62 protein-coding genes, 1 tRNA gene and 1 pseudogene (2 of these 64 only partly in view) are annotated in these 53,491 nt (G+C 55.1%); 29 read left to right on the top strand and 35 right to left on the bottom strand.

Annotated features, from left to right (window positions below):
- Window positions 1-836 carry the 5' portion of a right-handed parallel beta-helix repeat-containing protein gene (locus tag E3E30_RS08715; RefSeq protein ID WP_167729264.1) on the bottom strand. 7,792 nt of this gene lie to the left of the window's left edge, so only the first 836 of its 8,628 coding nucleotides appear in the window; the start codon lies at window positions 834-836; its stop codon lies off the left edge, out of view.
- Window positions 837-1,056: 220 nt separating this feature from the next.
- Complete coding sequence (locus E3E30_RS08720; protein ID WP_167729396.1) at window positions 1,057-1,830, bottom strand: S-methyl-5'-thioadenosine phosphorylase; 774 nt, start codon at window positions 1,828-1,830, stop codon at window positions 1,057-1,059.
- A gap of 114 nt (window positions 1,831-1,944) precedes the next feature.
- Between E3E30_RS08720 and E3E30_RS08725 the strand changes: the two genes are divergently transcribed.
- From E3E30_RS08725 to E3E30_RS08735, 3 genes are all read left to right on the top strand, one after another.
- Window positions 1,945-2,670: a proteasome assembly chaperone family protein gene (locus E3E30_RS08725; protein WP_042692087.1), complete on the top strand. Its 726-nt coding sequence runs from the start codon at window positions 1,945-1,947 to the stop codon at window positions 2,668-2,670.
- Window positions 2,671-2,819: 149 nt separating this feature from the next.
- Entirely contained in the window at window positions 2,820-3,965 is a 1,146-nt protein-coding gene (locus E3E30_RS08730; RefSeq protein WP_167729265.1) for an RNA-guided endonuclease TnpB family protein, read from the top strand.
- 1 nt (window position 3,966) lies between these two features.
- A complete protein-coding gene (locus tag E3E30_RS08735) occupies window positions 3,967-4,350 on the top strand; it encodes a DUF473 domain-containing protein (RefSeq protein ID WP_167729266.1) in 384 nt (127 codons plus the stop codon).
- Here E3E30_RS08735 and nucS read toward each other — a convergent pair.
- From nucS to E3E30_RS08750, 3 genes are all read right to left on the bottom strand, one after another.
- Window positions 4,347-5,096 (bottom strand): endonuclease NucS, encoded by a 750-nt coding sequence (nucS, locus tag E3E30_RS08740; RefSeq protein WP_167729267.1) that lies wholly within the window; start codon window positions 5,094-5,096, stop codon window positions 4,347-4,349. The two genes, E3E30_RS08735 and nucS, sit on opposite strands and share 4 nt — an antisense overlap.
- Before the next feature lie 30 nt (window positions 5,097-5,126).
- Complete coding sequence (radA, locus tag E3E30_RS08745) at window positions 5,127-6,182, bottom strand: DNA repair and recombination protein RadA (protein ID WP_042692101.1); 1,056 nt, start codon at window positions 6,180-6,182, stop codon at window positions 5,127-5,129.
- A gap of 181 nt (window positions 6,183-6,363) precedes the next feature.
- Window positions 6,364-7,383, bottom strand: coding sequence for an ion channel (locus E3E30_RS08750; protein WP_167729397.1), 1,020 nt, complete (start codon window positions 7,381-7,383; stop codon window positions 6,364-6,366).
- A gap of 686 nt (window positions 7,384-8,069) precedes the next feature.
- Here E3E30_RS08750 and E3E30_RS08755 point away from each other — a divergent pair.
- From E3E30_RS08755 to E3E30_RS08775, 5 genes are all read left to right on the top strand, one after another.
- Entirely contained in the window at window positions 8,070-8,678 is a 609-nt protein-coding gene (locus E3E30_RS08755; protein ID WP_167729268.1) for a DNA-binding protein, read from the top strand.
- Between the two features lie 260 nt (window positions 8,679-8,938).
- Window positions 8,939-10,192 carry an ORC1-type DNA replication protein gene (locus E3E30_RS08760; protein WP_042692102.1) on the top strand — a complete coding sequence of 418 codons (1,254 nt, stop codon included), beginning with the start codon at window positions 8,939-8,941 and terminating at the stop codon, window positions 10,190-10,192.
- Window positions 10,192-12,369, top strand: a complete 2,178-nt coding sequence (locus E3E30_RS08765) for a DNA-directed DNA polymerase II small subunit (RefSeq protein ID WP_167729269.1) — start codon at window positions 10,192-10,194, stop codon at window positions 12,367-12,369. The genes E3E30_RS08760 and E3E30_RS08765 overlap by 1 nt, the downstream gene beginning before the upstream one ends.
- Window positions 12,370-16,245, top strand: a complete 3,876-nt coding sequence (locus tag E3E30_RS08770; protein WP_167729270.1) for a DNA-directed DNA polymerase II large subunit — start codon at window positions 12,370-12,372, stop codon at window positions 16,243-16,245. It begins immediately after the preceding gene.
- Between the two features lie 31 nt (window positions 16,246-16,276).
- Window positions 16,277-16,963 (top strand): hypothetical protein, encoded by a 687-nt coding sequence (locus E3E30_RS08775; protein ID WP_167729271.1) that lies wholly within the window; start codon window positions 16,277-16,279, stop codon window positions 16,961-16,963.
- Window positions 16,964-17,572: 609 nt separating this feature from the next.
- On the opposite strand, the gene E3E30_RS08780 is transcribed toward E3E30_RS08775, so the two are convergent.
- From E3E30_RS08780 to coaD, 3 genes and pseudogenes are all read right to left on the bottom strand, one after another.
- Window positions 17,573-17,648, bottom strand: a tRNA-Gln gene (locus tag E3E30_RS08780).
- Window positions 17,649-17,709: 61 nt separating this feature from the next.
- Complete coding sequence (gene tpiA / locus E3E30_RS08785; RefSeq protein ID WP_167729398.1) at window positions 17,710-18,390, bottom strand: triose-phosphate isomerase; 681 nt, start codon at window positions 18,388-18,390, stop codon at window positions 17,710-17,712.
- Between the two features lie 67 nt (window positions 18,391-18,457).
- Window positions 18,458-18,919 (bottom strand): annotated as a pseudogene (gene coaD / locus E3E30_RS08790) (phosphopantetheine adenylyltransferase); the annotation flags it as partial.
- A 68-nt stretch (window positions 18,920-18,987) separates the two neighbouring features.
- On the opposite strand from coaD, the gene E3E30_RS08795 reads away from it, so the two are divergent.
- From E3E30_RS08795 to E3E30_RS08810, 4 genes are all read left to right on the top strand, one after another.
- The gene (locus tag E3E30_RS08795; RefSeq protein WP_167729273.1) at window positions 18,988-20,205 is read left to right on the top strand and encodes a hypothetical protein; all 1,218 of its coding nucleotides are present in this window, start codon (window positions 18,988-18,990) and stop codon (window positions 20,203-20,205) included.
- On the top strand, window positions 20,195-21,520 hold the full coding sequence (locus E3E30_RS08800) for a CoA-binding protein (protein ID WP_167729399.1): 1,326 nt from the start codon (window positions 20,195-20,197) through the stop codon (window positions 21,518-21,520). The genes E3E30_RS08795 and E3E30_RS08800 overlap by 11 nt, the downstream gene beginning before the upstream one ends.
- Before the next feature lie 75 nt (window positions 21,521-21,595).
- Window positions 21,596-22,573: a bifunctional N(6)-L-threonylcarbamoyladenine synthase/serine/threonine protein kinase gene (locus tag E3E30_RS08805; protein WP_167729274.1), complete on the top strand. Its 978-nt coding sequence runs from the start codon at window positions 21,596-21,598 to the stop codon at window positions 22,571-22,573.
- Window positions 22,574-22,785: 212 nt separating this feature from the next.
- On the top strand, window positions 22,786-23,316 hold the full coding sequence (locus E3E30_RS08810; RefSeq protein ID WP_167729275.1) for a DUF835 domain-containing protein: 531 nt from the start codon (window positions 22,786-22,788) through the stop codon (window positions 23,314-23,316).
- Here E3E30_RS08810 and E3E30_RS08815 read toward each other — a convergent pair.
- The 5 genes from E3E30_RS08815 to E3E30_RS08835 are packed head-to-tail and all read right to left on the bottom strand — an operon-like array spanning window position 23,313 to window position 27,788.
- On the bottom strand, window positions 23,313-24,149 hold the full coding sequence (locus E3E30_RS08815; protein ID WP_167729276.1) for an NAD(+) kinase: 837 nt from the start codon (window positions 24,147-24,149) through the stop codon (window positions 23,313-23,315). The two genes, E3E30_RS08810 and E3E30_RS08815, sit on opposite strands and share 4 nt — an antisense overlap.
- Window positions 24,150-24,160: 11 nt before the next feature.
- Complete coding sequence (locus E3E30_RS08820) at window positions 24,161-25,186, bottom strand: flippase-like domain-containing protein (RefSeq protein ID WP_206205125.1); 1,026 nt, start codon at window positions 25,184-25,186, stop codon at window positions 24,161-24,163.
- A 2-nt stretch (window positions 25,187-25,188) separates the two neighbouring features.
- Window positions 25,189-26,358, bottom strand: coding sequence for an RsmB/NOP family class I SAM-dependent RNA methyltransferase (locus E3E30_RS08825; protein WP_167729278.1), 1,170 nt, complete (start codon window positions 26,356-26,358; stop codon window positions 25,189-25,191).
- A complete protein-coding gene (locus E3E30_RS08830) occupies window positions 26,327-26,845 on the bottom strand; it encodes a DUF3201 domain-containing protein (protein WP_167729400.1) in 519 nt (172 codons plus the stop codon). Before E3E30_RS08830 ends, E3E30_RS08825 begins: the two co-directional genes overlap by 32 nt.
- A 43-nt stretch (window positions 26,846-26,888) precedes the next feature.
- Window positions 26,889-27,788, bottom strand: a complete 900-nt coding sequence (locus E3E30_RS08835; RefSeq protein ID WP_240922683.1) for an LEA type 2 family protein — start codon at window positions 27,786-27,788, stop codon at window positions 26,889-26,891.
- 72 nt (window positions 27,789-27,860) lie between these two features.
- Here E3E30_RS08835 and E3E30_RS08840 point away from each other — a divergent pair, with 72 nt between their 5' ends.
- The 3 genes from E3E30_RS08840 to E3E30_RS08850 are packed head-to-tail and all read left to right on the top strand — an operon-like array spanning window position 27,861 to window position 29,380.
- On the top strand, window positions 27,861-28,373 hold the full coding sequence (locus E3E30_RS08840) for a CDP-2,3-bis-(O-geranylgeranyl)-sn-glycerol synthase (RefSeq protein ID WP_167729280.1): 513 nt from the start codon (window positions 27,861-27,863) through the stop codon (window positions 28,371-28,373).
- A gap of 40 nt (window positions 28,374-28,413) precedes the next feature.
- Window positions 28,414-28,680 carry a ubiquitin-like small modifier protein 1 gene (locus E3E30_RS08845; RefSeq protein ID WP_167729401.1) on the top strand — a complete coding sequence of 89 codons (267 nt, stop codon included), beginning with the start codon at window positions 28,414-28,416 and terminating at the stop codon, window positions 28,678-28,680.
- A gap of 1 nt (window position 28,681) precedes the next feature.
- Window positions 28,682-29,380: a ThiF family adenylyltransferase gene (locus E3E30_RS08850; RefSeq protein ID WP_042692149.1), complete on the top strand. Its 699-nt coding sequence runs from the start codon at window positions 28,682-28,684 to the stop codon at window positions 29,378-29,380.
- On the opposite strand, the gene E3E30_RS08855 is transcribed toward E3E30_RS08850, so the two are convergent.
- On the bottom strand, window positions 29,373-30,185 hold the full coding sequence (locus E3E30_RS08855) for a hypothetical protein (RefSeq protein WP_167729281.1): 813 nt from the start codon (window positions 30,183-30,185) through the stop codon (window positions 29,373-29,375). The genes E3E30_RS08850 and E3E30_RS08855 overlap by 8 nt on opposite strands.
- Before the next feature lie 69 nt (window positions 30,186-30,254).
- On the opposite strand from E3E30_RS08855, the gene E3E30_RS08860 reads away from it, so the two are divergent.
- The gene (locus tag E3E30_RS08860; RefSeq protein ID WP_167729402.1) at window positions 30,255-30,680 is read left to right on the top strand and encodes a molybdenum cofactor biosynthesis protein MoaE; all 426 of its coding nucleotides are present in this window, start codon (window positions 30,255-30,257) and stop codon (window positions 30,678-30,680) included.
- Between the two features lie 96 nt (window positions 30,681-30,776).
- The gene (locus E3E30_RS08865) at window positions 30,777-31,703 is read left to right on the top strand and encodes an SPASM domain-containing protein (RefSeq protein ID WP_167729282.1); all 927 of its coding nucleotides are present in this window, start codon (window positions 30,777-30,779) and stop codon (window positions 31,701-31,703) included.
- Here E3E30_RS08865 and E3E30_RS08870 read toward each other — a convergent pair.
- A complete protein-coding gene (locus tag E3E30_RS08870) occupies window positions 31,700-32,620 on the bottom strand; it encodes an Lrp/AsnC family transcriptional regulator (protein WP_042692156.1) in 921 nt (306 codons plus the stop codon). The genes E3E30_RS08865 and E3E30_RS08870 overlap by 4 nt on opposite strands.
- A gap of 64 nt (window positions 32,621-32,684) precedes the next feature.
- On the opposite strand from E3E30_RS08870, the gene E3E30_RS08875 reads away from it, so the two are divergent.
- From E3E30_RS08875 to E3E30_RS08885, 3 genes are read left to right on the top strand one after another with little or no spacing between them, the layout of a single operon-like run.
- Window positions 32,685-33,173 (top strand): adenosine-specific kinase, encoded by a 489-nt coding sequence (locus tag E3E30_RS08875; RefSeq protein ID WP_042692162.1) that lies wholly within the window; start codon window positions 32,685-32,687, stop codon window positions 33,171-33,173.
- A gap of 40 nt (window positions 33,174-33,213) precedes the next feature.
- Window positions 33,214-33,765, top strand: coding sequence for an XTP/dITP diphosphatase (locus E3E30_RS08880; RefSeq protein WP_042692163.1), 552 nt, complete (start codon window positions 33,214-33,216; stop codon window positions 33,763-33,765).
- A gap of 59 nt (window positions 33,766-33,824) precedes the next feature.
- The gene (locus tag E3E30_RS08885) at window positions 33,825-34,277 is read left to right on the top strand and encodes an Lrp/AsnC family transcriptional regulator (protein WP_042692165.1); all 453 of its coding nucleotides are present in this window, start codon (window positions 33,825-33,827) and stop codon (window positions 34,275-34,277) included.
- Between the two features lie 63 nt (window positions 34,278-34,340).
- Here the strand turns inward: E3E30_RS08885 and E3E30_RS08890 are convergent, their stop codons facing one another.
- The gene (locus E3E30_RS08890) at window positions 34,341-35,168 is read right to left on the bottom strand and encodes a radical SAM protein (protein WP_167729283.1); all 828 of its coding nucleotides are present in this window, start codon (window positions 35,166-35,168) and stop codon (window positions 34,341-34,343) included.
- A gap of 179 nt (window positions 35,169-35,347) precedes the next feature.
- On the bottom strand, window positions 35,348-36,640 hold the full coding sequence (gene eno / locus E3E30_RS08895) for a phosphopyruvate hydratase (RefSeq protein WP_167729403.1): 1,293 nt from the start codon (window positions 36,638-36,640) through the stop codon (window positions 35,348-35,350).
- Window positions 36,641-36,723: 83 nt separating this feature from the next.
- On the opposite strand from eno, the gene E3E30_RS08900 reads away from it, so the two are divergent.
- The 3 genes from E3E30_RS08900 to E3E30_RS08910 all read left to right on the top strand — a co-directional run bounded on the left by E3E30_RS08900 (window position 36,724) and on the right by E3E30_RS08910 (window position 38,073).
- On the top strand, window positions 36,724-37,032 hold the full coding sequence (locus E3E30_RS08900) for a hypothetical protein (RefSeq protein ID WP_042692170.1): 309 nt from the start codon (window positions 36,724-36,726) through the stop codon (window positions 37,030-37,032).
- Between the two features lie 88 nt (window positions 37,033-37,120).
- Window positions 37,121-37,792 (top strand): deoxyribose-phosphate aldolase, encoded by a 672-nt coding sequence (gene deoC, locus E3E30_RS08905; protein WP_167729284.1) that lies wholly within the window; start codon window positions 37,121-37,123, stop codon window positions 37,790-37,792.
- Window positions 37,789-38,073: a family 4B encapsulin nanocompartment shell protein gene (locus E3E30_RS08910; protein ID WP_042692177.1), complete on the top strand. Its 285-nt coding sequence runs from the start codon at window positions 37,789-37,791 to the stop codon at window positions 38,071-38,073. The genes deoC and E3E30_RS08910 overlap by 4 nt, the downstream gene beginning before the upstream one ends.
- On the opposite strand, the gene E3E30_RS08915 is transcribed toward E3E30_RS08910, so the two are convergent.
- On the bottom strand, window positions 38,070-38,669 hold the full coding sequence (locus tag E3E30_RS08915) for an ECF transporter S component (RefSeq protein WP_167729285.1): 600 nt from the start codon (window positions 38,667-38,669) through the stop codon (window positions 38,070-38,072). The genes E3E30_RS08910 and E3E30_RS08915 overlap by 4 nt on opposite strands.
- Before the next feature lie 40 nt (window positions 38,670-38,709).
- Entirely contained in the window at window positions 38,710-40,047 is a 1,338-nt protein-coding gene (locus E3E30_RS08920; RefSeq protein WP_167729404.1) for an ornithine aminotransferase, read from the bottom strand.
- A gap of 174 nt (window positions 40,048-40,221) precedes the next feature.
- Between E3E30_RS08920 and E3E30_RS08925 the strand changes: the two genes are divergently transcribed.
- A complete protein-coding gene (locus tag E3E30_RS08925) occupies window positions 40,222-40,482 on the top strand; it encodes a hypothetical protein (protein ID WP_167729286.1) in 261 nt (86 codons plus the stop codon).
- Between the two features lie 218 nt (window positions 40,483-40,700).
- Here E3E30_RS08925 and trxB read toward each other — a convergent pair whose 3' ends face one another.
- The 3 genes from trxB to E3E30_RS08940 form a co-directional block, all read right to left on the bottom strand.
- Entirely contained in the window at window positions 40,701-41,693 is a 993-nt protein-coding gene (gene trxB, locus E3E30_RS08930) for a thioredoxin-disulfide reductase (RefSeq protein WP_042692185.1), read from the bottom strand.
- A 67-nt stretch (window positions 41,694-41,760) separates the two neighbouring features.
- Complete coding sequence (locus E3E30_RS08935; protein ID WP_167729405.1) at window positions 41,761-42,294, bottom strand: metal-dependent hydrolase; 534 nt, start codon at window positions 42,292-42,294, stop codon at window positions 41,761-41,763.
- Window position 42,295: 1 nt separating this feature from the next.
- Window positions 42,296-43,492, bottom strand: a complete 1,197-nt coding sequence (locus E3E30_RS08940) for an ATP-binding protein (protein WP_042692191.1) — start codon at window positions 43,490-43,492, stop codon at window positions 42,296-42,298.
- 60 nt (window positions 43,493-43,552) lie between these two features.
- Between E3E30_RS08940 and E3E30_RS08945 the strand changes: the two genes are divergently transcribed.
- From E3E30_RS08945 to E3E30_RS08965, 5 genes are read left to right on the top strand one after another with little or no spacing between them, the layout of a single operon-like run.
- Window positions 43,553-44,035, top strand: coding sequence for a THUMP domain-containing protein (locus E3E30_RS08945; protein ID WP_167729287.1), 483 nt, complete (start codon window positions 43,553-43,555; stop codon window positions 44,033-44,035).
- A gap of 24 nt (window positions 44,036-44,059) precedes the next feature.
- The gene (locus E3E30_RS08950; protein WP_167729288.1) at window positions 44,060-44,758 is read left to right on the top strand and encodes a SagB/ThcOx family dehydrogenase; all 699 of its coding nucleotides are present in this window, start codon (window positions 44,060-44,062) and stop codon (window positions 44,756-44,758) included.
- Entirely contained in the window at window positions 44,751-44,927 is a 177-nt protein-coding gene (locus E3E30_RS08955) for a hypothetical protein (protein ID WP_167729289.1), read from the top strand. Before E3E30_RS08950 ends, E3E30_RS08955 begins: the two co-directional genes overlap by 8 nt.
- A 48-nt stretch (window positions 44,928-44,975) precedes the next feature.
- Window positions 44,976-45,455 (top strand): ferritin family protein, encoded by a 480-nt coding sequence (locus E3E30_RS08960; protein ID WP_167729290.1) that lies wholly within the window; start codon window positions 44,976-44,978, stop codon window positions 45,453-45,455.
- Window position 45,456: 1 nt separating this feature from the next.
- On the top strand, window positions 45,457-45,945 hold the full coding sequence (locus E3E30_RS08965) for a ferritin family protein (protein WP_042692202.1): 489 nt from the start codon (window positions 45,457-45,459) through the stop codon (window positions 45,943-45,945).
- Here the strand turns inward: E3E30_RS08965 and E3E30_RS08970 are convergent.
- The 13 genes in view from E3E30_RS08970 to E3E30_RS09030 are tightly spaced (at most 12 nt apart) and all read right to left on the bottom strand, a layout consistent with a single transcriptional unit that may run on beyond the window.
- Complete coding sequence (locus E3E30_RS08970) at window positions 45,937-46,383, bottom strand: 4Fe-4S dicluster domain-containing protein (RefSeq protein ID WP_042692204.1); 447 nt, start codon at window positions 46,381-46,383, stop codon at window positions 45,937-45,939. The genes E3E30_RS08965 and E3E30_RS08970 overlap by 9 nt on opposite strands.
- On the bottom strand, window positions 46,380-47,372 hold the full coding sequence (locus E3E30_RS08975; RefSeq protein WP_167729291.1) for a respiratory chain complex I subunit 1 family protein: 993 nt from the start codon (window positions 47,370-47,372) through the stop codon (window positions 46,380-46,382). Before E3E30_RS08975 ends, E3E30_RS08970 begins: the two co-directional genes overlap by 4 nt.
- A complete protein-coding gene (locus E3E30_RS08980; RefSeq protein WP_167729292.1) occupies window positions 47,369-48,646 on the bottom strand; it encodes a nickel-dependent hydrogenase large subunit in 1,278 nt (425 codons plus the stop codon). Before E3E30_RS08980 ends, E3E30_RS08975 begins: the two co-directional genes overlap by 4 nt.
- Window positions 48,643-49,209: an NADH-quinone oxidoreductase subunit C gene (locus E3E30_RS08985; RefSeq protein ID WP_167729293.1), complete on the bottom strand. Its 567-nt coding sequence runs from the start codon at window positions 49,207-49,209 to the stop codon at window positions 48,643-48,645. The genes E3E30_RS08980 and E3E30_RS08985 overlap by 4 nt, the downstream gene beginning before the upstream one ends.
- Window positions 49,202-49,726 (bottom strand): NADH-quinone oxidoreductase subunit B family protein, encoded by a 525-nt coding sequence (locus tag E3E30_RS08990; protein WP_042692209.1) that lies wholly within the window; start codon window positions 49,724-49,726, stop codon window positions 49,202-49,204. The genes E3E30_RS08985 and E3E30_RS08990 overlap by 8 nt, the downstream gene beginning before the upstream one ends.
- A gap of 12 nt (window positions 49,727-49,738) precedes the next feature.
- A complete protein-coding gene (locus E3E30_RS08995) occupies window positions 49,739-50,086 on the bottom strand; it encodes a hydrogenase (RefSeq protein WP_167729294.1) in 348 nt (115 codons plus the stop codon).
- Window position 50,087: 1 nt separating this feature from the next.
- Window positions 50,088-51,632: a proton-conducting transporter membrane subunit gene (locus E3E30_RS09000; protein WP_167729295.1), complete on the bottom strand. Its 1,545-nt coding sequence runs from the start codon at window positions 51,630-51,632 to the stop codon at window positions 50,088-50,090.
- Window positions 51,629-51,988 (bottom strand): NADH-quinone oxidoreductase subunit K, encoded by a 360-nt coding sequence (locus E3E30_RS09005; RefSeq protein ID WP_042692213.1) that lies wholly within the window; start codon window positions 51,986-51,988, stop codon window positions 51,629-51,631. Before E3E30_RS09005 ends, E3E30_RS09000 begins: the two co-directional genes overlap by 4 nt.
- On the bottom strand, window positions 51,985-52,443 hold the full coding sequence (locus E3E30_RS09010) for a Na(+)/H(+) antiporter subunit B (RefSeq protein WP_240922661.1): 459 nt from the start codon (window positions 52,441-52,443) through the stop codon (window positions 51,985-51,987). Before E3E30_RS09010 ends, E3E30_RS09005 begins: the two co-directional genes overlap by 4 nt.
- Window positions 52,440-52,736 carry a hydrogen gas-evolving membrane-bound hydrogenase subunit E gene (gene mbhE, locus E3E30_RS09015; protein WP_167729296.1) on the bottom strand — a complete coding sequence of 99 codons (297 nt, stop codon included), beginning with the start codon at window positions 52,734-52,736 and terminating at the stop codon, window positions 52,440-52,442. Before mbhE ends, E3E30_RS09010 begins: the two co-directional genes overlap by 4 nt.
- Window positions 52,733-52,996 carry a hydrogenase subunit MbhD domain-containing protein gene (locus E3E30_RS09020; protein WP_014122758.1) on the bottom strand — a complete coding sequence of 88 codons (264 nt, stop codon included), beginning with the start codon at window positions 52,994-52,996 and terminating at the stop codon, window positions 52,733-52,735. The genes mbhE and E3E30_RS09020 overlap by 4 nt, the downstream gene beginning before the upstream one ends.
- Window positions 52,993-53,364, bottom strand: a complete 372-nt coding sequence (gene mnhG / locus E3E30_RS09025; protein ID WP_042692216.1) for a monovalent cation/H(+) antiporter subunit G — start codon at window positions 53,362-53,364, stop codon at window positions 52,993-52,995. The genes E3E30_RS09020 and mnhG overlap by 4 nt, the downstream gene beginning before the upstream one ends.
- A protein-coding gene (locus tag E3E30_RS09030; RefSeq protein ID WP_042692218.1) for a cation:proton antiporter crosses the window boundary here: on the bottom strand, window positions 53,361-53,491 show its 3' portion. 133 nt of this gene lie beyond the right edge of the window; 131 of the gene's 264 nt are visible here — the last part of the coding sequence; its start codon lies beyond the right edge, outside the window; its stop codon occupies window positions 53,361-53,363. Before E3E30_RS09030 ends, mnhG begins: the two co-directional genes overlap by 4 nt.

The following is a 53,491-nucleotide window of genomic DNA, read 5'->3' on the forward strand; positions in this document are numbered from 1 at the left end:
ATCCGGTTCCCACTTCCCGCAGACCACATGTAAACACCAAAGCTGGAAGTATCGTGGAGATAGTTCCCGACGAGAACGTTGTTGGAAGCGTTTTCGTTCAGCTGTATGCCGTAACGCCCAGAGAAAACCTCGTTTTCAGAAACCACGTTCATGTGAGAGGCCGTCAGGGCTATTCCACTGTAGTTAACAGTGTATATGATGTTGTTGAGAATCCTGTTACCCTCCGGGCCGTACCGGAGGTAAACTCCATAGGCCATGTTTCTCATAACGTTCCCCGACACCGTGTTGTTGGCGTGGAGGCCCTTCTCCAGGAGAACACCGTACCAGACTATGTTCTCGAAGGTGTTGTTGGAAACAACTATATTGCTGCTGGCTCCAAGGCCTGTAAAGTTCGTTAGCACAACGCCAGCCCCGGAATCGTGAAAGTAGTTGTTGACTATAAGCCCGCGCGAAGAGTTCTCAACGCGAACGCCATCGTTGGTGACGTTGCCGAGGTCAGAGAACTCGATGACGAAGTTGCTAACGTTTTCGAGGTAGATGCCGTAGTAGGAACCGAACACGGTAACGTTCCTTATGACAAAGTGGGCCCTTACATTTCGTATTTCAATCCCTGCCTGACTTCCAGAGGCGTTTATAACCCAGTTCGCGATTATGTATGGATTTTCCTCGGTTCCATTGCCCCCAAGAACAACGTCGGACGATGCGAGCTCGGAGTCCCCGTTTATAACAACGGGGGAGTGGTTCCAACTCGGGGAATTCGCGGACACAAACGCCATTGGTGGGAAAATTGCAAAGAGGGCAATTGCCACCAGCAACAGGGAAACTAATTTTTTCATCCCGTTCCCCCCGCTTGACGCCTTACCAACCCCATGCCGGATTTTAGTTTACATGATTACAGCATTAATTTTGTAGTATTTCCAAGAAATTATATAAGACTTATGTCTATGCAAAAGTGGAATAGCCCAAAGGGAGCGCTGGAACGTATCAAGTTATTAATTTTGAAATCCCAAAAAGACCAGAGGGAAGGTAAGAACAGAGAACAGAAAGGGCGAAGACTCACACGAACATCGTTTTCAGGACATCGGCGCAACCGCACTTCCTCTCTTCAGGAATCCTCGGGATGCCCTTCTTAAGCAACTCCTGAACCTTGTAGTTGTTCTCGGCCATGACCTTGAGGACCTCCTGGGCATCAACCGGCTTGTCGGCCCAGACGTCGTAGTCGGTGACCGTTGCGATGTTCACATAGCACATTCCGAGCTCCCTAGCCAGGTTTATCTCAGGGACGAGCGTCATTCCGATGATGTGGGCGTACTGGCGGAACATGAAGCTCTCGGCGCGCGTTGAGAACCTCGGCCCCTCGATGCAGACATAGGTGCCCTTCTCGTGGACCGGGAAGCCGAGCTCCTTGGCAGTCTCGTAGAAGATTTTCCTCATCTCGGGGCAGAAGGGGTCGGCCATCGAGACGTGGGCCACTTTAGGGCCGTTGTAGAAGGTGTAGTCGCGCTTCTTCGTGAAGTCAATGAACTGGTCGGTTATCACTATATCGCCGGGCTTGTACTCCTCACGGAGCGAGCCAACTGCCGTAATGCCTATGACCCTCTCGACTCCCAGCTCCTTGAGCGCCCAGATGTTCGCGCGGTATGGAACCTCATGGGGCGGGAACTCGTGGTGCTTGCCGTGCCTCGGTATGAATGCCACCTCAACGCCCTCGATTTCGCCAATCTCAATCGGCGCGGAGGGCCTGCCGTAGGGCGTGTGAACCTTGACCGTCTCCTTCGGCTCGAAGACGCCGTAGACCCCGGAACCACCTATGATACCTATCCTCGGCATGGTCATCACCGTGTTAAATGCTCGCTCCACTCATATAAGGGTTGCCTTTCCAGTGGAAACGAAGGGCGGAAACTTTAATAACCTTTGGGAACTAAATATTCCGGGGGTGGTGAGATGGAGGAGAAACCAGTCAAGCTCGTCCTGCCGGAGGTAAAGAACCCGATATTCATCGAGGGTTACCCTGGAATAGGCCTCGTGGGTCACATAGCGGGCAACTTCCTGGCTAAAGAACTCGGAATGGAGATGATAGGCTACGTCGAGAGCCCGTTCATCCCGCCGATGAGCATAGTCCTCGAGGGGAAGCCCAACCCACCGCTCCGCTTCTACGGCAAGGACAACGTAATCGTGGCCATAGCGGACATCTACGTCCCCCCGACGCTCGTTAACGAGATAGCAAAGGAACTCGCGAGCTACCTCAGCGAGATGAAGGCCGAGAAGGTAATCTCCATCGGCGGAATCGGCATAGGCTTCTTCAAGGAGAAGATGGAAGTGTGGGGCGTCGGCGCGAGGGAAGAGCTTAACAGGGAGCTCGAAGAGGCCGGAGCGAAGATACTCCAGTACGGCTCGATTATGGGGATGAGCGGAAAGCTCCTCTGGGAGGCCGGCAAGAGAGGGCTGAACGCCTACGTGCTCCTCGGCGAGACGTTCGGAGACAGACCCGACCCTAGGGCCGCTGCCAACGTCATCGAGGTCCTCAAGAAGCTCACGCCTATTGACGTCTCGACGGAACCGCTCATCAAGGAGGCGGAGATGATTGAGGAACAGCTCAGGAAGATGCACGAGCAGATGGAGCAGGCGAGGAAGAAGGAGATGAAGCAGTACGAGAGCCTCTACCTCTGACCTCCTCTCCGCCCCAAAGGACGGAGGCCCTCAACATGAGGACTTCGGTTGCGGTAAACCGCATATGGGTCGGCCAGAGACCCATCCACCCAACGGATATACCGCTAGGTATCATCAATACCAACTACATGCAAACCTTAATAAACTTTGTGGTAGTAGTAATAATAATGTGTGGCATAAAACTCACACAAACTTTCAAGTTGATGAAGCCAAACAAGAGAAAAAGGGAGTTGTTGGACGCAACTATTGAAAGGTTCAAAGAGTGCGTTAATGCTTGGATTTCAGAAATTGAACAGCTTGGCGAATACCCAACGAGGAAAAACGTCCATTCATTTGCATATAAAAAAATCCGAGAGCAATTCAAAGACCTACATTCTAACGTGGTTCAAGAGGCTATGAACAGAGCCATTGAGGTTTATAGGGCTTGGCTTAAGACAAAAGGACAAAAACCTGTTTTCACAGCAGACGTTGTTTCGTTTAAGAACGTTGATGTTAAAATTGACAGACACTTCATCAACGTTCCGTTAATCAATAAAGAACGGGTTTGGTTGCCAATGCATGTCCCTAAAAAACTCAGAAAGTTCCTCAAGATGAAGCACGGCAGGGTCCAAATTTCAAAAGTCGATGACGAATACTACGCCCAAATTAGCTTTGAGGTTCCAGAGCCAAAACCATATGAACCAAAAGGCTGGCTTGGTGTAGATATCGGGATTAACCACATTGTCGTAATCTCGGACGACAGGGGAAAAATAAATAAGTTCTATGACAACGCAATTGCATGGAAAAAGAGTGTTGAATACCGTAGGGCAAGATTGCAGTTTCTTAAGGATAAACGAACAAAGAAGGGGGCTTGGAGGATTCTCAAACGACTTTCCCACAAGGAGAAGAACAAGATGGCTTACATAAACCACAAGATAGCAAAGGAGATTGTTGAACTAGCCAAGCACTATCACTATGGCATCGCCATTGAGAATCTTAAGGGGATTAGGCATCATTACAACGCCAAAAGGCACAGAAAGAGGCTCCATAAGTGGGCATATGGAGACTTGATCGATAAAATTGTCTATAAGGCCAAATTAAACGGAGTTCCAGTAGTTTTTGTTGATCCGAGAAATACCTCAAGGACTTGTTCCAAATGCGGGTATTTGGTTGAGAAGGGGGTCAAAGGGAGATGGTTTAGATGTCCAAAATGTGGTTTTCAATTGGATCGGGATTTGAATGCGGCAAGAAATATTGCAAAGCGGGCTTTCCGCCTCGCCCCCTGGGGGGCTTCCAGCTCACAAAGGAGGTGGTAGCATGGAGGCGGTAATCCTCGCTGGAATCGCGAGACGGGTTTTGGACGAGCTCCTGAGGAACCCATACCGAACGATAGAGCTCAGGAGCGCGCGGAACGTTTTGGCCATCGAGGAGGCGATAGACGAGGCCCTCAGGCTGTTCCTCACCTACGACCCATTCGACGACGTCTCCACTGGAACCGAAGGTCTTCTCGCGGAGCTGATAGAGGCCAAAGAGCTTGAGACGAGGGTCTCCTGGGAGGAGAGCGACGAGAGAGAAATCACCGTCTGCAGGGCGAAGGTGAAGCTGGTCGGCCTCGGACGGGTTGTGGAGGTCGAGAGAAGGGACGGAATCCTCGTGGCGAGGGTTAGAGAGCTCTTCCCGCACGAGATGAGCATGGGCTAAAACAGCCTGAGCTGTTTTCCCTTCGATTTTCTGCCCCTCTTTGGCGGTTCGAGCTTCCTGAACTCAAGGCCCTCCTTTTCGAGCAGTTTTTTGGCGCCGGAGGTGAGCGAAGGGGCAACGAGAATTCCCCTGACGTTCTCGTGCTCCTCGCGAAGGGTTTCGACGTAGCGCTTGAGCTGGCTGACCGCGTGCAAATCCGCTCTCCTGCGCTTCAACTCGAGAACGACGAGGTTTCCGTCCCTGTCAACGCCGAGAACATCAACGATGCCGTGCTTAATGGGCTTCTCGCGGTGGAGGGGCTTAAAGCCGGGCTCTATAACCTCGGGGTTCTCGAAGATGAGCTCGGCCATCTCGGCCTCGCTACCCGTCAAAGCGAGCTCCTCGTAATCCTCTGCGTGGAAGACCGTGATGAGATAAACCTCGTCGAGTTCTACCTCCAGCGTTTCCCTCGGCTTTCTCCTGACCGAGACGAGAACGGGCTTTTCGCGGAGCTCCAGCCTAACCACACTCCCCGGCGGTTGCCAGTTAACGGGTTCGCGCTTCTCCTTCTGGTGTATCAGGAAAGAGCCGTCGGGCTTGACGATTATCACCCTGTCGCCGGGGCCGAGCTCACTCTTTGCCCGGCCATCGTAGTGAACCCGACAGCGGGCGAAGATTGTAAGCACTCCCTCGGAGGAAACGGCCGAATCGACGAGGAGCTTTATTTCCTCTGGAGACGGGTTCTCCCTGAGCTCAACCTTGGGCATGGAGAAGAGTTGGGGAGGGGATTAAAAAGATTAATCCTCAACTCCCTTTTCTGTAATCCTGAAGACGGCCTCGCCCTCGGGCAGGTGCGGGCTGTCTATGAGCCTTGCGACTCGCTTTCCGGCCTTGCCCTTCCTGAGGTAGATTCTGAGCGTCGCGCTGTGAGCGAGTATGTGACCGCCGACGGGCCTCGTCGGGTCGCCGAAGAAGGCATCTGGTTTCGCCTGCACCTGGTTCGTCACGAAGACCGCTATGTCGTAGAGGTCGGCAAGACGGTGCAGGTCGGAGAGGTGCTTCGCCAGCTTCTGCTGTCTCTCGGCGAGGGTTCCCCTTCCGACGTACTCGCTCCTGAAGTGGGCCATGAGCGAGTCAACGACGAGGAGCTTGACAGGCCTGTCGGTTGAGGCCTTCTCCTTGATTATCTCCTCGGCCTTCTCGACGAGAAGCATCTGGTGGTTGCTGTTGAAGGCGCGCGCAACGTAGATGTTCTTGAGCGTCTCGTCCGGGTCCAAACCGCGAGCCTCGGCTATCTGCCTTATCCTCTCGGGCCTGAAGGTGTTCTCGGTGTCAATCCATATCACCGAACCGCCGAGGCCACCTTCCTCAGGTGGCTTCTGGACCATAACGGCAAGGGTGTGCGCGAGCTGGGTCTTTCCAGAACCGAACTCACCGAAGACCTCGGTTATGGCCTGCGTCTCTATTCCCCCTCCGAGGAGCTTGTCGAGGGCTTTGCTTCCAGTGGAAATCCTGCCTATGGTCTTCCGCTTCTCCATGTACTCGTCGGCGCGCATGAAGGTTCCAATGTTCGCGGCTTCCCTAGCGGCCTGGATTATTTTGAGCGCGGCACCCTCGCTTATTCCAGCTATCTCCTTGAGCTCGAGCGGTGAAGCGACTGCTATAGCCTCAATACTGTCGTAGCCGGCCTCGCGAAGCTTCTCAGCGGTGGCAGGACCAACGCCAGGCAAATCCTCAAGGGTTTTGATTTCCTTCTCCTTCTTTTTTGAGGACGATGACGGTGAGCTTTCGGCTATTTCAAGCTCCTCGAACTCCTCAAGCTCTTTAACCTCTTCAACCTTCTTCTTCGCCATGAGACTCACCCGGAAATACCCTTAATGGGGGTAAAGTTCGGGGGTTAAATAACTTTTCCCGGAAAAATCGGGAAGACAATCTTTTAAGACTTTCGCCCGTTTCGAAAAACGAACTTTAAAAACACTCAGATTTTACTGAAAAGCCCAGAAAAAAGAGAACTACAAAAGATAGACCATGAGCTCAGGATTTTCCAGTGGAAATGGAGCCCCTCAGAACTATCAGTCTGGCACCCTTCGGAATCGGTTCGTCGAGCGGGGGATTGAGAACCGGACCATCGAGATAGTAGCCCAGGAGAAACAGGTTCTTCGTCTCCTTGAGCTCGCGGAGGGCCTCCATGTACGGCCTACCCCAGAAGTCCCGTCCGTCCATCACGGTGACGTCGTAGCCCTTAACCGAGCTCGTTATGTCGTCTATAACGTCAACCACCTCGGGCTCGAAGACAGAACTCGCGAGGAGCCTTCCCGCCAGGCTTCTGCTCACGATGACCCTATCAGCACCGGCCCCCTTCAGGAGCTCAACGCTCTCCTCGCTCAGGACCTCGACGAGAACCTTTGCATTTGACATCCTCTTCACCATGAGGGTAACGAAGACGGCCTTCGAGTCGTCTTCGAGGGCCAAGATTACGTGGGAAGCCTTTTCAACGCGAGCCCTCTCAAGGGTCTCCCTGTTGGTGGGGTCACCTATGAGGACCTCTATTTCCTCTGGAAGCTCAACCTTCTTGCGCTCCTCCTCGCTGGGAAAGACCACGACAATCGGGGCCAGCCCCAGCTCACCGCGCTCGATTGCGCCGATAAGTTCGTTAACGCAGGTTGAAACACTACTCCCCTGCCCGATTACCAAGTAGTGGTTGGTGTAGTTAACCCGATGCATGCCCATCATCCTCCTGAGGGACGAGGAAATAAAGTTCTCGGCCAGAAGGGAAACGAGGGCAGTGAATGTCGAGATTCCGGCCACGGAGGCGACCATTGCAACGATTCTCCCCGCCTCGGTATTTGGTGTAACGTCGCCGTAGCCTATGGTCGCCATCGTTATGACGGCCCAGTAGAAGGCCGTGAAGAAGTCAACGCCCTCAAAGTAAGCAAAAGCCGTTGCAAACGCTATTGCCAAGAGCAGAACCGCGAGGGCTATCTGGATTAACCGGTTTCTGCTCACCTTGACCCTCACGCGGAGCAGTCGCCTCACGACGGTTACGGGTAGCATGGGCTTCATTTCCACTCGAACCTTAAAAAGATGCCCCATACTCAAAACGATTCATTGATGGTCATTAAAATACTACCGAGAACAGTTTTTCCAGTGGAAACAAAGGTCTTTTTCGATGCTCATCGAAAAGACCCCCCAGAGTTTCATTTCCACTGGAACCCACTTTCGGAAAACGGACGGTTTTGACAGGGTAGTTAAAAGTAACGGGAATTCAGGGAGATTGTTTAAGTACGTAGCTGTTGAATCGTTCAATAAATTGTGCGAAATTTTATTATGCTGTTCAAAATTCTCGTGTATTGTCCACGTTAATTTAGTTGTTTGTTCATAGAAAGATATAAAAACCGGCACCGATAACAAGAATGGGAGCTTTTTGTCAACTTTAAGTCGGTCTTCTATGAGAAGCTTCAAAAGCCCGCTCCACTGGAAACAAAACTCTGGGGGGGATATGTACTGTTTAACTTTTCTAATTCTGCAATCGTTACTGTTTACCTAAACTGAACTAAACTGTTCTTTAGTGTTCGTCTTTTGATAGCCATACATGTTCATTTTTCTTTCAGTGGAAATAACCAATCCTAATCTGTTTCGGGTTTCCAAATACCAAATCTCGTGCACATCTCTGTGCATTTGACTTTCCCGTTTCCTCTGGAAGGGCAAACCATTAATTCACCAACGCCCTATTTCGGTTGGTGGTTCCCGTGGAGATTAGGGATGTTGTTCTCGACTGGTTGCGCTCCGGCAAGGACGATGCCAACGACATCGTCGACCTGCCCTGGGAAGTTAAGCAACTTGAACCGAACCTCTACGTCGCGGACCACCCCAAGATGCCCTTCACACTGCTTCTCTCGTTCGGAGAAGGCTTCATACGACTGCTGGCCCCTATGGGTCTTGAAACGTTCTCCATGACCAAGGACGAAAAGCTCAAGGTCTACCATGCGCTCCTTCGACTGAACGCTGAAATCAACCTGATGAAGTTCCTCCTCATGGGCATGAACGACGACGTTTACCTGGCGGTTGACCTGGACACCTCCAACCTCGGTAAGGCGGAGTTCAACGACGCACTCTCGGCCCTTCTCGTTGGTCTGCTCTCAGCCGTTTCGGCGCTCAACCTCGAGGAGGAGTTTGAGGCCCTGCTAAAGGAGCGCGTGCTCGCGATGGTCTACGAGAGACTTCGCAAGGGTGCGAGCAGAGAGGAGCTTCTTGACTTCCTGGTTTCCCGTGTGGGGATGCCAGAGAACGAGGCTTTGACACTTCTCGCTGAGGTTCTTCCCGAAGAGCAGGATAGGGGCTACCTTTAGGGGCAACTTCCCCTTCCTTCTGCATCTCCTTTTACATTCTCCTGTTCAACAAGGCATATAAACCCAGACCCCACACTTGCTATGCTTTCCACTGTATCCGGTGCTTCCGGTGGAGATTTGATACAATGTGCAAAATTTCGGGGAATATCTGGATTAAATCCAGATAATATTCGATATGTTTGACAAAATGTTCCCATTTGTGGGCTTAATTACGACGGTAATACGGCGTGAGAGTATGATTTCCGGTGGAGATGGGAGCCATGGGGGACAGGGACGACTACCTGACGTCGATATTCGAGAAGTACCTCCATGCCAAGAAGATTTTCAAGAACAAGGAAGTCCTGAGACACAGCTACACGCCAAAAGAACTCCCTCACAGGCACGAGCAGATTGACGAGCTGGCTCATATCCTCGTTCCGGTTTTAAGAGGTGAAACGCCCTCGAACGTCTTCGTCTACGGCAAGACCGGAACCGGTAAAACCGTGACGGTGAAGTTCGTAACCGAGGAGCTCAAGAAGATATCCGAGAAGTACAACATTCCCGTCGAGGTCATCTACATCAACTGCGAGATAGTCGACACCCACTACCGCGTTCTCGCGAGGATAGTCAACCACTTCAAGGCTGAAAGTGGTGTGGAGGTTCCCCTCGTCGGCTGGCCGACCGATGAGGTTTACGTCAAGCTAAAGGAAGTTATAGACGCGAAGGAGCGCTTTGTAATCATCGTTCTGGACGAGATAGACAAGCTCATCAAGAAGAGCGGGGACGACATACTCTACTCTCTCACGAGGATAAACACCGAGCTCTCGAGGGCGAAGGTTAGCATAATCGGCATCTCAAACGACCTCAAGTTCAAAGAGTATCTCGACGCCCGCGTTCTGTCAAGTTTGAGCGAGGAGGAAGTTGTTTTCCCGCCCTACGACGCCAACCAGCTCCGGGACATTCTCATGCAACGCGCAAAGGAGGCCTTCTACGAGGGCGTTCTCGACGATGCGGTCGTTCCTCTCTGTGCGGCTTTAGCTGCTCGCGAGCACGGCGACGCGAGGAGGGCTCTGGATTTGCTCCGCGTCGCTGGAGAGATAGCGGAGCGCGAGGGGGCGAGCAAAGTAACTGAAAGGCACGTCTGGAAGGCGCAGGAGAAGATTGAGCAGGACACGATGGAGGAAGTCATAAAGACCCTCCCGCTCCACTCGAAGGTTCTCCTCTACGCGATAGTCATGCTCGACGAGAACGGTGAGTTGCCAGCCAACACCGGCGACGTTTACTCCGTCTACAAGTCCCTCTGCGACCACCTCGACGTCGAGCCCCTTACCCAGAGGCGCGTGAGCGACCTAATCAACGAGCTCGACATGCTCGGCATAATCAACGCCAAGGTCGTGAGCAAGGGGCGCTACGGCAGAACAAAGGAGATAAGGCTAAACGTCACACCCTACATGGTGAAGAACATCTACCGCCACGACGAGCAGGTTAGGAGCCTGCTCACGCTCACCCTCTCCAAGCAGAGGAGGTTGTTCTGATGCTGATTGAGGATTTAATCAAGAATAAATACTTGATAACTCCCTCGGCCTACTACCTCCTTGAACCCCACTATAAGAGGGACTTCACTCTGGCGGAGCTGATAAAGTTCGCCAAAGCTCGGGGGACCTTCGTCATAGACTCCTCCATAGCCGAGGCCTTCCTCGCTGAGAAGGGTCTCTTTTCCACTGGAGAGCTCACCGAGCAGACCCCCCTTGAGGTCTCTGAGGAAGAGCCTCTTGAGGCTTCTCAGGAGGAAACATTGGAAGAAATCACCGAATCAGCTGAAACTCCCGTTTCTGAAACTGTTACAGCTTCTCAGCCTGAAGAAATTCCTTCTTCTGAAGACGTTGAATCCGCGGAAGCATCGAGTTCTATTTCCACTGGAGATGTTGTGGAAAGCGGAGTTTCTACGACCCCTTCTGAGAAAGAGAGCTTTGAATCCACCGAGATTGTTGGCGAGACTTCAATTTCCACTGGAACTGCCCTCGAATTGGGGCAATCTATTACCCCCAATCCTGTCGAAGAGCCAGTTTCTGGCGAGATTTCAGAGGGGGAGAGTTTTGTTTCCACTGGAACACCTGAACATGAAGAACTCGTGGATGAAGCCGCTGGTTCATTGGATTCGTCACTAACAGAGGTCGTCGAGGATTCACTTCCAGTGGAAGCCGAGCCCCTGAACGGCAACGGCTACGGAAACTACGCCGATAGCGAGGAGTACTATGAGAACGGCGAGAACGGAAACGGGGTGAAGCCCAAAATCGTCTACGGCGACTACGGGATTCCCATAGCGTACGTTGGCGAGGACGTCGAGGGCGAGAAGAGCTACTCGACCTACGAGGACGTTGTGATAAAGCCCAGGGAGGGCTTCCACTACCGCGCGAAGGAGATTCCCGACGAGTGGGAGCTTACCTTCGATGTCAAGAACGTGAAGTTTGAGGCCCCGAAGGTCAAGAATGCTTCAAGTAAAGAGGGCGAGATAATAATTCAAGCCTATTCGAGCTACTTCAAGTCGAGGCTCAGGAAGATGCGCAGAATCTTCCGCGAGAACCCTGAAATTGGAACTGTCATAGACATCGCGAAGCTGAGCTACGTCCGGGACGATGAGGTCACGATAATCGGCCTCGTCAACGACAAGCGCGAAACGGCGAAGGGCTACATGTTTGAGGTGGAAGATGCAACCGGGCGGGTTAAGGTCTTCCTCGGCAGGGACAAGGAGAACGCTTCCCAGGCCTACAACGCGATAATGCCCGATTCTGTCGTTGCCTTCCGCGGTCAGCCGGGCAGGGGAATCTTCTTCGCCAACCGCGTCTTCCTCCCTGATGTGCCGAAGTTCAGGCGCGAGAAGCCTCCACTGGAAGAGAAGGTCTACGCGATTCTGCTGAGCGACATCCACGTCGGCTCAAACAAGTTCTGCGAGAAGGCCTTTGAGAAGTTCCTTGAATGGCTCAACGGCGAGGTCAACAGCAGGGCCGAGGAAGAACTCGTGAGCAGGATTAAGTACATGATAATCGGCGGTGACGTCGTTGACGGCGTCGGTATCTACCCGGGCCAGTACAACGAGCTGGCCATTCCCGACATCTTCGACCAGTACGAGGCATTGGCCAATCTCCTCCGCAACGTTCCCGACCATATAACCATGTTCATCGGCCCGGGCAACCACGACGCCGCGAGGACCGCTCTGCCACAGCCGGGCTTCTACGAGGAGTACGCTAAGCCGATATACAAGCTCAAAAACGCCGTGATAATAGGCAACCCCGCGGTGATAAACCTCCACGGCAGGGAGTTCCTCATCGCCCACGGAAGGGGCATAGAGGACGTCGTTGACTTCATCCCCGGGAGAACGCACCACAAGCCCGCCGAGGCGATGGTTGATTTGCTCAAGCTCCGCCACCTTGCGCCGACCTTCGGTAACAAGGTTCCCATCGCTCCCGACCCCGAGGATACACTCGTCATCGAGAGCGTTCCTGACCTCTTCCAGGCCGGCCACGTTCACGTTATGGAGTACCGGATTTACAACGGCGTCTTCGTCATCAACAGCGGAACCTGGCAGGCCCAGACCGAGTTCCAGAAGATGGTGAACATCATACCCACTCCAGCGCGCGTGCCGATAATAGACGTTGAAACGGCCCGTTTGAGAGCCGTTGTGAGCTTCGACCAGTTCTGTGAGGGGGTTTGAATGGGGGAAGAGCTTTACTCACCCGAGATGAAGGCTTACTTCGAATCACTTCAGCGAGAAATTGACAGGGCCTATGAGATAGCAAGGAAAGCCCGCTCTCAGGGGAAGGACCCCAGCCTCGACGTTGAGGTTCCCCAGGCAACCGACATGGCCGGCCGTGTTGAGAGCCTCGTCGGTCCCCCAGGAGTCGCCGAAAGGATTAGAGAACTTGTCAAGGAATACGGTAAGGAACTGGCGGCTCTTAAGGTCGTTGACGAAATCATCGAAGGTAAGTTCGGCGACCTTGGGAGCAAGGAGAAGTACGCGGAGCAGGCCGTCAGAACCGCCCTCGCGATACTCACAGAGGGTATCGTCTCGGCTCCGCTCGAGGGAATAGCTGACGTCAAAATCAAGCGCAACACCTGGGCCGATAACAGCGAGTACCTGGCCCTCTACTACGCCGGCCCGATAAGGAGCTCCGGCGGAACGGCGCAGGCGTTGAGCGTTCTCGTTGGGGACTACGTGAGGAAAAAGCTCGGCCTCGACCGCTTCAAGCCGAGCGAGGAGCACATTGAGAGGATGGTTGAGGAGATAGACCTCTATCACAGGGCCGTTACGAGACTGCAGTATCACCCTGAGGCCGATGAGGTAAGGCTCGCGATGAGGAACATTCCCATCGAGATAACCGGCGAAGAGACAGATAAAGTCGAGGTCTCCCACAGGAACGTTCCCGGCGTCGAGACCAACCACCTGCGCGGTGGAGCGATTCTCGTTTTGGCTGAGGGTGTCCTCCAGAAGGCCAAGAAGCTCGTCAAGTACATAGATAAGATGGGCGTGGAAGGCTGGGACTGGATAAAGGAGTTCGTGGAGGCCAAGGAGAAGGGCAAGAGCTCCGAGGAACCCAAGGCCGACGAATCTAAGGCCGAGGATTCTGGGGCGAGGGAAGAAGTGGCAGAAAAAGTCGAGAAGGGCTTCTACTACGAGCTCTACGAGAGGTTTAGGGCCAACATCGCCCCGAACAAGAAGTACACGAAGGAGATAATAGGTGGCAGGCCCCTCTTTGCCGAGCCTTCGGAGAACGGTGGCTTCCGCCTGCGCTATGGGAGGAGTCGCGTCAGTGGCTTCGCGACGTGGAGCGTTAACCCGGCCACGATGCTAATCCTCGACGAGTTCATAGCGATAGGGACTCAAATGAAAACCGAGAGGCCCGGAAAGGGCTGTATCGTAACGCCTGCAACAACGGTGGAAGGGCCGATAGTCAAGCTCAAGGACGGGAGCGTCGTACGGGTTGACGACTACGAGACGGCTCTCAGGGTTAAAAACGAGATTGAGGAGATTCTATACGTCGGAGACGCCCTCGTGAACTTCGGCGACTTCGTCGAGAACAACCAGACGCTTCTGCCGGCCAACTACGTCGAGGAATGGTGGGTTCAGGAACTCGTTAAGGCAATCGAGGAGCTCTACGAGGTCGAGCTCAAGCCGTTCTCCGATAACCCGCGCGAGGCCGTTGAGGAAGCGGCCGAATACCTTGAAATAGACCCTGATTTCCTTGAGCGCCTTTTGAGGGACCCACTCAGGGTTAAGCCAAGCGTTGAGCTGGCGATACACCTCTCGAAGGTTCTGGATATACCTTTCCATCCCTACTACACCCTCTACTGGAACACTCTGAAGCCTGAGGAAGTGGAGGAACTCCAGAAGGCTCTTCTCAACGCCCAAATCGAGTGGGACGAGTTCAGGAAGCTGAAGTTCGCGAAGAGGGTAATCCTCGAAAACGACCCCCAAATCAAGCGCTACCTTGAGCTCCTCGGTCTGCCCCACAGGCTCGAGAGGACCGAGGACAGGAGGAAGGTCATCGTCATTGACTACCCCTGGAGCTCGGCCCTGCTCACGCCCCTCGGCAACCTCGAGTGGGAGTTCAAGGCGAAGCCATTCTTCACGGTCATCGACATCATCAACGAGAGCAACCCGATAAAGCTCAGGGACAGGGGAATAAGCTGGATAGGGGCCAGAATGGGCAGGCCCGAGAAGGCTAAGGAGAGAAAGATGAAACCACCGGTTCAGGTGCTGTTCCCGATTGGGCTGGCTGGGGGCCAGAGCAGGGACATTAAGAAGGCCGCGGAGGAAGGAAAAACAGCTAAGGTCGAGATAGCCTTCTTCAAGTGTCCGAAGTGCGGTCATACGGGTCCGGAACACCTCTGCCCGGTCTGCGGGACGAGGAAGGAACTCCTCTGGCACTGCCCCAAGTGCAACGTTGATTATCCAGAGAGCGAGGCGAAGGAGTTCGGCTTCCGCTGTCCGCGCTGTGACGTCGAGCTTAAGCCCTACGCGGAGCGGGAGATAAAGCCCTCCGAACTGCTGAGGCGGGCCATGGACAACGTCAAGGTCTACGGCATCGACAGGCTCAAGGGCGTCAAGGGTATGACTTCCGGCTACAAAATGGCCGAACCCCTTGAAAAGGGTCTCCTGCGGGTTAAGAACGACGTCTACGTTTTCAAGGACGGTACAATCCGCTTCGACGCGACGGATGCTCCAATAACCCACTTCAAGCCGAAGGAGATAGGAGTCAGTGTCGAGAAGCTTCGCGAGCTCGGCTATACGCACGACTTCGAGGGCAAACCGCTTGAACGGGACGACCAGATAGTCGAGCTGAAGGTTCAGGACATAATTCTCTCCTACGAGGCCGGGAAATACCTCCTCAAGGTCGCGCGCTTCGTTGACGACCTGCTCGAGAAGTTCTACGGCCTGCCGAGGTTCTACAACGCCGAGAAGATGGAGGATTTGATAGGCCACCTCGTCATAGGTCTTGCCCCACACACCTCTGCCGGAATCATCGGCAGGATAATCGGCTTCTCCGACGTTTTGGTCGGCTACGCGCACCCGTATTATCATGCGGCCAAAAGACGCAACTGCGATGGGGATGAGGACAGTGTGATGTTACTCATGGATGCATTATTGAATTTTTCTCGTTACTATTTGCCCGAGAAGCGCGGCGGTAAGATGGACGCACCGCTGGTCGTCACGACGAGGCTCGACCCGCGCGAAGTGGATAGCGAGGTCCACAACATGGACGTCGTCCGCTATTATCCCCTTGAGTTCTATGAGGCTACCTACGAGATGAAATCGCCAAAGGAAATCAAGTTCATCGAGCGCGTTGAAGATAGACTTGGAAAACCTGAGATGTACGAGGGCATAAAGTTCACCCACGACACCGACGACATCGGCCTCGGCCCGAAGATGAGCCTGTACAAACAGCTCGGCGACATGGTCGAGAAGGTCGAGAGACAGCTCGCTTTGGCGGAGCGCATTCGCGCGGTCGATGAGCACCACGTTGCGGAAACCATACTCAACTCCCACCTGATTCCCGATTTGAGGGGCAACCTGAGGAGCTTCACGAGGCAGGAGTTCCGCTGCGTGAAGTGCAACACGAAGTATCGGAGGCCTCCGCTCATCGGACGCTGTCCGAAGTGCGGTGGAAAAATCGTCCTGACGGTGAGCAAGGGCGCGGTCGAGAAGTACCTGCCCACTGCGAAGATGCTGGTTACCCGCTACAAGGTCAAGGACTACACGAGGCAGAGGATTTGCCTGACCGAGAAGGACATAAAGACGCTCTTCGAGACGGTTTTGCCCGAAAAGCAGAGGACCTTACTCGGCTTCTCGGCAGACGTCTGCGAGAAGATGATTAAGGAGCGCACTGGCTCCTCGAATGGAAAGAACGGCTACCTCGACGGCTTCAACGGGAAGAACGGGAAGGCGAAGAAAGCGAAGGTCGGGAGCGAAGCCAAGAAGGAGAAGAAGCCCAAGACCGAAAAGTCGAAAGGCCTCAAGAAGGAAGTCAAGAAAGAGAAGGCGAAGGCAAAGAGAAAGCGCATAAGCCTCGACGAGTTCTTCGGGGGTTAGCTATTTATAGTCCCTTCACCTATTTCTTCCGATGCTCGACCAGTTCAAGCTCCTCCCCAGCGTTGCCTACCTGCGCGTCGAGAGGCAGGCTTTCATCGGCTACTCCATGCCCCTGGCCGGCTGGGTAGGGGAGTATCTGATTAACTACCAAAAGCTCCCCAGGCCGAACTTCCTTGGAAGGGCCATGAGGAAGCTGGGCTTTTCTTTTGCTGGAGAGGAGCGGGACGAGCGTTCGATAACCCAGTTCTTCGTTAAGGGGGGCGTTTCAATAGGCGCGAGCTGGGACATCGAGCGGGAAAGCCTATTCCTCCAGGTGATTCCGCTCCGCTCCCGCTTATCACGGGGTTTAACAGTTAGGGCCGAGAACATAGAGTTCTATGACCAGTTCGTCGTTTCCATCGAGCCGGCCGGGAAGCTTCCGCCGGGCGTGAGGGGGATAGGGATTAGGGCCCTAATCCTCGAGGACTTCTACCCCGTCGAGACCCCCTACTGGGGAATGCTCCACGAGGACTGGGAGAGCGAACTCAACCTGCTCGTCATGAGAGATGAAGTTTATGACTCTTTGAGGCGAGAGGAGTATCGCTGTCCGGTCTGCTTCTCTCCGCTCGCGGAGGAGAACGGTATCCTAAAGTGCACCCGTTGCGGATTCGTTTACGCGCCGGAGAGCGACTTCGAGAGGGTCGTCGAGCAGTTCAGCGTGGAGGAGTTTGCATTTTAGCAACCTTTGCTTGCGCAAAGCTTGACCAAAATGGTTTAACTGTCCAAAGGGGCAAAGGGAAAGTTGCATGCGTTATCAAACAGTCAATGGGTTTAGGGTTTACGCCCGCAATAGCTCTCTGAGAAGGTGTTTAACTTGGAAGCGCCCGAAAGGCGCTAACGGAGGAAAACACGTTCAAAACTGGCGAGTTTAGAAGGAAACCCTCATGAGAACAAGCCAATTCAAGAGGCATGCCGACTTTGATGGAACTTTGCTCAGCAAAGTTTCTTAACGTGAGGCGAAGCTCCACCTCGGGATTTGGGAGTACGAGCACGCCTTAGCAAAGCTTGACAAAAAGTTTGTGATTCCCTTACAAGACCCTCCTGAAAAAGGATTTTACTACTTCTTTAGCCCTTAGAAGAGGAATTCCCCAACAAAGGTCCTTTTTGCAATGGTTCTACTTAGACCGCGCTCCATCGGAGCGCTAAAAGGCTTGAACCTCTTATAAAAGGCGCTTTTAAAGGAATTCATCCCTTCAAAAGGAGTAACTCAAGAAGAATCTCCTCAACGAACAGCAATTCAAAAGAAAATCACGAACTTTGATGAAACTTTGCGAAGGCAAAGTTTCTATGGTAGCCCCGCCGGGATTCGAACCCGGGTCGCGGGATCCAAAGTCCCGCATGCTTGGCCGCTACACCACGGGGCTGCCCGATAGAAAAGCCGAGTCCGGGCTTATAAATCTTAAGCCCCGCAAAAGTTAGAAAGGCTCAGAGAATCAGCGACACCAGGTCCCTTATCGCCTTCTCCGGGTCCTTGGCTTTGGTAACACCGCTCGCGAGGAGGACTCCAACGCTTCCGAGCTCAAGAGCCTTCTTCACGTCCTCGCCCGTGCTTATCCCTGCTCCTGTGAGGACCTTAACATTGGGGTTGACCTTCTTGACGAGCTCAACGGTGTTGGTTATGACTTCCGGCTTGGCCTTGCTGACGGGGATTCCCGTTCCTATGAGTTCCGGTGGCTCGACTGCAACGTAGTCCGGGCCTAAAGCTGCCACCGCCGCGGAAACGGCCGGGTTGTTGGAGCAGACCATCGTCATAAGGCCAACTTCTTCCGCCCTTCTAATGCTCGCCTCAAGGTCCGCCAGAATCATTCTGTTCTCGGAGTGGTTGAGGAGCGTTCCTACCGCGCCAGCCTCCTTCACCGCCTCGGGAAGGACGTGGCCGGTGTGGCTTCCGGGCTTAATCGGGTCTATGTGCTGGGCAAAAACCGGAATCTCAACGCTCTCCGCTATCATCCTCAGGTCCGCGAGCTGGGGCGCGACGACTATGGTTATTCCGGTCTCCCTGTAAACCTTTTCCGCGGCCTTTGCTATCTCCAGCGCCCTTTTCCCGGTCGCCTCTATGTAGGTCTTGAAGTTAATCGCTATAATCGGCTCCTTCAGCTTCGTCATGGGTATCACCGTTGGTGTTAAGTTCTTTCCCCTTAAACGTCTTTCGGGGAGTTTCGTTTCCACTGGAGAGGGGCCTGCCGAATGGGTCTATCAAACCGGCCCTTATCAGAGAGGAGCTTATCTTCGGCCCGAGGGAGCTCCTTATTATTGGAATCACGACTATCTCGAGCGGTTTAAGCCCGCGCTCCTCCCGGGCCCTGTTCACTATCAGGGCGCCCTTGTAGGTCTCCTCGCTGACGACTATGGCTTCGAGGCTCTTCATTTCCCCCGCGAATCCTATCGCGTTGTGGATTTTGATGACGCGGTAGTTCGTGTAGCCGTTGACGTCAAAGAACTTGAGCAAATCCCTCAGGCGTAGCTCGTAGGGGAGTATCTTCTCTGCGTAGGGCTTGTCCTTAATCATCTCATCCGAAGTTAAGCCGACGTAAACCACCTTCCCGACCTCGAAGGCTTTTCTGAGCAACGCCTTGTGGCCGAGGTGTAGCCTGTCGAAGGTCCCGCCGACGACGACTTTCCTGAACTTTCTCATGGTTTCCATTAGGTTTGAGAACCAATAAGCTTTTTTATCAGCTCCCGGAAGTCCCCTTAGGTGGTGACATGAAGGGGAAGTTCTCCGTTCTGCTGGCAGTCATGATTCTTCTCTCGACTGTTCCCTTGGGAGCTTCGGCGGGTGAGGATAAATCCATCAACCTCTTCGACGTTAGCATCTTCCTCAGGGTTTCCCAGATGAACATAAACGGCTCCCTCGTCTGGGCCGGCTCCTTCACGATTGAGGCAAACCTTGTGAACCGGACGTTCGTTGACTACCTCAACTCCCTCGCGAAGGTTAACGAGACCAACGCCACCAGGGAGTTCGCGAACCTCGTCTACGGCGTCGTTTATGAGAGCTTCAAGGACTTCATTAACGGCCGCCTCTCGGGCTCGAACATGAGTGCCGTCATATACGTCCCCCCCGGCGGGCCCGTCCAGGTTACCGGCAAGTGGAAGGCAGTGATACGCTTTACCCTCACCCCGTTCTTCGTGAACGAGGACGGCAAGTACCTGACCTGTCCGTACTACGGTTCTATGAGGATGAAGTTTTTGGGCGTTGTTTATCCGTTCAAGTGGCGCAGGTTCACGCTCGTTCTCCCCAAGGACTACGACATATACACGCTCGTCCCGGCCCCAAAGGAACTCGTTGACAACGTCGCAGTCTGGGAGGACGGTGATTACTTCCCGATGATTAAGCTCTACAACCCCGTCTATCGCCTGGTTCAGTTCCTCAATTCGACAAAGAGATACCTTAGCGTTTCCTTTGACCCCACTGAGGGCCTGGTTTACTTCAACGCGACCTTCGTGGGTGCAAACGCGACGCCCTCTGTTGAGAGCACCCTTCTGACTTCCTTCCGCGAGACGATGCATCCGCTCAGCATCTCCGCGAAGAAGATGCCAAACGGCCTCAAGGTGATAGGCGTCGTTAAGCCTCAGGTTTCCGTCAAAAAGAGCTGGCGCTCTGTTCAGTGGCTCGTCGTCGTGAAACTGCCCGGACGCTTCGATAACATAACTGTAATCGGCGGGAAGTACCAGCTGGGGCCTGGGGATACACTCATAATGGAGTTCAAGCAGGAGAGAAACACATACCTCTACGCAATCGCGGGCGCGGGAGTTATACTCATCGCCGGTATTGTCCTTTTCCTGAGGAAACGCTCCCGGGCCTCTGGAGGGCTGGGCGGTGAAACCGAGGAAAAAGGAGCCGAGTCTGTGGGGGAGGTCCGGGAGGAAGGTGAAATCCTGGGAGAGGAAAGCCCCTGGGAGGGTGATGGAGATGAGCCTTGACTTCTTTTTCTATCCCAAGAGCGTTGCCGTCTTCGGCTCCTTCAAGAAAGGTGCGATAGCCTACGAAATCCTCAGGAACATCGTCGAGGGCGGTTTCGAGGGTAAAATAATTCCCGTCAACCCGAAGGGCGGAAGGGTTGAGGTCGCCGGAAGAACCTTCCGAATCCGCGAGAGGCTTGAAGAGCCGGTTGACACCGCCATAATAGCGATTCCCGCCAAGTTCGTTCCCTCCCTAATCGATGAAATCGGCCCGCTCATTAGGGGCGCCGTCGTTATAAGTGCGGGCTTCTCCGAGGTAGGGAACGAGGAGCTTGAGCGCGAGATGGTTGAGAAAGCCAAGAAGCACGGCGTTCGCGTTATAGGCCCCAACTGTGCCGGAATCTTCGGCGTTCATGGCAAGTTCTTCGGCTCCTTCGAGGTTAGAGTTAACCCCGGTGGACTGGCCTTAATCAGCCAGAGCGGGGCCTTTGGCGGTGCGGCGTTGGCGATGGGCAACGACGAGGGGATAGGATTCTCGGCCTTCGTTTCCTATGGAAACGCCTCCGACCTGAACGAGAGCGACTTCCTTGAGTACTTCGCGGACGATGAGAACACCAAGGCGATAGCCCTCTACATCGAGGGAGTTAAGGACGGCAGGCGCTTCCTGAAGGCCCTCCGCTACGCGAGCGAGAGGAAGCCGGTTATAATCCTCAAGGCCGGAAAGAGCGAGAGCGGGGCTAAAGCGGCGGCAAGCCATACTGGCTCGCTGGCTGGAAGCTACGAAATCTACCGCGCGGCCTTTAAGCAGGCCGGGGCAATAGAAGTTGAGGAGATGGAGGAACTCTTTGATGCGGCCAAAGCCTTCGAGATGTATCCTAAAGCTGGGAGGCGCGTTGCCGTAATCACCAACTCCGGAGGACCGGGCGTTTTGGCCACCGACAAGCTCGAAAAGCTCGGCCTTGAAATAGCCAAGCTGAGCGATGAGACCGTCAAGGAGCTCCGCTCCTTCCTTCCGCCTCAGTGCTCCACCAGAAACCCGGTTGACCTTATCGCAGATGCCGACTACGAGCGCTATAAGAGGACGATTGAAGTTGTATGCAAGGACGAGAACGTTGATGCCCTCTTGGTAATCTGCGTCCCGCCGATTTTCATTCCGAGCGAGGAGATAGCCAAAGCCGTAATCGAAGCAAAGTGCGACAAGCCGGTTGTGGTTAACTTCATGGCCGGCGAGCTGGTTCGCGGTGGTGTGAAGCTCTTGGAGGAGAACGGAATCAAGAACTTCCCCACACCGGAGCGCGCGGCAAAGGCCTTGAGATGGTTGGCGCTTCGTGGATGATTTCCCTACTTTTTGTTTTGAAACGTTTGCCATCCGGTAGCCTTTTATACTCTCACCCTTCATTTTTCGACCGTCATGATAGCGCTCGGTATAGAGGGAACCGCACACACTCTCGGCATAGGCATCGTGACTGAGAAGGAAGTCCTTGCCAACGTATTCGACACTCTCACAACCGAAAAGGGCGGAATCCACCCGAAGGAAGCCGCCGAGCACCACGCGCGCCTTCTCAAGCCCCTTCTCCGGAAGGCCCTTCAGACTGCTGGAATAACGATGGAAGATATAGACGTTATAGCCTTCTCCCAGGGGCCCGGTCTCGGCCCGGCTTTAAGGGTTGTGGCAACAGCGGCGAGGGCTTTGGCGATAAAGTACGGCAAGCCAATCGTTGGGGTAAACCACTGCATAGCCCACGTCGAGATAACCAAGATGTTCGGGGTTAAGGACCCCGTTGGTTTATACGTGAGCGGAGGGAACACCCAGGTTTTAGCTTTAGAGGGCGGTCGCTATCGCGTCTTCGGCGAGACCCTCGACATAGGCATAGGCAACGCGATAGACACCTTCGCGAGAGAACTTGGCATCGGCTTCCCCGGCGGTCCGAAGATTGAGAAGCTCGCGCTTAAAGGTGAGCGCTACATAGAGCTCCCCTACGCGGTTAAGGGAATGGATTTGAGCTTCTCAGGCGTTCTGACCGAGGCCGTGAGAAAGTACCGCACCGGCAAATACCGCGTCGAGGATTTGGCCTACTCCTTCCAGGAGACGGCCTTCTCCGCTCTGGTCGAGGTCACCGAGAGGGCTTTAGCCCACACCGGTAAAGATGAGGTCGTTCTCGTCGGTGGAGTTGCAGCCAACAACCGCCTCCGCGAGATGCTCAAAATTATGGCCGAGGACAGGGGCGTTGAGTTCTTCGTTCCGCCCTACGACCTCTGCAGGGACAACGGGGCGATGATAGCCTACACCGGTCTGAGGATGTTTAAAGCCGGAATAAGGTTCTCGCTCGACGAAACCATCGTAAAGCAGAAGTTCAGAACGGACGAGGTTGAGGTGACATGGAGCTGATAGTTCCCCTCTATGTTCTGTTAATGGATATCGTCCTTTTCCTTGCGATTGGATACGCATTCTTCTTTATGTTGCGTCGCTTAAACAGATACGATACCGAACTCAACACTATGGTGAAGTACTCTGTAATCTTTCTTGGGCTTGCGGAGCTGGGTCGCATAGTGGATTTAATAGATGACTTCTGTTGCAGACAATCCGCAAGATACTTTGAAATGGTTGCGTACCTAATTTCAATAATCGGTGTGATATACACTGTGGTCTACTACATTCGGCTGGTTGAATCCAGGTATATCCCTTCCCCCCAAGCCCCCCAACGGAAGTCCGCCCTTGGTGCCCACGTAGTCTTTTCCAAGAACAGACTCCTAGACGTTATCGAGCTCCTGAAGAGTGCTAACTTCCCTGTTCTGGCCGTCACTAGGTCCCCGGGGATGTACGAGGGCTTTGACAACGTCTCAACAGTCTGGGTGACGCAGGTTTCCGGTGGTGTGAATCCCACCGCCTTACACGTTCTTCACGATGTTATTCTCCGTTTCGTCCGTGACAATCCTGGCTCGGCAGTTCTAATAGATTGCGTTGAGTACCTGCTCCTCTACAACGACTTCAGAACGGTCTTCAAGTTCCTCACGAACCTTAAAGACCACGTCGTTCTCCAGCACGGCTCGGGTCTCGTAATCTTCGTTGACGACTCCGTTCTGAGCGAGCAGGAGAAGGCCCTCCTCCTGAAGGAGTTCGAGCCCCTTTAGAACCTCTTCTTCAGCCTCAGCGTGTACTTCGGGTAGATTTCCTTCGTAAAGCGCACGAACTTTGCCTTCCTCGGCGAGAGCTTTATCGTTATCTCGGTTTCGGGGGGCAGGTAGGTGTAGAACTGACCGTCTATGGCGAGCACTATCTCCCTCTTCAGGGCCATGTTGCGAACGTCTATTCTGCTCTCAGCCGGCACTACCATCGGCCTTGAGCTCAGCGCTATCGGCGCGAGGGGAGCTATCACAGTAACGCTGAGCCTCGGGTCAACGAACGGTCCACCAGCGCTCATCGCGTAGCCGGTTGAGCCCGTGGGCGTCGAGATTATGAGGCCATCCGCCCGAATCTCGTCGGCGAGTCCCCCATCTATGTAGTATTTCAGGTGGATTATCTTGCCCGGGATTCCCGTGAGGATTGCCACCTCGTTGAGGGCATCGGGAACGCTGGCTTCTCCGTCGAGGTAAGTTCTGAGCTTTATGCGCTCGTCTATGTAATACTCGCCCTCAATCAGCTTGCTTATCGCGAAGAACGTCTCGTGGGGCTCGACCTCCGTGAGGAAGCCGAGGGTGCCCATGTTGACGCCAAGGATTGGTATGTCCCTCTTCGTCTTGTGCTCGACCCTGAGAATGGTTCCGTCACCGCCTATGACGATTATGAAGTCCACGTCGAAGTCCTCGAGCGGGAGAACGTCAGCCTCCTCAAACTCCTTCAGGTGCCTGTATGTGTCCTCGTCAACCACAACATCGTAACCGCTGACCTTGAGAAAATCGTAGACGCGGTAGGCCAGCTTTAGGGCCTCTGGCCGGTCCCTTCTCGCAACGACGCCGAACCTCATGGTAATCCCCCTTATCTACGGCCCCTACCAATTAAACCTTTTCTCCTCAGCTTTGCCCCGAAGTGTGTCGTCACGAGGGCCCCGAGGGCCGTTGGAATCCAGTAGGAGATTAGCCTGTCGAGGAGCGTCGCGGTGACGGCTATCTCTTTGTTTATCCCCAGGAGGACGTAGATTCCCGAGTTCACGGTCTCGATTATGCCCGCCCCACCTGGGATGACGCTCAGCATGCCGACCACTATCCCGACCATCTGGACGACCATAACGTCCACGAGGGAAACGGGGTAGTTGATGGCCCTGAAGGCGTAGTATGTCCTCAGAACTGTGAAGAACCAGGATGCCGTTGAGTAAATCAGCGCGAGCAGGAAAACGCCCTTGTGTCTAATCAAAAACCTGAAGTCGCTCTGGAACCTCGGCACGTCAACTTCAACCGCCTTTTCAAACCTGTCGCGGTACTTCTCGGCCTTTCCGGGTGCGAGCCTTTCGAAGAGCCTGAAAAACCAGTAGAGGGCCCCCTTGGTCTTCTTCTCGCTCAGCAGGATTCCGAGGGTGAAGAGGATGAGTCCCGCGAAGACCAGGTCAAGCAGTACAAGGACTGCCGTGAGCGAAAGCGAACCGAGCCTGTAAACGTAGGCGGTGGAAAAGGCCAGCATAACCACGACCGGAATCAGGTCGAGGATTCTGTCCATCATAACCGTCGCAAACACCTGGCCGTAGGGCTTCTCCGTTTCCTTCGCCAGGAAGTACATCCTGACGGGCTCTCCACCGCCCCTCGCCCCCGGCGTGACGTTGTTGACGAATATCCCCGCGAGCAAAGCCAGGAGTATCTTCGTGAAGCTCGCCCGCACTCCAAGGGCGTTGAGGAGAACGCGCCAGCGCAGACCCCACGACAGGAGTCCGAGGACGTACATGATAACCGCGAGCAGGAAGTAGTTGAGCCTTGCCCCCCTTAGAATCTCCACTACGTCCCTTATTCCGGCCCACCAGAGGAGGAGCGCAATTATCGCTATTCCCACGGCCAGGAGGGAGTACTTCTTCATGCTCACACCTTCCTGAGCCTTGCTATGAAGAAGCCCTGGGTTAAGTGCCTGTTGGGATAGAAGCGCTGAACATTCTCAAGTCCGATTCCTTCGGAGCCTATGAAGACGGCCTGCTCCTCCAGCTTCAGGCCCTTCTCGAGCATGAACTTAACGTTGGCCTCGTTCTCCTCGTAGCTCAGCGTGCAGGTCGAGTAGACCAGAACTCCACCCGGGCGGAGGGACTTTATTGCGGCCCAGATGAAGGCCCTCTGGTAGCGGGCCGTAGCCACTATGTCCCTCGGCGTCCTGCTCTCCCAGAGCTTCGGCCTTATTCCCAGGGCGGTGCACGGGGCGTCGAGGAGTATCTTGTCGGCCTGAAGCCCGAGCTCCGGCAGTTTCCTCGCGTCCATTCTGATGAGCCTGACGTTTTTCACACCGAGCCTTTTTAGCTCTTCCTCCATCTTCCTAAGCCTGTTCCTCGACTTGTCAATCGCGATGATTTCACCCCTGTTCTGGAGAAGTTGCGCTATGTGGCTCGTCTTTCCGCCGGGAGCGGCCGCCATGTCGATTATCAGCTCCTCCTCGCTCGGCTCGAGGACGTGAGCGACCACCATGGACGGCAAGCTTTGGGCGTAGAAGAGGCCTTCCTTAAAGCTCTCCAGCTCGCTCAAACTGGGAAGTTTGAACTTGGGAGTCGTAACCTCAACGGCCAAACCCCTCGTCGAAACTATCATCTCCTTGGCGCTCATCCTTGCCACTCCAATCCCGACGAGCAGGCCCCTGGGGTCCCTAATCTCGACCTCGTCGCCGGGCTTTATGCTCCTGTCCGCCTGAAGGACTCCCGGCGCGTAGAGGTTTGCCCCCTGGTAGACGCTCTCGCTCGCGAACTTGTTGGCCCTGACGACTTTTAGCCCCGGCTCGTAGTCGTCTGGAAAGTTGGGGCCTTCCCTCTCGAAGTAGATGCCCTCCTTGAGGTAGGGACTCCTCTTCGGCTTCAGTCCCTCCCGCCTGAGGATTCGCATCAGCTTGTCCCTGCTCGTCTTGAGGGTGTTCACTCGAATGTAGTACTTCTCGACCGGCGTTCTGAGCGATGCCATTATCTCCTCTGCCTCTCTACCGAAGAGTTTCCGGTAATACTCTTGAAGCTCCGCCGGAAAGGCCTCAAAGGTCGAAGATTTCCCACTCCCTTCCAACGTCAATCAGCCTCTCAAGGCCTTTTTTGAGCGCCTCAACGCTCCCGAAGTTCGCCTCGAACTGGAAGACCTTCTCCTTGCTCCCCTCAATCCTCTCAAGGACTTCCCTTGGCGAGACCCTTCCGTCGCGCCTCCAGTTGTAGACGTCGCTCAGGAAGTTCTCACTCCCGTAGATGAAGCTCCTCGGGAAGAGTTCAAGGAACAGGCTCAAAAAGCCCTCGCTTATCCTCTCCTTTGGAACGGCAACGACGAAGTAGTAGCTCTCGGGCGTCGCACCTACCTCAATCTGGGGCTTTACCTCGAAGGCCGGGTGCGGGTAGTCCATTCTGATCCACTCGCCGTCGAGGAATATGTAGGCTCCAAAGACCTCCTCTACATCTTCCACCTTGAAGCCCTTCTCCGGAAGCTCGGCTTTGAGTTCATCGTTGAGCGTGAATATGTCGTCCCACAGCCGGTTGAGAAACTCGTGGATTTCCTTAACGTTCATTCCCCTCACCGTAAAGAGAAAGGAGAAGCGGGCCTTTAAAAGCTCATCCCCGCGTGAGCTGGGAGAGCGCCTCGTTGATGCCCTCCATTATGTTGGTCTTTACGACCTTCTTCTCGGTTTTGAGCGGTATCTTGACCGTGTTGCCGAGGATGGTCGTCGAAAGCGTTATCTGGACTTCAACGGTGCTCTCCTCGCCGTTCTTCACGTGGAGGGCCCAGACCTTCGGCAGGACGTTCTCATCGAGCTCTATGACGGCCGTGACGGTCGCGTATCCCTTTGCGGGAATGACCGTGGATTTCGGCAGGTAGCCGGTTCCAATCTTGATTCCGTTCGCGTAGAGGTCAAACGTCAGGTTTGCCACCGGAATTGGGAACGAGTTGGGGTTGTAGAACTCCATATCGGCGATGAGTATTCCCCTGTTTCCCTTCTCCCCACCCCAGCGGACTTTGGTGCTCAGCAGGGCTGGAGTGTACGCGAGGCCTCCAAGGATTGGCTTGCTCTCCGCAGTGAAGTTGAGCTTCCCAAGCAGGTCCATGTGGACGTTGCGCTTCACGCTGAACTTCAGGGGAATCACCTTCAGGAGTCTGCCGTTAAGAGAAATCTTCGCCGTCCCGTTCTGCCCGTTGTTGAGGTAGTCAAAGAGCGCCCTCACAAGGTTGTGGTTGTCTATGCCGAGAACGACGAGAGCGTTTTTCTCTGACAGTTTCACCCTGTCGGTCCAGGCAACCGTGAGTCCCATGAAGTTCATCGTGACGTTGTTCATTGAAACAGGGAGGATGATGGGCTTGCTCCATTCGCCCTGGATGACGACCTCGGTGCTTGCCTCGGTCACGTTGCCCCAGCGGGCCGTGAACTTTGGAGGTGAGCTCAGGAGCGCGTAGGCGATGTAGGCCCCCCACAGGAGCAGTGCCAGGAGCACGATTGCAACGAGCTTCTTTATCATTCCAACCACCTTTTCCCACTCTTATCCCTCAATCCTTATAAAAGGTTCCCAGCTTATTTCCCTGGTGGTAGAATGGGGCTGGAGTCCATCTTTTGGGCGTTCTGGTACATCCTTCCCGCTTACGTAGCCAATGCTTCCCCGGTACTCGTTGGAGGAGGACGGCCGATAGACGGCGGGCGGAAATGGCGGGACGGAAAACGACTTCTCGGTGACGGAAAGACCTGGAGGGGCTTCATCGGTGGCGTTGCGATTGGAACGCTCGTCGGGGTAATCCAGTACTTCATAACGCCGGACTTCTACGGCTCACTCGGAACCGCGGTCAAGCTGGCCTTCCTGCTCTCCTTCGGAGCCCTTATCGGCGACCTTGTGGGTAGCTTCTTCAAGAGGCGCGCGAACCTCCCGCGCGGTGCCCCGGCGATAGGCCTCGACCAGCTCGGCTTTCTCATAAGCGCCCTGGCCTTCGCCTACCCAGTCAAGACCCTTTCCAGCGGGCAGATTATATTCCTCCTCGTCGTCTCGCCCTTCGTTCACTGGGGGGCCAACTACTTCGCTTACAAGATGGGCTGGAAGAGCGTCCCCTGGTAACCCTTTTTAACCTCCCCTCCAATTTTCCCCGGTGGTCGAGATGAGGGTTACCGTTCGCTACTTCGCCCGCTACCGCTCCCTCGTTGGAAAGAGCGAGGAGGAACTCGAAGTCCCCGACGGGATAACGGTGCGGGAGCTTATAGAAATCCTCAAGGAGAGGCACCCAGTTCTCAAGAACGAGGTCTTCGCCGAGGACGACGACTTGGCTGACGTCAACGTCTCGCGGAACGGGAGGTACGTCCGCTTCGACGAGGTTCTGAGGGACGGGGATATAGTTGCGATATTCCCCCCGGTGAGCGGTGGTTGAGATGCTGAGCGAGAGGGAACTGGAAAGATACGACAGGCAGATAATGATTTTTGGGGAGGAAGGGCAGGAGAAGCTGAAGAGAGCCAAGGTGGCCGTCGTCGGCGTTGGCGGTCTCGGAAGTCCGGTAGCTTATTACCTTGCTTCTGCCGGAATCGGGACGCTCCTTCTCATAGACGAGCAGAAGCCCGAGTTAAGCAACCTCAACAGGCAGATACTCCACTGGGAGGAGGATTTAAACAAGAACCCCAAGCCCCTCTCGGCGAAGTGGAAGCTTGAGAGGTTTAACTCCGACATAAGGATAGAGACCTTCGTCGGGAAGCTCACGGCGGAGAACGTTGAGGAAGTCCTTGAAGGCGTTGACGTCATCGTTGACTGCCTCGACAACTTCGAGACGCGCTTTCTTCTCGACGACTACTCACAGAAAAAGGGTATCCCTCTTGTTCACGGGGCCGTCGAGGGGACGTTCGGTCAGGTGACGACGATAGTTCCCGGAAAGACGAAGAACCTGCGCGAGATTTTTCCGAGTGTCAGGGAAAAGAAGGGGAAGTTCCCCATAATCGGGGCAACCGCAGGTGTCGTCGGCTCAATCCAGGCGATGGAGGTCATAAAGCTCCTCACGGGTCTCGGCGAGCCACTTCTCAACAGGCTCCTCCTCGTGGACCTGGCCTACAACACCTTCGACGTCGTCGAGCTCAGGTAGACGGCGCCTTCACGTCCTCCTTTTTGTTGACCGAGGTTATTCTTATGGTTCCCTTCCAGAGGCCCCTTTCCGTGACCTTGATTTCCCCACCGATGCCGTTCGTGGTCGTCGTCGCGAGGATTCCGTAGGTGAGCTTCATTCCCGTGAAGCCCTTCTCCGTGAAGTACAGCTCGGCCGTTGCGTCGGTCACCGTGGTGTTCATCTCCGGCGTTGTGAAGTAGAGCTCCGCCAGCGGGAGGATGAGCTCCTCCGGAACGGAATACACCAGGACGAGGGTGCCGTTTTCTGTGTAGTTGCCCACCGGCTTGAGCTTCAGCAGTTCCCTCGCGAGAGAAACGGGGTTGACACGCCAGAAGGCGGTGTTGTTCTCAACAGTCACGTTTCCGAAGTTCTCAACGTAAACCTTCTTTCCGATTACAACCCAGGTCGTGTTGAGAGTCACGTTGTCGGGCAACGTGGTCGTCCTTGTCTGTATTCTCGCCTTCATCCCATCGAGGTCGACGTATCCCCTCTCCTCTATGACGAGGCTGACGTTGGTCTGCTGGGTTATGTTGCCGGCCGTCATGTTTATCCTGAGTTCAACGCTCGCGTTTTCGGTGTATGTGTACTGTTTTATCTCCTGAAGTGCCTGGAACGGGTTAATCGATGTTTTCTCAGCGGATGTGGCCGTCGACGTAACGCTTGAGGTGCTTTGGGTTGAGCCGGTCTGGGATGCAGTTGGAGACTGAGTTTGAGGGGTGGTTCCTCCAATGCATCCAGCGGAGATTGCGATGAGTACCAGCAGTAGCACAGTGAGTTTCCTCATGCCCTCACCCCTCCCCGCTCAGAGATGAAAACTTTAAACCTTCCGGAGGTACTCCCTTAGGTGGTCGTCGTGAAGGTTAGACTGACGAAGGAACCCTTCAGCGTTGATGAGGCGATAAAGCTCCTCCGCGTCCCGGAGAGCGGGGCCTACGTTGTCTTTCTCGGCCAGGTCAGGAACGAGAGTCACGGGAAGAGGGTTCACAAGCTCATTTACGAGGCCTATCCGGAGATGGCCGAGGCAGAGATTGCCAGAATAAGGGAGGAGGCGCTGTCGCGTTTCCCGATTCTCGACATTCTAATATGGCACCGCTACGGCGAGTTGCCCGTTGGTGAGGACACGATTCTCATAGTGGCCAGCGCGAAGCACAGGAAGGAGGCCTTCGAGGCCTGTTCGTGGGCGATAGACGAGGTCAAGAAACGCGTCCCCGTGTGGAAGCGTGAAGTTACCGACGAGGGAACCTTCTGGATTGAGGGCGACAGGCAGATTCCCGAATGACTTTTCCGTTTTTTGCATACTATCTCGAATAGTTAGCAAAATCCGAATAGAAAAAGTATAAATATGGTTTTTCCTACCGTTCTATGGTGGGCGGTAATGGAGAGGGCTGTTCATGCAGGTTCGGTGTTTCAAACCATTCCGACTCAGTCTGTGGTTAGTGTCGCCAAGCCCCCGTGGTCAAGTAAGAACCACAACGGTAAGCTCGAGAGGCTCATCCTTCAGATTGGCGCCGGTAAGGGGAAGTTTTCAGAGGTTGGAGGAATCCCCAGGTCTATCGGTTGCATTGGTAACAACAGGTTCATTCTCCGCAGGGAGCCGATGAGCCTTGAGAGAATGAAGGAGCTAATCCTTGAGTTCAGGAAACTCGGCGGAAAGGAACTCTGGCTGACCAATTACGACAACGTCGAGACACTTCTGGCCCTTGCAGTGTTCGCGAGTGAGCTTGAGTTCCCGGAGGTCTATGCCGTCGTCCTCATAGACGACCTCGACAAGGTTACGCCCGTTGAAGGCGTCAACTTCATTGCAGAACTCAGCTATCCGGAGCACACCCTCGACGAGCTCTCGGCGTACCCCTGGCTCCACGGCGCCCTCGTCGTCGTTCCTCCTGAAGAGCTCCGCGCCGGTTCGTTCCTCGGCAACTTCAACGGTGAGGTCTACCTGGACGTTCTCTTTCCGGGTTCGGCCAGGGGACTCAACTTCAACGTCATCGAGCTTCGCAGAATCTACAATCCCAGCACCGAGCGCTACCACGACTGCCTTGCCGGAACCGTCGCCGTCACTGCCGAGGGCTACGTTCTGCCCTGCCCGCTCCTCAGGAACTACGTGGTTGGTGACCTCACCAGGATGACCCTCAAGGAGGCCGTCAGGAAGAAGAGGCTGAGGGCGTTCTGGAAGATGACGAAGGACAAGATAGAGGCCTGCTCTACCTGCCCGTTCAAGTACATCTGCCACGACTGCAGGGCCCTTGAGTACCAGGCGACCGGCGAGATAGACGGCATGGAGTACTGCCCGATGCTCCTCTAAAACTCAAGGATTGAGCGGTACCCGCTTCCGTCCTTCTTTACCATCCTCTGGAACGCGGTCTTCTTGTTGTTGTCGTTGAGCTCCTTGAAGGACTGCTCGAAGTACTCAACGAGGAGCTTCTCAACGTAGGCGCTGAATTCGAGCACCTTTCCGCCCATGTCCTCCCTTGACGAGAAGAACCACTCAAGGAGATAGCCCCTCCCTGGGAGGTAGCCAACTGAAATCTCGTAGTCCTTGAACTTGTCGAGAACCTCCTCTTTGAGCTCGCTCGCTATTCCAATCACGCCCCTGTCGTGGACGTTCATGTCGACCAGGGGGAAGAACCCGACGAGGAGTTTCTTCTCCTGAAGTCTGTTTATCATGTACCTTATCGTCGGTCTCGTCTTCCCGAGGCGCTCCGCTATCCTCTTCATTGGTGTTCTCGCGTCCCACTTCAGGATGTCCATGAGGATTGCGTAGTCGTAGCTCAGCTCCCAGTCGCCCCACTCCTTGGGCTTCTTCGGCGGGGGATAGGCCCAGACTTCGTAGTACTCGAAGTCGTCTGAGTACTTGGCGAGCATCTCGTCTATGTCCTTCACCTGGTCCTTCGGGACGTAGAATATCACCGAGAGCCCGTTTTTGAAGCCGAAGGCAGGATTAACGTAGCCGATGAAGGGGTTCTTGGTCATTCTGAGGGCGACTTCAATCAGTCTATCCGCCGGAACGCTCAGAAATCCCACGAAGCTCTTCAGCCCAAGAAGCCTTATGTTGTAGGTCGCGCTCACGACGAGGTACTTGCCGTAGTATCTGTCGTAAATCCTTTTCAACCTGTAGTAATCCAACCCCTCAGCCGACGCTATCTTCCTGAGGCTTTCGAGGGGGTACTTGCTCAGAAGCTCAACGAGGAACTCTATTTCATCCTCTTTTACACCGCCCATTATCGGCACCACCGGGGCGGAAAAAGTTATATCGTTGGAGTATTAAATTCTTCCGGTGGTGCCCATGGTGAAGATAGAGGTAGTTGACATTGAAAAACCCGAGGGGGTCGAAGTCATAATCGGACAGGGTAACTTCTCGATATTCACCGTTGATGACCTCGCGAGGGCCCTTCTCACGGCCGTCCCGGGAATAAAGTTCGGCATAGCCATGAACGAGGCGAAACCACAGCTGACCCGCTACACCGGAAACGACAAGGAGCTTGAAGAGCTAGCCGCGAAGAACGCCGTGAAAATCGGCGCGGGCCACGTCTTCGTAATCCTAATGAGGAACGCCTTTCCGATTAACGTTCTTAACACCGTCAAGAACCACCCTGCGGTGGCCATGGTCTACGGGGCAAGCGAGAACCCCTTCCAGGTCATCGTTGCCGAGACCGACCTCGGACGGAGCGTCCTTGGAGTGGTTGACGGCAAGGCCGCGAACAAGATTGAGACCGAGGAGCAGAGGAAGGAGCGCAGGGAGCTCGTTCAGAAAATCGGCTACACCATCGACTAAACCTTTTAACCCCTCTTTTCTTCTCTTCTCCGGTGGTCTCATGAGGCTGGCGTTCATAACCTCCAACCTCGGCAAGGTTGAGGAAGCCAGGAAGTACTTCGAGCCCCTTGGGGTTGAGGTCTACCAGCTCCACTTTGAGTATCCTGAGATACAGGCGGACACCCTTGAGGAGGTTGCAGAATACGGCGCGAAATGGCTGGCTGAGAGAATTGAGGGCCCCTTCTTCCTCGACGACTCGGGCCTCTTCGTAGAGGCGCTCAAGGGCTTTCCCGGGGTCTACTCGGCCTACGTTTACAAGACCCTTGGCTACAACGGAATCCTCAAGCTCCTTGAGGGCGAGACGAACAGAAAAGCTTACTTCAAGAGCGTCATAGCCTACTGGGACGGCGAGCTTCACATCTTCACTGGAAGGGTGGACGGCGAGATAACGACCGAGCCGAGGGGAAGCGGCGGCTTCGGCTTTGACCCAATCTTCAAGCCCGATGGATTCGATAAGACCTTTGCCGAAATGACAACCGAGGAGAAGAACGAAATCTCCCACAGGGGACGGGCGCTGAGGGCCTTTGCCCAATGGCTAAGGGAAAACCTTTAAATAAGCCTTCTCATCAATCCCATGCGATTGTAGTTGAATAGGTGACGAAGGGGGTCGCGATGACGGGCAACCTTGATGCCATCGACCTTAGGCTTTTGAAGGAACTGCGCGAGAACGCGAGGGAGAACATAGCGAGCCTCAGTAAGAAGCTTGGAATACCGAGGACGACGGTCCACTACAGGATTAAGCGCCTTCTCGACGAGGGCATAATAGAGAAGTTCACGGTGAAGCCCAACTACAAGAAGCTCAACCTGGGCACGACGGCCTTCATACTCGCCAGATACGACCCCGACTCCGGCTTGACCCAGAGGCAGGTCGCCGAGAGGATAGCGGCACTCGAAGGTGTCTACGAGGTTCACATAATAGCCGGTGAGTGGGACCTTCTCATAAAGGTCCGCGCCCCCAGCTCTGAGGAAGTCGGTAAAATCGTCGTTGACAAGCTTAGGGAAATAAAGGGTGTCGGTCAGACGGTAACCATGGTGTCCTTCGTTACGGTTAAAGAGGAGCTCTGAGGCTTTAGGGCGATGATTGGCGTTCTCCTTTCTGATTTATGATGATGCGAGGTTTGATGAGCCCTACATAACACAGCACTCGTAGATTATCTCGACTTCTCTGACAGTTTTTGCCCACTCGATGACCTTCCTCGGCGGATTCGTCAATCTGTCAACTCCTTTCAGAACCGCCCCCCTGTCGAATTCCACCCGCCATCTTCCCGTTGGCCGCATGCAGCCTATGCTCAGCTCCCCGTCAAAGCGCTCGCGCGCGTACTCGACGACCTTCAGGCTCTCCTCAACGCCCGGTTTCGGGACGTTTTCCATCTCCGTCCCCTTCGTCGGGATGAGAACGTCCAGCACTAGGACGTCTATCGGGTACTGAGCGAGGAGGTCAATTGCCTGGTACTCCCAGTGGATTCTCCCGAAGTCAAGGCCTATCGTTATGTGGGGCGCCACGCGGATTCCGTTCTCGGTGAGAAGTTCAACTATGCGAAGGTAATCTTCTACGGTTTTGTCTATCCTGTAAACTCGCCTTATCACGCCGTCATCGCCGACGAAGTCGAGGGAGACGACATCAACGTATTTCAACCACTCCAAATCGCTCTCGTCTATGAATCCGACGTGAGCGTTGAGCTTCAGGTTCGTTCTCCTCTTAATTTCCCTCACTTCGTCCGCGTACTTGTCAATCGGCACCTTCAGGCGTGAATCCATCCCCCCGCTCAGCAGACAGCCCCGCCCGCCGGAGCGCTCAAGGTCGAGGCAGAAGTTCAGGAGCTCCTTTCGCGTTGGCTTCTTCATGCCCTCGAGGTAGTGCCTCCCGCAGTGGGCGCAGTTGAGCGCGCAGTAGTTTCCGGTGATAGAGATTGATGGAAACTTAACTCCAGGAATGTAGATTTTTAGTTTTTTCATTTAACTCACCCATGGGGGTTGTAGGGGGCGGAGTTCCCTCCGGTGTTTAAAGGAGAAGGAAGGGTTTGAATACTTTTGAGCTTTCTTTCCCTCATCAAAGCACCCGGATGGAATGAGAAGAGAGGGTTAAAACTCTAACTGGACGTTTGTGGGAAAATGGCAAAAGCAAGAAAAGGTAATCAGAGGAACGGGTTGCGGAACTTCCTGCCCGGATATATCGCCACTCCTTCAAGCTCCTCCTCTATGCGGATGAGCTGGTTGTACTTGGCGTTCCTGTCGCTTCTGGCTGGAGCGCCGGTCTTTATCTGGCCGGCGTTGATGGCAACGGCTATGTCGGCTATAGTGCTGTCCTCGGTCTCTCCGCTCCTGTGGGAGACAACGACTCCATAGCCGGCCCTAAAGGCGGTGTAAGCTGCATCTATCGCCTCGCTCAGCGTTCCAATCTGGTTGACCTTGAGGAGGAGCGCGTTTGCCGCGCCGAGCTCGATGCCCTTCCTTATCCTCTTCGGGTTGGTGACGAAGAGGTCGTCGCCGACTATCTGTACCTTCCTTCCGAGTTCCTTCGTTATCTCGACGAAGCCCTCCCAGTCCTCCTCGTGGAACGGGTCCTCAATCGAGACTATCGGGTACTTGCTCACGAGTTCCTTGTAGAGCTCAAGGAGCTCCCCGCGGTCGTACTCCTTTCCACCAACGACGTACTTGCCGAGCTTCTCGTCGTAGAACTCGCTTGAGGCCGGGTCGAGGGCGAAGGCTATCTCGTCGCCGACCTTGTAGCCGGTCTCCTCGATGGCCTCGGTGAGGAGGTCGAGGGCCTCGCTCGGCTCCTTGAGTGGCGGGGCGAAGCCGCCCTCGTCGCCGACGTTGACGGCGTTCTTGCCGTACTTCTCGGCTATGACCTTCTTGAGGGTGTGGTAGGTCTCGGAGACCCACATTATTCCCTCGCGGAAGCTCTTAGCCCCAACGGGCATTATCATGAACTCCTGGAAGTCCAGCTCGTTGCCGGCATGCACACCTCCGTTGATGACGTTGCTCATCGGAACCGGCATGACGTAGGCGTTGGTTCCGCCGATGTACTGGTAGAGGGGCAACCCGAGGGCGTTCGCGGCGGCCTTGGCAACGGCCAGGGAAACGCCGAGGATTGCGTTGGCGCCGAGGTTGCTCTTGTTCTCGGTACCGTCGAGCTCAATCATGAGCATGTCAATGTCCCTCTGCCAGGTGACGTCCATTCCAATGATTTCTGGTGCTATAATCTTGTTGACGTTCTCAACCGCCCTCCTGACGCCCTTTCCGTGGAAGCGCTTTCCGCCGTCGCGGAGCTCGACCGCTTCGTGGGTTCCGGTTGAGGCACCGCTTGGAACCGCGGCACGTCCCATGCTGACGGGGGTGTAAACCTCGACCTCAACGGTTGGGTTTCCCCTGCTGTCGAGGATTTCCCTCGCTATAACCGCCGTAATCTCGAACGGGTTCTCCATGCTAATCACCTCGGGTGATATTTTTCCTTCCCCAAATATAAAGTTGGCGATGGGCTTTTAAACTGCCCCGTTGAGGCCGGAACATGGACTGGAAGAGGAAGCTCCGGGAGGAGGGTTACATCGAGCTCGAAGGCATTAGAATCGAGCTGAGCCTCGACAACACCTTCATGGACATCGACTACATTCCGAGGATTCTCGTCTACTCCGAGGAAACCGGGCGCTGGCACGTCCTCAGGAACCCCATTCCCAAGGGCAGAACGCTGGAGGAGAACTGGGACAACGCGGTTAAGGTTCTTGAGGCCATAGCTCGGGGAGAGGTCAAACCTGACCTCGGGGAGCCTAAGATAGAAAAGCGGCTGACATCGGTGCTGAAAAAGCTGGATGCGCTTTGAAAATTCTCCATGCTTCGGGTTTTTCTCCAAACGGGGGAGAGAAAACGCTAAATAGTTCTTCCAAGCTACCGACTTTAGGTGGTCATTGATGGACGCCCGTGAGATTGCACGCTACATAGACCATACCAACCTCAAGCCCTACGCGACAAGGGAGGACATCATAAAGCTCTGCGATGAGGCGATTCAGTACGGCTTCTACGCCGTCTGCGTTAACCCCTACCGCGTCAAGCTCGCCAAGGACTACCTGCGCGAGAAGCAGGTAGACGTCAAGGTCGCGAGCGTCATCGGCTTCCCGCTTGGGGCCACTCCAACGGAGGTTAAGGTCTTTGAGGCGAGGAAAGCCCTTGAGGACGGTGCCGACGAGCTCGACATGGTCATCAACATAGGTGCTCTCAAGGATGGGGACTACGACTACGTGAAGAGGGACATAGAGGAGGTCGTCAAGGTAGCCCACGAGAGAGGGGCAAAGGTCAAGGTCATAATCGAGACCTGTTACCTCACCGAGGAGGAGAAGGTCAAGGCCTGTGAGCTGGCCAAAGAGGCCGGAGCGGACTTCGTGAAGACCTCGACCGGCTTCGGAACCGGGGGAGCGACGGTTGAGGACGTCAGGCTGATGAGGAAGGTCGTCGGCTCCGAGATGGGCGTTAAAGCGGCCGGCGGAATCAGAACCTACGAGCAGGCCGTTGAGATGATTGAGGCCGGGGCCAGCAGGATTGGAACATCGAGCGGTGTAAAAATTGTGGAAGGTGCCCCGAAATGAACGAGCTCAGGGAAGTCGTCCTGAGGGCGATTGAGGAGCTTAAGAACGATGGCATGAACCCTGACGTCATGCTTGCGGGGCCGGGATTTATCGAGCACTCCAAGGATTTCCTCACGGGTCTCGGGCTTAAGATTTACCGCATAGAAGAGCTTGGCTACGATGCGGTTATCGCCGACTCGGCCTACCTTGGTCAGATTAAGAAGGCTTCGCGCAGGATTTCTGTTGAGCCGTTCCTTGAAGAAAAAAGGGTCTGGGAAGAAATAGAGAAGCTTGATGTTTAAAGCAGGCTCTCGATTTCTGGATACCTTTTCTTTATTGCGTTTGCTAGCCCCGTGCCGACGACTATTCCAGTAACCGCCTGTACAAGGTTCACTGGAAGCTCGGAGTACGCCGCGGCGAAACCGAAGGCGTAGTACTCGAAGACGAAGTAGCCGGAGACCATTAGGATTCCACCTATCGTCCCTGCTACTATGAGGCCTGCAGTCCCCTCAAGCTTCTGGGATATGTAGCCAACGGCAAGACCCTCAATGCCCTTGATAACCAGTGTTATCGGTGCCCATCCGGGATAGCCGGATATGACGTCTCCAAGCGCCGAGCCGACGCCTCCGGCAAAGGCCCCTATAACGGGTCCGAAGAGCATTGCCACGAACATGACCATCGTGTCACCGAAGTTTAAGTAGCCGTTCGTTGCCGGCACGGGTATGTTCACCACTTTCGTGGCGACGGCAACGAGGGCCGTTGAAATCCCTGCAACGGCAACAACGTTGACGCTCCTGAACTTCTCGCGGTTGAGCCAAATGTAGAGTCCGAACAGGCCTATTGCAACCGCGAAGGCGTAGGGCGCGTACCTTGAGAGTTCAACGAGTGCCTCGTCCATTCAACCACCGGAATAGAAAAGGGGAAAGGGGTTAAAAACTTCACTTGAGGGCGGCCTTGAGGGCGTCCTCGAATATCTCCATCGCGACGTCTATCTCTTCCTTGGTGACGACCAGCGGCGGGATGAACCTTATGCTGTTGTCGCCACAGCCGAGGAGAACGAGACCGCGCTTCGCCGCCTCTCCGACAATCCTATCCCTGAGCTCGGGGTACTTCTCCTTGGTGTCCTTGTTCTTGACAATCTCGACGGCCTGGGCCAGACCGAGACCCCTCGCGTCTCCTATAACCTCGTAGTTCTCCTTGAACTCCTCGAGTATCTTGTGGAGGTAGTCTCCGACCTCCTGGACGTGCGGGAGGAGCTCCTTGACAATCTCAACGACCTCTATTCCAGCCGCTATTGCAACGGGGTTGCCACCGAAGGTAGTTGCGTGCCTTCCGGGCTTGTCGAAGCTTATATCCTTCCTGTGGACGACACCCGCCAACGGAAGTCCGCCGCCGATGGCCTTACCGAACTGGATGAGGTCCGGCTCAACTCCGAAGTGCTCGATGGCCCAGAACCTTCCGGTCCTGCCTATGCCCATCTGAACCTCGTCGTCGGCGAGGAGTATTCCGTACTCGTCGGCGAACTTCTTGAGCTCCTTGAAGAAGTTCTTCGGCGGGACGACGTAGCCGCCTTCACCCTGTATCGGCTCGAAGAATATCGCGCCAATCTCGTGGGGCGGAACGTGCCTGAAGACGTACTCCTCTATGAAGTCGAGAACGCGGTTTATGAGCTCATCGGGCTCGTCGTAGCCGTCAATTCCCCAGGTGTTCCTGTAGGGGTTCGGGTAGGGTATGTGAGTAACGCCCGGCATGGTCGGGAAGAAGCCGTCCTGCTGGACCCACTTGCTCGCGGTAAGGCTCAGAACGGCCTGGGTCCTTCCGTGGAACGCGTGGTAAAACGCCAAGAACTGCTTCCTTCCGGTTCCATACTTGACGAGCTTCATAGCGGCCTCGTTGGCCTCGGCACCGCTGTTGCTGTAGACAACTTTCTTCTCGAAGTCACCCGGAGCGAGCTCGATGAGCTTCTCTGCGAGGATAACCGCGTTCTCGTAGAAGAAGTCGGTGAGCGAGTAGTGGGTGAACTTCTCGGCCTGCTTCTTTATCGCCTCGACGACGCGCGGGTGGGCGTGGCCGACGTTTATAACTCCAACACCGCTCGCGAAGTCGTAGAAGACGTTTCCGTCAACGTCGTAAACCCTTATTCCCTCACCGCGCTCTATGACTATCGGAAGGTTCTCGGGGTCCTGGGTTGTAGTGGCGAGATACTTGAAGTTCCTTTCAATTATCTCCTTGGCCTTCGGCCCGGGGAGTTCCTTAACGTTCGGTCTAACCACCATGTCCATCACCGGGCGAAGCTCGACGTTCGACTATATAACTCTATGCTCAAGGATGAACATCTTTGACCGAAAGTTTTTCGATAAGCTTCCTGGAAGGTTGAATTCTGAAAGCTCCCGGTGAAGCGGGGAAGCAAAGTTAATAAACTTGAGTGAGTGTTTCACTTCGGTGAGTGCGTGGTGAGAAGGGAAAGTCAGAAGCGCTTCGATGGCAGGGAGTTTGGCAGGATGTTTCTGGTCCTACTGTTCGTGAACCTTTTCATGTTCACCGTTGTTGAGTCACTCCTTAAGGGAGATGGCCTGGTGGAAGGTCTGTGGCTGTTTTTGAAGGTTCTGCCCTGGTGGATTTTGATGGTTTTTCTCGTGGCTTTGAGCCTGGATAAGAGCCTCCTCTTCGATGACGATGAGGAAGATAGTGAATTGGAGGTGTTTGAATGAGGAGGTGTTTTCTTTTCTTGATTGTGTTTTTGACGATAACATTGGTGACCGGAGATAATTACACTGTAGATGTGATAATTTTCACATTCCTGGGTTATCTATGTGGAATAATAGACTCCGGTTCAATGACGAAAATTAAAGAGCCCTACATCATCGGCGATTCCAACGAAATCGTTTACCTGACGAAGGAAGAGCTAAAGAAGAAACTGGAGGGCTAATCACTCCCCGTTCTTCTCTCCCCACTTCTCAAGGAACTCCTTGGCCGAATTAGCGGCTATCGCTCCCTGGCCGACCGCGACCGCAATCTGCTTGAAGACGTTGGTTATGTCGCCGGCCGCGAATATGCCCGGAACCTTGGTGCGCATGTACATGTCCACCGGGATGTAGCCGTAGTCGTCGGTTATGCCGAGGTGCTTGACGAAATCCGTTTTGGGCTCGTAGCCGATGAAGATGAAGACTCCATCGACCTTCATCTCCTTCTCCTCGCCGGTCTTGACGTTCTTCAGCCTCACCGCCTCGACCTTGTCCTTTCCAATTATCTCGGTGACGACGGTGTCGAGTATCGCCGGAATCCCGCTCTCCCTGAAGCGGTCCTGCAGTATCTTGTCGGCCCTGAACTTGTCGCGCCTGTGGACGAGCGTTACATCAACGCCGATGCTCTTGAGGTAGAGGGCCTCCTGTAAAGCGGTGTTTCCACCGCCGACGACGATGACCTTCTTGCCCTTGAAGAGCGGGCCGTCGCACGTTGCACAGTAGGAAACTCCCCTTCCTGTGAACTCCTCCTCGCCCGGAACCTTGAGCTTCCTCGGCGAGGCTCCGACCGCTATGATTATCGTCTTCCCGCGGTACTCCTTGCCGTTCTTGGTCTTCACGGTGAACTTGCACGGGCCCTCGTAGTAGGCGCATTCAGCGGGGTCAATCCTCTCGACCTCGTCGAAGACCACCTCAACGCCGAGCCTCTTGACCTGCTCGTGCATCCTGTTGGTCAGCTCCGAACCGCTGATTCCCTCGGGGAAGCCGGGGTAGTTCTCTATGAGGTCTGTTAAGGCCATGTTTCCGCCCAGGTCCTTGCTGATAATCAGCGTGTCGAGGCCGAAGCGCTTGGCGTATATCGCCGCCGTAAAGCCCGCTGGGCCAGCTCCGATGATGAGGACGTCCCAGAGCTTCTTCTCGTACTCACCACCGCGTGAGAATCCTCCAAGGCTGAACATCTCTCCCACCTCCGCGCTTTCCTAAAGTGGGTTATTTAAAAGCATTGTTGCCCAAAGATGGGTAAAACTAAACCAGCTTAACCGAGCGGTCGAGGGCTAGATGGAGGGTGTAGCCGAGGAAAGCACTCAAACCGACGAAGATTCCCTCGCCAGTTGACATCTTGAGGCCGTACTCGACCAAAAGGAACGCGAGCAGTCCGTAGATTCCTGCGAAGAGTAGCGAGTGGACGATTCCCCTGTGCTTTGGCATGAGCCACGTGAAGGCGTACCACGCTACGAGCCCTGCCAGGGCACCCGCGACCCACGAGACGACGGGGTCGAGCCACGCCGGGTTCATGTGAACGAATCCCCTGGCCCATAGGAAGACGGCGCTTCCGGCGGCGACGCTGACTATCGGCTTTGAGCCCCTGTGAATCAGCGCGTCCGGGTGGTCCATGTCGGGTAAATCGCTTCCCAGGACGTAGAACGCATATCCAAGGATTAGCGCCGTTGAGGTTAGCTCAATCGGTAGCTTGGCGTAAACTTTCAGGAGCTCCCCTATGAGCACCGCTATTGGATAAGTCACTATTCCGCTGAGCACGTGGGTATCGTAGTTCGGCAACTCACTCACCCTTCAGCTTCTCCGCCTGCCCCTCCTCTAAAAACTTTCTGACGTAGTCTGGAACCTTGTAGTTGCCCTTCGGGTCGCCGACGAGGAAGCCGAGCCTTATGAGCTCGTTCAGCTTGTCGTAGACCTGCATTCCCGGCTTCTTGACGACCTTGGCGACCTGTATGTAGCTCACCGGCCCGCCGTTGAACTCAAACACTATCGCCTCAACCAGGTCCTTGTACTCCTTCGGAATTCTCGTGAGGTACTCCTCAAGGCTCTTCGGTTCTTCGAGAATCGTCGTCACGACGTAGTCGTCAATCGGGTCGAACTTGTGCTTTGCGGACTCGCTTAGGACGTAGTGAAGGAGTCTTAAAATCTGCCTCGGGTTGCCCTTCCCGAGCTGGTGGATTAACCTTATCGCCTCCTCCGTGAAGGGATACAGCGGGTCGTCGGTGTCCCTTATGCGAACGCGGTTGAGCCTCTTCTTCACGAGCTCAAACGTCTCGTCAAGGCTCATCGGGCGGAGCTTGAACTCGTAGTGGAGGCGCATGAAGAAGGCGGGGAATATCTTCGTGTACTCCTCATAAGCTTCTGGAACGCAGGCGAAGGCAACGATACAGCCCTTCGGCATCGTGCTTATGAAGTGCCTCAGCATCTCGAAGAACTGAATCTTCTCGTGCTCCCTTGCGCTCTGCATGTTCTCCAGCTCGTCCAGGAGGAGCGCGCAGTAGGGATACTTGCTCATCTGCTCGACGAGGAGTTCAGCGATGTCCCTGCTCTTGTACTCCTTCGAGTCGCTGAGCATCTTCTCAAGCCTGTCGATGAATCCGAGCTTCCTGCTGAGGTTTTCGAGAAATATGTTCGTCCTGCTCTTGGGGGGCTTCAGCGCGTAGAAGATGTCGCGCGTGAGCTTGAGGATGTCGTTGGTATCGACTTTGACATATATCGCTTTGCCTTTGTTCTCCTCTATGGCCTTCGCGAGCGTTTTGAGCCTCTGCGTTTTACCCATTCCAAGAGGCCCGACGATGCTGAGCGCTATCGAGCTTTTGTTGCCTATTACCTCCGAAACAATCATCTGGAGGCGCATGTCTATCTCCTGATAAACGTGAATGCTCTCGACGTCGGTTATTCCTTCGCTGGCGAGCTGTTCAAAGGGATTGGCCGAGAGGCCGTAAACCTCGTATGACTGGTAAAGCTTAAGACCCTCCATTTCACCCACCGAAGTGTTTAAGGCCTTTCAATATAAAAACCTGTTCATCGGTGAGCGGAAATGATTCTCCTCGTAACGGCACCGCCCGGCAGGGAAGGCGACGCGATACTCGAACTGGAGTGGGCACTGGGAAAGGTGAGGGTTAAAGGAACGGACTGGCGGGGCGTCCTCCTCGCTGAAACTCCCCTACCAAAGGACGAGGCCCTTCAAAGGCTCAAAAACTTCGAGACGCAGGCTATACAGAGAGTAATCCCCATCGAAAGGCTCGTTCCGGCCAGGTGGGAGGAGATAGAGAAGGCCGTCCTTGAGCTGGGGAAAGCGATAGACGGAACCTTCGCCGTCCGCGCCAGGGTTCGCGGGAATAAACGGCTCTCCCAGAGGGAGCTCGAAATCAAACTTGGCTCGCTCCTCGTCGAGCGCTATAATCTAAAGGTCAACCTGAGCGAGCCCGATTACACGGTTATCATCGAGGTTTTGGGTAAGAAAGCCGGAATCGGCCTCGTCCGGAAGGGTGAGGTTCTCCGCTTCGAGGTGAAGGAATAAATAGTTCGGGTGCCAACTAATCACATGCTCCGGAAGGTTGCCTACCTGACCCTGGCACTGGCCCTCGTTCTCCCGCTGCTGCTAATCTTCAAGCCGGGCCCGAGGTTTGAGACCGTTGAGACGGCCTCGGGTGAGGTTGTGCCCCTTCCAGAGCCCCGTTTAAGGGGTGAGATGAGCGTTGAGGAGGCGATAGCGAAGAGGAGGAGCGTCCGCTCCTACCGTGACGAGCCCCTAACCCTTGAAGAGCTCTCCCAGCTCCTCTGGTCTGCTCAGGGAATAACGAGTTCAAAGGGCTACCGCTCGGCCCCGAGTGCGGGCGCTACTTATCCCTTCGAGGTCTACGTCGTCGTTGGTAAGGTTGAGGGCCTTGAACCCGGAATTTACCGCTACATCCCCGGGAAACACGCCCTTGAGCTGGTAAAGCCCGGTGACTATCGGATGGAGCTCCAGAGGGCCTGTCTCGACCAGGAATGGGTCGGTAGCGCCCCCGTTGACCTCGTTCTCGTCGCCTTCTACGAGAGGACAACTGACGTCTACGGTGAGAGGGGAATCAGATACGTTCACATGGAGGCCGGCCACATCGGCCAGAACATCTACCTTCAGGCAACCGCCCTCGGCCTCGGAACGGTCGCTGTTGGGGCTTTCCACGACGATGAGGTTGCCTCGCTCCTTGGAACTGAAGGTGCTCCGCTCTACGTCTTTCCGGTGGGGAGGCATGGTTGACCACAACACGCTCGGCTACCTCAGCTTCGCCCTCATGACCCTGGCCCTCGTCACCGGCCCCCTCTACTTTCTCTCGCCGAGGTGGAAGAGGGTTCTTTTGTACTTCCACGTTATCCTGGGCCTTCTAGCCTACATCGCGATGTTCCTGGCGATATGGCTCGTTCGCTGAGGAACAAAAGCTTATTAGGCCCGCCGACAAATTATTCCGGGGGTTGGAATGCTGGACGTCGATGAAGTCATCGAGAGACTCGGGAAGCTGAGCTACGAGGAGGCCTTGGCCTACTGGATAGCCAGCGAGCTGGAGGAGGCCGAGTTTTATCGCAAGCTGGCCGAGAGGGCTAAGAACCTTGGGCTTCCAGAGAGCCTCGTGGAGACTTTTCTCAGACTGAGCGAGGACTCCGAAAGGCATGCAGTTGAGCTCAGGGAGGAGTTCAAAGCCTCTTTCGGCAGGGAGCCGTCAACGGAAATCCCTCCTCTTGAAGTTTTACCAGTTCTCGACCGTTTTGAAAGGGCCGACCAGGTTAAGGAGGTCCTTGAAACCGCTATGGAGAGCGAGCTCATAGCGATGAACGCCTACAAAGCCCTCGCCGAAAAGGTTGGGGATGAGCGGTTAAGAGAACTCTACCTCAAGCTCGCCGACGTGGAGAGGGGCCACTACGAGGCCCTGAAGAGGGAATACGAACGGTTGGGTGGTTGACATGGTGGTTGAGGTTCTGGAAGAAATTAAGAAGCTCAACGAGCGCGAACTGCTCAGCTACTGGATTAAGGGTGAATACGAGGAGGCCGAGACCTACCTGAAGCTGGCGGAGAGGGCCAAGGAGCTCGGCCTTCCCAAGGAAGTCTACGAGACCTTTGAAAGGCTCGGCAAGGAGTCCAAGGGCCATGGCGACGAGCTCTACAAGATTTACCGGGAGAAATACGGCGACGAGTTGATTGAGGTGAACGTTCCGAGCGTTGAGGGAACCCACGTTCTCGGCAAGTTCTGGAAGGTCGAGGACCTCGAGGACGTTCTCATTAACGCTATGGAAGCTGAAAAGCTCGCCGAGACGATTTATCGGAAGCTGGCGGAGGAAACCGATAACGAGGAGCTCAAAAAGGTCTACCTCTACCTTGCGGACGTTGAGAAGGGCCATTACTCGGCATTAAAGGCCCTCTACGAGTGGAGAAAAAAGAAGGGGTTACTTTGACTCCTTTTTCTCGGTCTTGGCCTTCTCGGCTTTGGCCTTTTCCTTGGCCTTCTTCTGCTCCTCAAGTTTCTTCCGTATCTCCTCTATCTTCTCCTCCTTCAGGGGGATGAACTTGTCGTCGTAGTTGTCGTAGCTCGCGAGCAGAAACTCGTCGCTCATCTCCAGAGCTCCCGTCGGGCAGACGTCAACGCACTGGGCGCAGTAAACGCACCTTCCAGTCCACAGCGCCACCTTCCTGATGTCGGGCAGGTAAACGAAGACCCCCGCGGGACAGACGGTGACGCACATTCTACAGCCGACGCACTTGTCGACGTTGTACTTAAGCTGGCCCCTGAAGTTCTCTGGAACCGGCACCGGCTCGGTCTTCGGAAAGAGGTTGGTCGCTGGCTTCCTGACGAGGTTCCTGAGCACCGTTGGAACTAAGATAGGCGCCCTCACATTATCACCTCCATCGCAAGGAGGAGTGAGCCAACGAGAGACGCTAAGAAGACGTTCTTCCAGAGGAAGTCCACCGCCTGGGTTATCTTCAGCCTTCCGGTTACGGCCCTGAAGACGCTTCCGACGACGAAGAGCAGGATAAACACTTTCAGCGTGTGGAAGAGCAGGTTAACGACGTCCGCTGAGAGGCCCGTCAGGCCGAAGTAGCCCGCTATTCCCCAGGGGAAGAATATCGCGACCACCAGGGAAGCCGCTATATAGGCTTTGAGAGCCTTCGTCAGCTTGAGCAGTGCCAGATACCTTCCGCTGTACTCGACGAGCAGTCCCTCGGCTATCTCCTCCTCCGCATCCGGTATGTTGAAGAACCCGACCTCTATCTCGCTCGCCAGCCAGACGCAGAAGACGTAGAGGAGTATTATCGCTCCCACGAAGCTCATCGGCGTCCCTATCTCCCAGATGTTGTGCTGGTAGAATATGCCCATGCTGAAGGGCTTGTCAACGCCGAGCTTCCCGAGGCGCCACATTATGGCGAATATTGCCAGCATCATGGCCGGCTCCCTGGACACCATTATCGTCGCTTCCCTCGCCGCTCCGATTTTCGCGTAGGGACTGCCTGAGCTTATCGCTCCAACTATCTTGAAGAAGCTGATGAGGGCTAATAGGTAGATGAAGACGATGACGTCGCCCTTCGAAGCCAGTACCGGAGTAAAGCCCATCGGCGTGTAAGCCAGGAGCGCTATCGCCGTTGCCAGTGCCAGAACCGGGGCCGCTCTGAACATGTAGTTTGCCGTGTTCGGGACTATCGTTTCCTTGCTCATCAGCTTGAGGAAGTCGTAGAACGGCTGTATCAGCGGCGGCCCAACGCGCCTCTGCATTCTCGCAACTAACTTTCTGTCTATTCCCTCCCAGAGGAGCGAGGCCAGTGAGACGAAGCCGTAGAGCCCGAGAAGGCCTGCAATCGGATAGATGATGTTTCCCATGAGCATCACCTCGAACAGCCGAACCCTACAGGGGTTGGGTCTCCCTTCACGTCGGGATTAATCTCGCGCGTCTTCTTTATCGAGGCCTTCAGGAGGTCCTTTTCGGTCAGGATTCTCTTCTTGCCATCCTCGACCACCGCAACCCTGTCCGTACAGCTCAGACACGGGTCTATCGAGGCAACCGCCACCACGAAGTCCGCAACCTGGTCTCCCTTGACGCCCTCGGCGACCGCGAACAGGTTCGGGAACGTCGGTTCCCTCGGCTTCCAGCGGAGGGGCTTGTCGCTTCCCTTCTTTCCGCGGACGTAGTGAATCAGCTCACCCCTCGGCGCCTCGTACCTTCCAATGCCCTCTCCGTCCACCATTATCCTGAGCTTGGCGACGAGAACGTTGTCCTTGGGGAAGGTCTTGATTTTTCCATCTGGCATCTGGTCGAGGGCGTGCTCGATAAGCTCCAGACTCTGCCACAGCTCGCCTATCCTTACCGCCATTCTGTCAAATACGTCTCCCCTCGGCCTCTCCCCGGTAACGTCCTGGGGCATGACGGGCTTTATTCCCAAATCCGGATAAACGCCGAGCCTCTCGCTCCAGCGCGCGTCGTCGCGGATTCCGCTTCCCCTTCCCGTCGGACCGACGGCTCCCTGTTCCAGCGCCACGCGCTTGCTTATAACAGCGGTGTCCCTGAAACGGGCCTCTATCGTCGGGTCGTGGAGGAAGATGTCCTCAATCCGCGGGAAGACCTCTTTGTAATAGCGTATCATGTCGAGGATTATCTGCCTCCTCTTCTCGTCTATGTCCCTCCTGACGCCGCCTATGGTTACCATCGAGTAGTTGACGCGATTTCCGGCAACTGCCTCAAGCGTGTCCATGACCTTCTCACGGGCGAGCCAGGTGAGGTGGAGCACTGTATCGTAGCCTATGTCATGAGCTAAAACGCCGAGGTTGAGCAAATGACTGTGAATCCTCTCAAGCTCGCCGACGATTACGCGGATGTACTCTGCCCTCTCGGGCACCTCTATTCCGGCCGCTTCTTCAACGGCCCTCGTGTAGGTGTGGTTGTGGGAGAAACTGCATATCCCGCACATCCTCTCGGCCAGGTACATTATCTGGACGTAGTTCCTCCTGAGGGCTATCCACTGGATTCCGCGCAGGTTGTAACCGAGCTTGACGTCAACGTCAACTATCCTCTCGCCGTCGAGGGTGAGTATGAACTTCTCGGGCTCCTCCAGACCGGGGTGAATCGGACCGAAGGGTATCTTGACCCAGTATTCAACTTTGGTCATTTCTTAGCACCTCCCTTGAGGTAATAGGGGTGGCCTGCGTTGTGCACCATCTCCTCGGGAACGCCCTTGTCGTCGAGGCGGAGTGGATAGATGCCTTCGGGGAAGTCCTCCGGCAGGAAGAGCCTCCTCTTGTCCGGTGCATTTTCAAAGTCTATTCCGACCATCTCCATTCCTTCCCTCTCGAACTGGAGGGCTATCGGAAAGATATCGCTGATGTCCGGGAGCGTTGGGTCGTCCTTCGGCGCGTGGACGTCTATGAGCAGTGAAACGGCAGGGGCGTCGTCGTAATAAATCACGAGGTGACTGAGGAAGCCCAGGTCGTCCCCCCAGTCCTGCTCGATGCCTATCGAGTAGTGGGCCTCGCCGTCAAGCGTTTTTATGAACCTCATCAGCTCGCGGTAGCTTTCCCTGTCGATTCTCACCCAGACCCTCTCGCGCCCCCACTTGTTGGTCTTGACCTCAACCTGGGCGTTTGGAAAGCGTTCCGCTATCGCCTTCGCGACTTTCTCGGCTTTGGTGGGCTCTTTAACCTCGTTCGCCTCGTTAATGGGATTATCATTCATGTTCCTCCCCTCCCGGGACTTCTCCTTTCAGGATTTTAGCCAGCTTTTCCAGTGCCAAAACAACCCCATGTAGTATTGCCTCCGGTCTCGGCGGACAGCCCGGAACGTAAACATCTACGGGAATCACGTTGCTCAGCGGTGCGTTGGTGAAGGGGCTCTCGTAGAACACGCTTCCGCCCGTTGGGCACGAGCCGACAGCTATTACTATCTTCGGCTCTGGGGTCTGCTCGTAGACGAGCTTGACCCTCTCAAGGCTCTGGTTGGTTACTGGCCCGGTTACGAGGAGTATGTCCGCATGTCTTGGACTGCCGACGAGCTTGACTCCAAAGCGCTCCGCGTCGTAGCGTGGCGTTAGAGCGGCTATGATTTCGATGTCGCAACCGTTGCACGAGCCCGTGTTCACGTGGAAGACCCAGGGGGATTTTCCGATGTAGCGACACAGCTGGGCGATTCTCTTCTCAAGCCTCTCGCGCTCCGATGAGTTTGAACCGCCGTTAGCGGGAACTTTGATGCTCACTTTCTCACCTCCTCAACCCCATATCAGTATCACGCCCATCACGAAGGCCGTAACGATGACGAGGTAGCTCACGTAGTCGGTCAGCAGTCCGGTGTGGTCGGCCTTGAGGACGGTGAAGAAGCGCTTGAGTGCGTAAGTTAGCCCCCACATGACGTTTCTTCCCGTGTAGTGGCCCTCAAGGTGTTCGAAGCCCGGAATAACCTTGTCCGGGTCCTCACCGCTGATGAACATCTTCGTCCCGTCGCCAACTTCTTTCGTTCCCATTCCGCTCCTCTTCGCCCACTGGTCGAGGAGGTAAGCTAATATGAGCCCGACGATGAAAACGAGGACGAAGTAAAGTGCATCCCAGTAGCCGAACATTTCACGCACCCCCCAGGACCGCGCTTATGTATGCCAGCTGGTTCTCAAGGGCCTTGACGGCTGGAATCATGACCTTGTCGCTTATCTGCCAGGGGAAGAGTCCCATGACGACTATCGCGACCGCGAGGATTATTATGGGCCAGAGCATGCTTCCCTCGGGGTCTCTGGCCTTCATGACCCTCTCGTTCGGCCTGCCGAAGAAGGTGTAGAGCACCTTGACGTATGCTGCCGTACAGAATGCCGTTCCGATTATCGCTATCGCACCGAGTATCGGGTTGAATATGGCAGAACTCTCGTATATGAGCCACTTGCTCGCGAAGCCGTTTAGCGGCGGCATTCCTATTATCGCGGCCGCCCCGATGAGGAAGGCGAAAGTTGTCTTCGGCATGGTCTTAGCTAAGCCGCTCAGCTCGTTGAGGTCCCTCGTGCCGAGCTGGTGAATCACAACGCCCGCGATGAGGAAGAGGAGGGCCTTCATGAGCGCGTGGTTGAAGGTGTGGTAAATCGCTCCCGCCATTGCTATCTCTCCCGTCTGGCTTCCATAAGCGGCTAAGCCGATTCCGAGGCCGAGGAGAATGTAGCCTATCTGGCCGACCGAGGAGTAGGCGAGAAGACGCTTCATGTCGTTCTGGATTACCGCCATCGCGTTGCCGACGATGAGGGTTATGCATGCGAAGATTATGATGACCCAGCCGACTGTCTTCATGCTGACGCTGTGCCCGTAGATACTGAAGAGTATCCTCGCCAGGGCGTAGATTCCGCCTATCTTTATGACGAGACCCGAGAGCATCGCGCTTATCGAACTCGGCGCGGCCGGGTGCGCGTCTGCCAGCCACATGTGGACTGGAGAAGCACCGCTCTTGAAGAGGAGTCCCGCTATGAAGAGGGCCAGTGCGACCTTCGCCGTAACGGTTGGGTTCTGGGCGAGCTTAACTGCCAGATAGCTCATCGTCAGCGTTCCGTACTGGCCGTAGAGGAGCGCTATGCCGAGCAGGATGAAGGCGCTCGCTATCGAGCCGACGAACATGTACTTGATGCCGGCTTCAATGCCCTCCCAGGTGTCGTTCCTAAAGGCCACCAGCGCGTAGCTCGCTATACTCATGATTTCGAGGAAGACGTAGAAGTTGAAGAGGTCGCCGGTTATCGCTATGCCCAGCATTCCGAGTTCGAGGATTATGATGAGGGTGTAGTACTTGTCGAGGCCGGTGTCGTGCTTCATGTAGCCGAGGGAGTAAACCACCGCGAGGAAGCCCACGAGCGTTACCATGAGAACCATTATCGCGCCGAAGAGGTCGACCTCCCAGACTATCCTTATCGGGAAGCTGACGCCCTGGCCGAGCGGGCTCTTGGCTCCGAGGGTGTAGACGAGTATACCATTCTCCCAGACCGAGTAGAAGAGCGCCGAGCCCACCGCTAAGGTGGCGCCGCTGATTATGACTGCCCACGCCTCCCTCGCCTTCCTGCCGAGGAGGTTCACTATCGGCATCGAGAACGCTCCGAAGAGCGGGATGATTATGAGGTAGGGTAAGATTGCTTCCCCGTTCATCCCCTCAACCTCCTTAGAGCTCTCACGTCAAGGGTTCCGTAGTGGCGGTAGGCGTTTATCGTCAAAGCGACCGCGAGCGAGAGCACACAGACGCCGATGACTATGCTCGTAAGCACTAAGGCCTGTGGGAGCGGGCCGACCATCGGGCTCTTCAGCGTCTCGTAGCCGGTGTAAATCGGTGCGGTCGGGATTTCGTTGAGCTCTATGCGGTAGCCGAGGCTTATGAGGAGCAGGTGTATTCCGGAGTCTATGATGTCCAGGGCAAGAATCAGCTTGATGAGGTTCCTCTTCGCGAGGAAGGCGTATATCCCAAGGACTATGAGCAGGAAGGCCGTGATGAACTGAAACTGAATCATGACTTCCACCTCCTGTAGAGCGCTATCGCGGTCAGCGCGCTGACGAGGCCCGTGAAGACCTTAAGGCCGACGGCGAGGTTCATTATCGGCAGGAATCCGGCGGAGAGAAGCGTTCCGGGCTTTCCGTTGAAGAACGGGCCGTTGTGCCAGAGCGTGTTGTAGAAGAACGCCACGCTCATGCCGAGCATCGCGGCGCCGAGGAAAACGAGACCGCCGATACCCTCGAGAGCCGAGTACAGGCTCTTGTTGTAGTGCTTCTTCATCTCGTCGAGGCCGAAGGAGACGAGGAACAGTATCCCCGCTCCGGCTATCGTTGCTCCTCCCTGGAAGCCACCTCCCGGTGTCAGGTGACCGTGCATGACGATGTAGGCTCCGAAGATACCTATGAGCGGGATTATCGCCCTCGCCGAGGTCTTGACGATGAGCCCCATATCGCTACCGCACCTCGGCCTCATTTCTCATCCCTCCTCCAGGGCCTCAGAAGAGCAATCGCGCCGGCTATGGCCGTGAACAGGACGGTCGCCTCTCCAATCGTATCGTAGCCACGGTAGTCGAACACTATGTCGGTGACTATGTTCGTACCGCCGACTTCCTGGACGCCATGTTCGATGTAGTAGTTGTCCGTATACCTCAGGGTGAGCCACTCCTTTCCCCCGGGCCCGAACTTGAGGCCGTAGTTGGGGTTCGCAACGTAGAGGAGCGCCCCGAGGATGAAGAGCAGTGAGAGGTAAGCGATTGTTCTCTTCACGGTTCCACCTCCCATCTCTCGGTCTTGGCTATGCCGTAAACCACAACCGCCGTAACGACTCCCGCACCGACCGCCGCCTCGGCTATCGCAACGTCCGGGGCGTGGAGCATGTAGAACTCGAGGCTGAGGAGCAGGCTCATCGCCGCGGACATGAGTGCAGCGGCGAGCAGGTCTCTAAAGCGAATCGTGAGGTAAGCCGTGATGAGAACGCCGATGAGTATTATCGCCTGAATCGCCATGTCAATCGTGAGGGCGTTCATTCCCCATCACCCCCAAGCTTCTCCTCGTAGGCGTCAACGACCGCTTTAGCCGGCTTGTAACCGCTCAGGTGCGCGGCTTTCGCTATTGCATGCGCTCCGACGGGGTTCGTGAGGAGGAGCGCCACGAGGGCAACGAAGCTGTGAAGGGCCATCTGGAGGTACTTGGGGTCGCCGGTGACGTGAAGCTGATAGAGGGCGTGGGTTACAACCGCTAAAACGGCGAATATCGTTCCGAAGGTTGTGCACTTGGTAGCTCCGTGAAGTCTGGTATAAACGTCCGGGAAGCGGTGGAGGGCTATGCTCCCGAGCATGTTGAATGTGATGTTTATCGCGAGGAAGGCGTAAATCAGGTATTCGACCGGGCTCATTCCAATCCCCCCTGCAGGTATCTCGCGATTATGAGCGTTCCGATGTAGCTGAGGAGCGCGTAGACTATCGCGATGTCGATGTAAATCGTCCTGTCGTAGGCCGCTCCGAGGAGAACCATGCCGGCAA

This window comes from Thermococcus sp. 9N3 (assembly GCF_012027685.1).
Classification (GTDB): Archaea; Methanobacteriota_B; Thermococci; order Thermococcales; family Thermococcaceae; genus Thermococcus; species Thermococcus nautili.

Coding starts and splice junctions, on each gene's coding strand:
- E3E30_RS08720 (WP_167729396.1), bottom strand. CDS start 1,830: ATGCCGAGGATAGGTATCATAGGTGGTTCCGGGGTCTACGGCGTCTTC.
- E3E30_RS08725 (WP_042692087.1), top strand. CDS start 1,945: ATGGAGGAGAAACCAGTCAAGCTCGTCCTGCCGGAGGTAAAGAACCCG.
- E3E30_RS08735 (WP_167729266.1), top strand. CDS start 3,967: ATGGAGGCGGTAATCCTCGCTGGAATCGCGAGACGGGTTTTGGACGAG.
- nucS (WP_167729267.1), bottom strand. CDS start 5,096: ATGCCCAAGGTTGAGCTCAGGGAGAACCCGTCTCCAGAGGAAATAAAG.
- radA (WP_042692101.1), bottom strand. CDS start 6,182: ATGGCGAAGAAGAAGGTTGAAGAGGTTAAAGAGCTTGAGGAGTTCGAG.
- E3E30_RS08750 (WP_167729397.1), bottom strand. CDS start 7,383: ATGCTACCCGTAACCGTCGTGAGGCGACTGCTCCGCGTGAGGGTCAAG.
- E3E30_RS08760 (WP_042692102.1), top strand. CDS start 8,939: ATGGGGGACAGGGACGACTACCTGACGTCGATATTCGAGAAGTACCTC.
- E3E30_RS08765 (WP_167729269.1), top strand. CDS start 10,192: ATGCTGATTGAGGATTTAATCAAGAATAAATACTTGATAACTCCCTCG.
- E3E30_RS08770 (WP_167729270.1), top strand. CDS start 12,370: ATGGGGGAAGAGCTTTACTCACCCGAGATGAAGGCTTACTTCGAATCA.
- E3E30_RS08775 (WP_167729271.1), top strand. CDS start 16,277: ATGCTCGACCAGTTCAAGCTCCTCCCCAGCGTTGCCTACCTGCGCGTC.
- tpiA (WP_167729398.1), bottom strand. CDS start 18,390: ATGACGAAGCTGAAGGAGCCGATTATAGCGATTAACTTCAAGACCTAC.
- E3E30_RS08795 (WP_167729273.1), top strand. CDS start 18,988: ATGAAGGGGAAGTTCTCCGTTCTGCTGGCAGTCATGATTCTTCTCTCG.
- E3E30_RS08800 (WP_167729399.1), top strand. CDS start 20,195: ATGAGCCTTGACTTCTTTTTCTATCCCAAGAGCGTTGCCGTCTTCGGC.
- E3E30_RS08805 (WP_167729274.1), top strand. CDS start 21,596: ATGATAGCGCTCGGTATAGAGGGAACCGCACACACTCTCGGCATAGGC.
- E3E30_RS08810 (WP_167729275.1), top strand. CDS start 22,786: ATGGTTGCGTACCTAATTTCAATAATCGGTGTGATATACACTGTGGTC.
- E3E30_RS08815 (WP_167729276.1), bottom strand. CDS start 24,149: ATGAGGTTCGGCGTCGTTGCGAGAAGGGACCGGCCAGAGGCCCTAAAG.
- E3E30_RS08820 (WP_206205125.1), bottom strand. CDS start 25,186: ATGAAGAAGTACTCCCTCCTGGCCGTGGGAATAGCGATAATTGCGCTC.
- E3E30_RS08830 (WP_167729400.1), bottom strand. CDS start 26,845: ATGAACGTTAAGGAAATCCACGAGTTTCTCAACCGGCTGTGGGACGAC.
- E3E30_RS08835 (WP_240922683.1), bottom strand. CDS start 27,788: ATGATAAAGAAGCTCGTTGCAATCGTGCTCCTGGCACTGCTCCTGTGG.
- E3E30_RS08840 (WP_167729280.1), top strand. CDS start 27,861: ATGGGGCTGGAGTCCATCTTTTGGGCGTTCTGGTACATCCTTCCCGCT.
- E3E30_RS08845 (WP_167729401.1), top strand. CDS start 28,414: ATGAGGGTTACCGTTCGCTACTTCGCCCGCTACCGCTCCCTCGTTGGA.
- E3E30_RS08850 (WP_042692149.1), top strand. CDS start 28,682: ATGCTGAGCGAGAGGGAACTGGAAAGATACGACAGGCAGATAATGATT.
- E3E30_RS08855 (WP_167729281.1), bottom strand. CDS start 30,185: ATGAGGAAACTCACTGTGCTACTGCTGGTACTCATCGCAATCTCCGCT.
- E3E30_RS08865 (WP_167729282.1), top strand. CDS start 30,777: ATGGAGAGGGCTGTTCATGCAGGTTCGGTGTTTCAAACCATTCCGACT.
- E3E30_RS08870 (WP_042692156.1), bottom strand. CDS start 32,620: ATGGGCGGTGTAAAAGAGGATGAAATAGAGTTCCTCGTTGAGCTTCTG.
- E3E30_RS08875 (WP_042692162.1), top strand. CDS start 32,685: ATGGTGAAGATAGAGGTAGTTGACATTGAAAAACCCGAGGGGGTCGAA.
- E3E30_RS08880 (WP_042692163.1), top strand. CDS start 33,214: ATGAGGCTGGCGTTCATAACCTCCAACCTCGGCAAGGTTGAGGAAGCC.
- E3E30_RS08885 (WP_042692165.1), top strand. CDS start 33,825: ATGACGGGCAACCTTGATGCCATCGACCTTAGGCTTTTGAAGGAACTG.
- E3E30_RS08890 (WP_167729283.1), bottom strand. CDS start 35,168: ATGAAAAAACTAAAAATCTACATTCCTGGAGTTAAGTTTCCATCAATC.
- eno (WP_167729403.1), bottom strand. CDS start 36,640: ATGGAGAACCCGTTCGAGATTACGGCGGTTATAGCGAGGGAAATCCTC.
- E3E30_RS08900 (WP_042692170.1), top strand. CDS start 36,724: ATGGACTGGAAGAGGAAGCTCCGGGAGGAGGGTTACATCGAGCTCGAA.
- deoC (WP_167729284.1), top strand. CDS start 37,121: ATGGACGCCCGTGAGATTGCACGCTACATAGACCATACCAACCTCAAG.
- E3E30_RS08910 (WP_042692177.1), top strand. CDS start 37,789: ATGAACGAGCTCAGGGAAGTCGTCCTGAGGGCGATTGAGGAGCTTAAG.
- E3E30_RS08915 (WP_167729285.1), bottom strand. CDS start 38,669: ATGGACGAGGCACTCGTTGAACTCTCAAGGTACGCGCCCTACGCCTTC.
- E3E30_RS08920 (WP_167729404.1), bottom strand. CDS start 40,047: ATGGTGGTTAGACCGAACGTTAAGGAACTCCCCGGGCCGAAGGCCAAG.
- trxB (WP_042692185.1), bottom strand. CDS start 41,693: ATGTTCAGCCTTGGAGGATTCTCACGCGGTGGTGAGTACGAGAAGAAG.
- E3E30_RS08940 (WP_042692191.1), bottom strand. CDS start 43,492: ATGGAGGGTCTTAAGCTTTACCAGTCATACGAGGTTTACGGCCTCTCG.
- E3E30_RS08945 (WP_167729287.1), top strand. CDS start 43,553: ATGATTCTCCTCGTAACGGCACCGCCCGGCAGGGAAGGCGACGCGATA.
- E3E30_RS08950 (WP_167729288.1), top strand. CDS start 44,060: ATGCTCCGGAAGGTTGCCTACCTGACCCTGGCACTGGCCCTCGTTCTC.
- E3E30_RS08955 (WP_167729289.1), top strand. CDS start 44,751: ATGGTTGACCACAACACGCTCGGCTACCTCAGCTTCGCCCTCATGACC.
- E3E30_RS08960 (WP_167729290.1), top strand. CDS start 44,976: ATGCTGGACGTCGATGAAGTCATCGAGAGACTCGGGAAGCTGAGCTAC.
- E3E30_RS08965 (WP_042692202.1), top strand. CDS start 45,457: ATGGTGGTTGAGGTTCTGGAAGAAATTAAGAAGCTCAACGAGCGCGAA.
- E3E30_RS08980 (WP_167729292.1), bottom strand. CDS start 48,646: ATGACCAAAGTTGAATACTGGGTCAAGATACCCTTCGGTCCGATTCAC.
- E3E30_RS08985 (WP_167729293.1), bottom strand. CDS start 49,209: ATGAATGATAATCCCATTAACGAGGCGAACGAGGTTAAAGAGCCCACC.
- E3E30_RS08995 (WP_167729294.1), bottom strand. CDS start 50,086: ATGTTCGGCTACTGGGATGCACTTTACTTCGTCCTCGTTTTCATCGTC.
- E3E30_RS09000 (WP_167729295.1), bottom strand. CDS start 51,632: ATGAACGGGGAAGCAATCTTACCCTACCTCATAATCATCCCGCTCTTC.
- E3E30_RS09005 (WP_042692213.1), bottom strand. CDS start 51,988: ATGATTCAGTTTCAGTTCATCACGGCCTTCCTGCTCATAGTCCTTGGG.
- E3E30_RS09010 (WP_240922661.1), bottom strand. CDS start 52,443: ATGAGGCCGAGGTGCGGTAGCGATATGGGGCTCATCGTCAAGACCTCG.
- E3E30_RS09020 (WP_014122758.1), bottom strand. CDS start 52,996: ATGAACGCCCTCACGATTGACATGGCGATTCAGGCGATAATACTCATC.
- mnhG (WP_042692216.1), bottom strand. CDS start 53,364: ATGAGCCCGGTCGAATACCTGATTTACGCCTTCCTCGCGATAAACATC.